Below are 57,671 nucleotides of genomic sequence, written 5' to 3'. Positions count from 1 at the left end.
GGTACTTGGGCAAGATGTTGGTCCGTTTTCATTTTTTCAAGTACATCCCATCCCGACATGCTGCCCTCGAGCATAATATCGAGGACCACGGCATCAGGCTTCGATTCCTGCATTTCCATCAAGGCCTCATTTCCTGATGGGGTGTGCTGCACCTTGAAACCACTGTCCGACAGCTCTGCTTTCAATAAGGATGCAAGATTGATATCGTCTTCAATGACGATGATATTCATCCCATTCCCGCAGTGTTCATCCTCTTTAAAGGTTTGGATGGTCACGAGAGGTAAGCGGATGGTAAACACGCTTCCTTTCCCCTCCTCTGATGAGACAGTGATTTCCCCATCATGGGTCTCGATGATTTCTTTCACAATTGTAAGACCTAAGCCCGTGCCTCCAATTCTTCTACGGTCGGAGTTGTCCACACGATAAAATTTGGTGAATAAGTTTGGAATCGCATCATTTGGTATGCCGAGCCCTTCATCTCTTATATCTATGAGAATACTATCTTCTTCTTCCCGTAAATAGACCGTAACGGTACCCCCATCCGGAGAATATTTGATGGCGTTACTGATCAGATTGGTAAATGCCTGAGACAACTTATCCCGATCTCCAAGGACGATCGTACAATCCGTCTCCCTTGCAATATTAAAAGAGTGATGGGGTGCATTGACCTTTTGGGTATCGATCACATGCTGCATGATCGGGACGACATCCTCAAATCTCCTTTCGAAGGTTTGGCGTCCCGACTCCATGCGCTGGACATCAAGGAAATCGTTGATGAGGGACGTCAGCCGCTTTGCTTCTTGATAAATCGTCGTTAAGTATTTCTTTGTTCTTTCCGGTTTTAAATCTTTCGTCAGCATCAGTTCCGTAAAGCCAAGCACGCTCGACAGCGGGGTGCGAAGCTCATGACTGACCGTACTGACGAATTCTGATTTCATTTGATCGACTTCGAATTCTTTCGTGATATTCCGGTGGACGAATATGGTGCCGATCTGCTCCTGCCCACGATAAAGAGATTCGGAGTATACCTGGAAAACTTCTTTACTGTCCACCAGATGATAGGTAAGAAGATGTTTACCTGTCTTCCCTTCTTTCACGATAGTCTCATAATATTCATCCAGTTTTTCTTTGTTTTCGACCCGATCGATCAGTGCCTGCTTCCATGTTTGATAGCATGCCTGTTGAAGTTCATCGATCTCCCCCTCGATCAAGGCCGTTAATTTCGTATTCATTAATAAGCTGTTGCCGTCTTTATCGATGAGTTGTATTCCTTCTTGAATATTATTCAGGATATCCTGCGTTAATTGACGGTTGGCCTCGGTTTCTTCAAACAGGCTGATCTTTTGCAGAGAAATGGAGATTTGCTTTGCCAGGCTCGTGTACTCAGCCAACTCCTGCTTATTGAAATCATTTCCGAAACGGCTGAACACCATGATGGCTTCCACATGTTGATCGGCGGAAAGGACTGGTAAAAATAAGTCATACGAGTAAAGGGTTTCTTCATGATACCCCTTCTCAGGAGGCAGCATTTCCCGCTTGAGGGAGAAAGGTTCTCTCGAATCGAATAATCGTTGATGAATCCCGTTATAAATGTACGTCAAAAACTGTGCAACACCATTTTGAGAGATCCCAAATGACGCATTGGACTTTTGCTCATCCATGAGAACAATCATGCCCCGTGAAGCCCCCATCACCTGACTCATACTCTTCACAATGCTTTCCAGTACCTCTTGTTTGTTCAGGGAACTCGAAATCCCATGAATGAATTCGTTCCGGCGTTCGAGCTGTGACTCCCTGTTCTTCGTCATATTCAGCAGATGCTCAAGTTCGGACTGCTGGGATTCCAGCTCATCCTGCTGGGCCTGCAGTTCTTCATTTTGGGCCAGGAGATGCTCTTCCTTCTCCTGGATTTTATAAATCATCTTTTCGAATGCCCTGGACATCTTACCGATTTCATCTTTCCGTTTATTCTCAAACGTCCACTTTTGGTATGAATCGTTTTCTGCAATTTGTTCAGCGGCAGAGGCCACCTGGTTGAGAGGATGACCGATTTGTTTTGCAATCATTCTCATCAATCTCATCAGAACCAGCAGCATAAGAAAAATGAAGATCACAAAAGCCGTTTGACTTAATGACTCTTTCCGTTTCAACTCATCATATGCTCTTCGCTTGCTTTGTTCAATGGAGTCCGCATACCCATTGAGCTGGGTTTGAAACGTTTCGATGGTAGCAGTGGCTCCGGCTGCCGAAGCCTCTTTCACAGCCTCTATATCCCCCTTTTCATAATCACTGATGATCCGCGGCGCCATATCCTTGAAATAAAGATTGGAAAATTCCTCTACATCTTTAAAAAAGAGTCGATCTTCCGGTTCTGTTTCTACTCCTTTTAATTTCTTTAACGTGTCATCCACTTTTTTCTCTTGATTAAAGATACTTTTTTTGAACTCCTGCCTTCCAAATGCAAGGTATCCCCTCGCATCAAAGAAGGCCTTTTGAAAATCTCTGTCCAATTGTTCAGCCAGGTCTTCTTTTTGATTCAACAGATTCCTCTGAACCTCGTACTCGTTCGTAATGGATTGATCATACAAAGACAAGAAGGCTGCCCCGATGAAGAAAATGACGATGAAGCCGCTCATCATTCCGATGAATTGATTGCGTAAGCTTGTTTGAAATAATTCGTTAATTTTCTTCATTCAATATTTCCTCGATCCGCTGAACGAGTTCTGCCGGACTGTACGGCTTGGCGATGAAATAATCGGCTCCGGATTTCAACACGAGGTCCTTGTCCGATTGCTGGCTCTTGGCAGAAACCATCATGATTTTCACCGTACTTTTTTCAGGTGAATTCCTCACCCTTTCAATCACTTCCAGACCAGTCAACAGAGGCATCATATAATCGAGGAGAATGAGATCATAGTCATTTTCCATGATGTGATCGACCGCTTCCCGGCCATCGGCTGCTTCATCGAGCTCATGTCCCTCGTCTTCGAGTGTATCCACCATCAACATCCGGAGGACTTCTTCATCTTCCGCAATGAGAATTCTCGCCATTTTTATTCCCCTTCTTTCTCAAATGCTTTTTTCATTTCATAGTAGGATTGCTTCAATCTCTCATGGGAGGTCGGCTGGTCCCATGTATCCCAGGAGTACGGATGAAATTCTGCGGGGTTGATGAATCCGTCCCCGGTACGGGCAGGATATGAGAAGTCCTTGCCTCCATCCCTTTCGTATAAACCGATCCTGATGGACTCAAGGGTCGTTGAGCTTTGCAATCCTTTACCTGACCATATATCCCCCATCGCTTCTTTAAGGCTTGGGTCCTTCACATTCAGCAACTGCCAAGGAATACGGATTTCATATCGCCCTTGAGAGGAGTCAACGCTGATATCCGTCAAAGAATCATACGCTTTATCCTGAGGATTCGATGTCCCGAACTGGAGGACCCCTGTTTCATAGGACTGAAACGGGATATTCTCCCCTCCTACATCCAATGATTTGTTCAACGTCAATAGGATCGGGTGATACTCCCCGTTGTTTTTCACTTTCGCATATTTCTCTTCTTCAATCATATGAAGGACATGCCCATACTGATAGTGATGGGTGTCATAATAGCTGTCGACCCACAAACGTGCCTCCTTCTCTCCCTTTATGTGAAGTGCAAAGTCCACTCCTTTTGTGGATACACCCTTCGCATTCGGAATCGTGGATTGACCCTGATCTTGAATCGTGTCAAAGAGTAGATAGGTGTCCTTCTCTTCCGAAATCTGTTCCGAATCGACACGTATATAGACAAATCGCTCATCACTCGTCACATAGAGGCTGTGTCCATCCTTGTTAAAAGCAGGTTTGATCCCATTAAAGGTCCAATCTTCGGTCCTTCCGTCCACGTGGATCATGCTGGATTTACTCAGCCCCGGATCAAAGCTCAGCATTCCGAACTGCTGCTCATTGGTTTGGGCATTTTGCCAGAAAGGGCGTCTGTCGGGGTTGTCATAGTCCATCGTATTCCACGTCCGTTTGAACCACTCATCCTGCCAGGCGAACACCATTCCACCGGCCATTTTTTCTTCCACGATATCCTCGAATAATCGCCGGTCGATTTCACCTTGTTCTTTTTCCGAATGATGACCCTGATCCATGCCGTAGACGTTTTCATGTGTCAGTCCCCGTGATCCCGGGACACCGAACTCCGCTACGACTAACGGCATGGAGTGTGCTTTCTTCATATCATTCAAATAGCCGGCATAGTTGTTCTTTTCTCCCCGTTGATCGATATAATCGACATACTCCGGCTCGTAATTTAGAAAATCGGGATAATACGGATAAATATGATAGGAAGCAAATAAACCCGTTTTCAATTTGTCGGTACCCTTCATGACGTTCGGATTCACAGACACCATGTCTTCTTTCTCCAGGGGTTCACTTGGATGATCCAACAGATCGGTCGTGACCCAGTTCGTAAAGCTCACGGGCCTTTGCCATTGATACGTATCCGTTTCATATGTGATTCCTTCATTCATTCTTTCAGTGAGCCAGATTTCAAAAGGCTGTGCCTTTTCCGTCTCAATGTATTCTCCCTTGAAATCTTGAAGTCCTCTATGCTTTTCATTTGTCGCAAGGACCACTTCGGGATCCCACTCCACCCCGAAAATCCAGCCAAGGACGTAAGGGGATATGTCATAGGTGAAAGATCCGGACGCATGACCTTTCCGTTCCGGTATTTCAGCATTCCCATGCACGAGATCGATGGTCTTCTTGATTTCTGTCGAAAATTCGTCGGTGTTTTCCTTTGCAAAGGCATCCTCGGACCTTAAGAAGATCTCTTCATTGACCCACACGCCGTGGAATAAATACAGCGGTTTTTCGGCCATTTGATTGTACTCGTAAAAAGCTTCATAAAATTCGGGAGGATGGATGGTGTAAATCCGGAGGGAGTTCGCATTCATCGCTCCGATCTGCTTGAACCACCTCAGATATTCCTCTTTGGAAATCGCGGTTTCACCAGGGAAAGAACCCGGCCTTGCAATTCCCATATTCACCCCTTTTATGAGGAGATCCTCCCATTTCCCGTCCTTCTTCACCTGAATGTAGTCTGTGCCGGTTTTCCCAGCGAGCTTCAGATCATTTTCTTTGGTGACTTCAACGGTTTGGGTCTCCTTACGGTCACCACCCTTTTGGATATCCTTAAGGATCGCCGTCATCAGAGGAGTATACGCCTTCCAGTAAAATTGTGACGTGTCATCCGGACTGGTTGACCCCGTCCATTTTCTCCAGGAAGTAAATCCTACGGTCTGGTACAGATCGGGGACATCCCCCTGATCCGCATAATCACCGCTGAAATAGTACGTATTGTATTGACGGTTCTGCCCGTGAACAACGGCTGGGAATGTAACCGGTAGATTCAAGGCTTTCATGGTGTCCTTCCCGCTCTCTGACAGTGACAGCGTATAGTTGGCCATGACCTCATCAGGGTTGATCGCTTCCACGATATCAAACCAGTATGAATAAGGCGTGCTGATTTTTTCGCCGATTAACTCTTCACCCTCAGGAGTAGTGAAAAAAACGACACCTCTCTTCCCGATGTCATCCTTATCCAAGACCACCAAACGGTCATTTTCGTCCACAAGCACATAACCCGGTCCCGTGAACTGATACGATTCACCATACTGCTTCTCGTAGTTATCCCTCACCCATTGAGGCACTTCGCTATTCGTCAGTTCAGGGAAATACCTTCCGATCCAGCCCGACCACTCCAGATTGAACAGGGAATAGAATTTCTTCCTTGTTGCTTCTTCCGTAGGCTGTGCCATGGAATTGAACTCGGCGATCAATGTCTTCCCATCGTTCATTGCCATGTCTTTCAATGCGTCCATATCCTGGTCGGTCAAGCCTCCGTAAAGCTTGGAGGACCGCTTGCCAGAGACATTTTCATTATGGAACTCCTCTTCATACACACCATACGTATCGGCTATGTAGACCGCATCATACCGGTCGGTGGATGAAGGGATATTCTTAATATTATAGGTTTGATCCTTTTTCGGAACAAATCCAATATAATCTTTCTTTAAATCATAACGCTGCCCATTCGTTTGCACATATTTCTGCTGATTCAGAAGCCACATCAGCCCTTTATGTTCACGGTACGTCGTATCAGGGACCGTTTTATCAATAATCAGAAGGTCCAGGTCCTTCTCATTCTTAACCTGCCAGAGCCAAAAAGGGGCAGACACCAGCAGGACGATGCCTGCGATGAACAAGACAAATGAATAAGATTTCAGCTTTGTCATTTCGAAACTCCCTTTCTCGCCATTTCTCCCCAGCCCCTTTTTTTGCGGATCACGTCAAGGATTCCTTCGCAGCGCCATAAAACGGTCAGCGGACGGTACCATAATGTCTCGGTTAATGAATAGACGAAAAGCCTCCCGATGTCGGATGCTTTCGGATACTTTCGGACGGACCATTCTTCCAGGAGCACGGCTGCCATGGAGAGGATCGACCCATACAGGATCGAAAGGAAGAATAATAGAATCGCAAATTCCAGATAAACCCCGCCGAGAAATAGAGATAGAATCATAATCACATACCCCATCAATTCTACAACCGGGCCAAAAAATTCTATGATCAAAAAATATGGCATGGAAACCATCCCGATCGAACCGTACTTAGGGTTGAACAGAAGGCGGCGATGAATCCAAAGGCTTTCAAACAATCCTCGATGCCATCTGCTTCGTTGACGGCGCAAGTATTTCAGAGATTCCGGTGCTTCCGTCCAGCTAACAGGATCCGGTACATACACGATTCTTTTATCTGCTTTCTGTTCCCTCACATACCGGTGGAGCCTGACGACGAGTTCCATATCTTCCCCTACTGTGTGGGAGTACCCTCCCGCGTCCACGACCCAGCGTTTCGAGAATACCCCGAACGCACCTGATACGATAAGAAGGAGATTGTGCCGGCTCAAGCCGATTCTTCCCATAAGAAATGCCCTTAAGTACTCAATTACCTGCATGACGACAAGGGGCGACCTGGACAGACCCACCTTCACAATTTCCCCGCTTTCGATTTCGCATCCGTTGGCGATTCGAATACTCCCACCGGATGCTATGACCTCACCGTCGGACTCGACGATCGGTTTCATCACTTTCAGGAAGGCCGTCCGCTCCAAAACCGAGTCTCCATCTATCGAACAGAAATAAGGATAATTTGATACATTGATTCCGGCATTCAAAGCATCCGCCTTGCCTCCGTTCTCCTTATCAATCACCAATAGATTTTTGTACAGCCTGGATTGGTACACACCCTTAACCGGCTGTGTATCCAGCTGCTCTCGAATCACCCACTTGATCTTCACCAATTGAAAGGATTCCACGAGTTTTTCCATGGAATCATCGGTTGAACCATCGTTAATGATAATGATTTCGTATTCAGGGTATTCAATACTGAGCAATGACCTTACCGTGGCCATAATGCCGACTGATTCATTGTAAGCAGGGACCAGTATGGAAACCGGCTTCGTTTGATGGAGATGTAAGAGCTCTTCGTAAGGCTCCCAATCATCCAGTCCATAGGTTTTCCTTAATTGAAAAAGGGAGATCACGAGGAGAATCGTATAAAAAGAGATGACAAGAATCATATAAATGAGGACAAACCATCCAACCGACATCAGGATACTTCCCCACTCTGCTGTTACATTCATGAAACCGCCCCCCTTTCCAACCACTGTTCTGCCATATCCCTGGCATATTCATCTTCTGCATGAACAGCAATTTCCCTTAACACATCTTCTCCGTTCTCCAGGCGCAAAAGTGATTGAGCCGCTTGAGAACGAACGTAAAAGGATGGGTCACTCATAAGCTCCGTTAAGTAAGGAGTCAATTGCTGTGAACGGATGTAATCACACGCCTTAATGGCCATCAGCCTCTCCTGCCAAGAATCTGCACGCAGGTGAACTGAAAGTCGCTCAACATCAAGATAATATTCCATGCCTACCACTGCCTTCAAAGCTCGGATCTTTAGTTCCGTGGAGTCGTCTTCCAATATTCTTTGCAGGAAAGGCACATGCTCCATTCTGTTCCTTGTCCCGATTGAATCGATAAGGGCAAACCTCATCCCCTCAGGCAGTTCTTCAAAAACATGTACCAATGGCCCGAACTGTTCTTTCCTTAACTGGTGAAACAGGAGACTGTATTCAAACTCCGTCAGCTCATGCTTCGGCTCTATTAATCTTGCAACCAGATCTTCCTCCTCAAACATCACAGCTAGCTTTAAAAGTTGGATCTCTTCCGCCTTACTTACACTTTTTGAAGCGTGAAGCTCCTTCAACGGTTCTACCATACTCTTCATCTTAAAATCCTGTATCCAATAGAGGGCATTCATCCTGATACTCCATCTGCTGTGCCTAAGCTGAGAAAGGATAAACGATTGAAAGTGTTCTTCTGCAAACACTTGTAATCGTTCCTGAATGTCATCAGAGGCAAACATTTTTGAAAAGCCGGCCAGTAATTCCACTAATGCCCTGATCTGCAAGGGGCAGCGATCATTCAAACTTTCACTCCCCCTTCCTTCATGCAGAAATTGAAAGAGTGCTAACTGATATTCTTCTTTATACTGCTCGATATGCGACCGATTCTTATTATCTATTATCTTCTTTATCAACAAGTACAGGCACAAACCCGTTAATACGACCAGCAAACCGACTAACACAACAAAAAAATAAAAAAGCTCCTGCGAGAACACTGATCTATCTCATCCTTTTCAGCATTTGTCCTAAACGTGCCTCAAGCTCAAGTAGTTTAAAAGGTTTCGTCATATAATCATCCGCACCAAGCTGGAGTGATCTCGAGATGTCCCTTTCACTCTTCCTTGAAGTAAGCATCAACACTTTGTAACGATCTGAATCACTCTTCTTACGGAGCTGCTCCAGTACTTCCAGGCCATCCATCTTCGGCATGACCCCGTCCAAAATCACAAGACAAGGATCCTCCCTATGCCAGTCCGACCCTATAAACGCTGCTCCATCTTTAAATGTCTGGATATCGTACTGAATATGCTGTTCAGAAGGCAGCTTCGACACAATATCCTTCATCACCGTCCTGATGATGGGATCATCATCTACGATGGCGATTTTCATACGTTTATGGGGAATATGCTCACTTGCTTTATTGTCAATCTTCACAAGGTTCCTGCCACTGCTTTTCGCTTCATAAAGTGCATTGTCTGCAAGCTTCAGCCACGTATCAAACGGTTTCATCGGATCTGAAATTTCTGCCACCCCCGCCGAGAATGTGCAGGAGAAGGACGGATCTGCCTGAAACACATATTGGCTGAACCCTTCACGTATTTCATCTACAAACGAGCAGGCTTCTTTAAGGGGGGTATTAGGGAATAAAATGACAAATTCCTCCCCTCCAAAGCGAAAAACGATGTCCTGAATTCTGGTTTTGGACTTTAATTGTGAAGCGAACTCCTTCAGCACCCCATCCCCTACAAGATGTCCATACCGGTCGTTCACACCTTTGAAATGATCAATATCGAGAACGGCCACACAGTATGGATCCCCAGTACGAGACCATTCACCCTGAACCTGGGCATAAGCCTGACTCAAGTATTTACGATTATAAACAAGGGTCAATTCATCGATCAACACGAGCTCTTCCATTTGTTTCTTTCGCTCCATCTGTCTTTCCACACGCACAATGAACTCATCCAGATCGAAAGGCTTAGGGATAAAATCATCTGCCCCCATCCGATAGCATTTCATCCGGACTTCCTTGCTATCGTCCACACTCACCATGACCGTCGGAATAAACTGCTGCTTTAACTTCTTCTTGAAAAAATCCAGTACCTCAAATCCGTTCGTTCCGTTCATATAGATATCGATAATGGCACAGTCCGGCCTTACATCATAATAAGACATGATGGCCTTTTCCGGGTTGGCAATCGGGACCACATACCATCCGATTTTCTCCAGCTCTTCTTTCATATACATAAGGAAAGATGTATCATCATCAATTATAAGTACGACAGGCTCTTCTCCTGTTCGACTTTGTTTGCCGGGGAATACCTCAGCCGATTCCTCCTCATAGTGATAACAGAATTGGATAATGTCGAAGAGCTCTTCCTTCACTTCTGCAATCGTCCAAGTCCGCTCTTCTTTTTCTTTGTACTGACCCATCAATTCCCGGGCATGATCTCCCATTTTATGTAAGCCAAGAATCGAGGCCGAGCCCGCCATGGAATGGATGAACCGGTAAACATCTTCATGGCGGATGAATTTGTCAGACTCCCATTCTTCTAACTTTTTTCGAATATTATTAAAGAAATGCTTTGTGTATTTTTCCATTCGGCATCGTCTTCCTTTATCGTAAACTTCTATTATTCATAAAGAATAAGTTGACATGTAGTGAATTTATTCCAAACTCATTTAATTATACTCCCGCATTCTCCAGTTTAATAGGTGGGGATTGGAAATATTATATGTCTTTTTTGCTATTTCACTTTGCAATATCCTGAAAAGTAAATGTAACAAAAAAGCGGGGAGACATCCATCCTCAATGTGAAATATATGGAAAAGGGTCCTAAAGAAGTAGCTGATCCTTTCTTGACAAAAGAGAACCAAAAAAAGCTGATAACCACTCCCTGGTCATCAGCTTTTCATCTGTATGAAGTTGATCTTATGCTTCTTTTTGAACGAATCCTTCAAGGGCAACGAGTGCTTCTACTTCGTCGCTTCCGTCCGCTACCAGCGTAATGGACGTACCCGTGGAAATAGCTAAACTCATTAAGCCCATGATGCTTTTCGCATTGACCTTCTTCCCATCCTTTTCCAAGAAGATTTCAGATGAGAAGCGGTTTGCCTCCTGTACGAATAATGCAGCCGGTCGTGCTTGAAGACCTGTCTTCAATTTCACTTCTACTTGTTTTTCCACCATAATCATTTCTCTCCCCTTTGTCCTTATTTATTGCATCTTTTCTCCCGCTCTGAGTTTCTCAGCAAGCTGGTCAATTTTACGTAAGCGGTGATTAATCCCTGATTTACTGATGGTGCCGCCTGACACCATTTCCCCTAGTTCTTTCAACGTGACATCTTGATAATTCACCCGTAATTCTGCTATCTCCCTTAGTTTATCGGGTAATATCTGTAAGCCTACATGCCTTTCAATAAACTTAATGTTTTCGACCTGTCTTAAGGCCGCACCGATGGTTTTATTCAGGTTGGCCGTCTCACAGTTCACAAGACGGTTAACGGAATTTCTCATATCCCTGACAATCCGTACATCCTCAAATCGCAGGAGGGCATTGTGAGCCCCGATGATATTCAAGAACTCCGTGATTTTCTCTGCTTCCTTCAAATACGTAATGAAGCCTTTTTTCCGTTCAAGGGTTTTACTATTCAACCCGAAGGAATTCATCAGCTCGGACAACGCATCGTTGTGTTCAGAATAAAGAGAAAAGACTTCTAAATGATAGGATGAGGTTTCCGGGTTGTTAACCGAACCACCTGCAAGGAACGCCCCCCTCAAATAGGAACGTCTGCAGCATTTCTTTTTGATCAAGTCTTCCGATATATTATGGATAAAGGTGAAATTTTCACCCAGGATTTTCAGTTCCTCAAGAATCTTCTTCGTATCTTCTTTGATTCGTACAATGTAGACATTGTTTTTCTTCAGCCGCATCTTTTTTCGTACCAGAAGTTCTACAGGGGTGTCGTACCCCTTTTTGATCAAGGTATAGATTCTTCTGGCAATGGCGGCGTTTTCGGTTTGAATATTGACGACGAGCATTTGATTTGAGAATGACAACGAGCCATTCATTCGGATCAATGCGGATAATTCTGCATTCGCGCAGCAATCTTTCACTTCAATATTGGTCAGTTCTTTTTTTGTTTCGGACGCAAACGACATCCCCATCACCTCCTAGCAAACGCTTGCACAACCTTATACAAAAGAAATTTTTGTCGTTTAACTGGTTGATTTTTTAAGATAAGAATATATGATATCAGCGACCTTCTCCGTGTTATGACGAACAAGATGGTTGTCATAGGAGAGAATCTCTTCTGCAATCACTTCTAAGCCCATGGATTTCAATTTATCCACATCAAAGTGGACGGGGCTCGCTTGTTCTTCATTATATCGGACCTGCACCTCATCGGGTACCTGCTTTTTGTTGACCAGGATATAATCAATACTTGGCGTTTCCAAATGATCATATAATGCCTTTACATGGTCACTCGCTGAATAATCCAATGTTTCCCCTGCCTGGGTCATGATGTTGCAAATATACATTTTTTTCGCTTTCGCCCTGCATACAGCATCGCCAATTCCCGGAACAAGAAGATTCGGTAAAATACTGGTATATAGGCTTCCCGGACCCATCACAATTAAGTCGGCTTCCTTGATGGCCCGCAAGGTTTCACCCAGTGGCTTGATGCTATCCGGCTCTAAGAAGACACGTTTGATCTTCTTCCCGGCTTTCGGAATGGTCGATTCTCCCGTGACAATCGTTCCATCCTCCATCTCCGCCTTTAAGATGACGCTTTGATTCGCTGAAGGTAAGACCTTCCCCTTCACATTCAATACCCTGCTCATTTCCTGAATCGCATGGACAAAATCACCTGTGATGGAGGCAAGGGCTGCAATAATCAAGTTTCCTAAAGCATGACCGGAAAGTTCATTCGTTGTTTCAAAACGATGCTGAAACATTTGTTCCACCAATGGCTCCACTTCTGAAAGAGCAGCCAGGACATTCCGTATATCTCCCGGGGGAGGAATATCAAGGCTGTCACGCAAACGACCGGAACTGCCGCCGTCATCAGCGACAGTGACAATGGCCGATATATCGATAGGGTGCCGTTTCAATCCCCGAAGAAGGACCGGTAAGCCCGTTCCTCCTCCGATCACGACGACCTTGGGTGTATGTGTCATGTTGTTAGACCCTTTCTCTTCTGAATATCCCGATGAGAAATTTTCGTTTGATAGTCATTTTCAAAATGATGGCCAAGATACTCTGCCAATGCAACCGATCGATGCTGCCCGCCTGTGCATCCTATCGCGATCACAAGCTGGCTCTTTCCTTCCCGCTTGTATTGAGGAAGCATGAACGACAGTAAATCGGTTACCTTCTCGATGAATTTATTCGTTTCATTCCATTTCAATACGTAGGTGGACACTTCTTCATCCAATCCCGTTTTCGGTCTCATATGATCGATATAGTGAGGGTTTGGCAGGAAGCGTACATCAAACACCAAATCAGCATCGATCGGGATCCCGTGCTTGAAACCGAAAGACACGACATTCACCGTGAAAATCGTCTTCTTGTTCACCGAGAATTCCGTTAGAATCTTTTCCCGAAGCTCTCTTGGCTTCATGGTTGAAGTTGTATATATTAACTGCGCACGTCCTTTTAGTTCTTCAAGGAGCTCTCTCTCCTGACGAATCCCTTCAAGAGGCAGACCTGAAGGAGCGAGCGGATGAGAACGGCGCGTTTCCTTGTATCTTCTGACAAGAGAGGAATCATCTGCATCAAGATATAAAACCTGCGGTGTCACCCAGGAGGTTTCCGCTAATTCATCCAGTGCTTTAAATAGATGATCAAAGAATTCCCTTCCCCTAAGGTCCATCACAAGGGCGACCTTATTCATTTTATTACCGGACTCTTTCATCAGTTCCAAAAATTTTGGCAGAAGAGTCGGCGGCAGATTGTCCACACAGAAGAATCCCAAATCCTCGAAGCTCTGAATGGCAACCGTCTTACCAGCTCCTGACATCCCTGTTATGATTACTAATTGAACATCGTTTGTAGAACCTGTACTCATACTCTTCCCCCGCTTTTATCGTAATGTTGTATAAATAAGTTCGTTGATCAACTTGGATCTAATCGATAAGACAATAACTTAAAATCAGGAGTATAGGTAAACGTTCCATAAATCGTATTCTTTCCGTGTAAGAGGTAATCCAGAATATGATAATCTCCTTCAGCCATCGGAAGGTCCTTAATATCCTCAATCGGATGCCATTTAATCTTACCCTCTTCCGATTCCTGAAGGTTCACCCCATCCGCTTCGGTTGCAAAGAAAGAAAACATCATCCACTCTGATTTAATCTGATCGCCTTCTTTAATAATGAACGTAAAGACACCTTTCAAATCAGGATTCTTTAAATAGATGCCCGTTTCCTCACGATACTCACGAATGACAGCATCCCGGATTGATTCGCCGGACTCCATTTTCCCACCTGGAGCGACCCACCAATTCCTTCTTGGCTTTTGGAGAAGGAGTACCTTGTCTCCATCCAGATATAAACAATTTGTGACACGTTGCACTACCTTCACCTCAATCTTGATGATTAGGGAGCCAATGTATACATTAGTCCCACTTTCAGTCATTCTCATTCCTTATATTATACTATGATTGTAGACAAGCTACAATGTCTTGGCTTGTTGTTTGAATGCTGTCGATTCAAATCGAAAGATATTGGGACATGTTTCTACATGAAGAGGATAGGTACAGATATACACGGGTCACTATAACAGGGGAAAAAAGCAAAAAAAATAGACACAGGCGAGTCCTGTGTCGTCTACGGGATTTATTACTTAAAAGGGGGTCAATTTCTTATTATCTATATTACCCGAAAATTGTTTCACTAGTGTTACAACAGATTTAAAACGGTATTACGGAATTGTTAATGTATCGTTGCGGGATTTGCGAATTGCGGCGAACGCTGTAAGAACCTGTCATTTTTGGGTTAAAAGTCATAATTCTTCATAATTTGATCCGCGATTAATTCGTACCCCTTACCATTAGGGTGAAGGGAATCATGGAAATAGTTTTCCTTGGATTTCCCTTTAAATAAAGGATTGGTTGAAACGTACTTTACGTTCTCATGTTTTTTGGCTTCTTTCATCATGGATTTATTCCAATCATCCACGTACGCCTCGATTTTATCGCTATCTTTATCCGGGTAAGGATTGTATAAACCTAACACGATGATATCCGCTTCTTTGCTCGCTGTTCCGACAATATTCAAGATCTTATCCAGGTTGTCGAGATAGTCTTTTTTCGCCTCCACGATTTCTTCATGATGCAAAGGGAACAGGTCTCCACCATTGTTTTTTATTAAATCATTGGTTCCGATGTTGATGATATATACATCTGCTTCACTTAAATCCTCCGCTACCTCCGGCTTGACGATCTGGCCAAGCAGCTGATCCGATTGCTGCCCCGGTACTCCAAGGTTTTGAAAGCTATATGACATCTTTGAGTTTTTTTTATTTACTTTCTCTTCTAAACGCCCGATATATCCTGCTTCTTTTTTATCCCCATACCCATATGTGAGGGAATCTCCCAATGCGATTACCCGTTTCTTAGATGATGACTTGGTCTCATCGGCAATAAAACTAAAATACACAACGGGGATAAGAGCAAACAGTGCGACTAAAGAAACGATTTTCCATATTTTCATTCATGATCCGACCTTCCGAAATAAACTAAGATGACTTTCATAATATTGGTTATTCCCTTTTGGGAGGGTTGTAATCCTGTTTATTTATGGAAGTTATCGGACAATTTTTTTATTTGCGTTGAGGGGCGTAACCTTTTTTGGATAGGAGAAATTGACTGGTAGATTGCTTTTGTATGAATCTGATTCCACTTAACATGGAATGTATTGTTTGTTGGGCATGGTTCTCACGGAATTTCCCTTGATCGGCAGTAGCCCCGCATGCGGTATAGGGTATTAACAGAGGTTTAGTTGAAAAAATCCGGCCGTTTTTAATGATAATAGAGCCGAAATCGACAATAATCCGGCCGTTTTTGGGATTAATCCGGCCGAAATCAGTAAAAATCCAGCCGTTTTACTTTTTTTACCAAAAAAAAGCATTAAATACCCTAATTACACATTTTGCAAATTCACAAACCCCCGTCAAAAACGAACGATATTCACTCCAGAGGTCCGTCCCCCTTACTTCTTCTGAACACCAAACCGGGCATTAAGCTGGCCACGTATCATTTTTTGCTTTGCTTCTTTTCTCTCTTTTCTGGATAATTCATGTTTGATTTCTTTCGTGGTGACCCCTTCTTCTCTCTGGTCGGCGATGTCCATTAATCGTTCCACGTCGGAAAAGGAGTATTTGCGATAGCCCCGATTGGAACGGTGTGGAAAGATCAGATTCTTCTCTTCGTAATAGCGGATCTTTCTCTCGGTCAAACCGGTCAATTCACTGACGACACCGATTGATATCACTTTCTTATCCTTATAGGAAGGTTCATTATCCACGTTCTCCTCATCCTCCTAAGCAGGGAATATCTTGATTATACATGTCTCTCTTACGGATTTGACCTATTATGTTAGAAAACCTTACAAAGAATTCTAAATTGGAAGAAAACTTTACAAAGTAGCAGATTTATGTTCAAAATCCCCCTACACTATGGGTAACAATCTAAAAGGAGTGAACACGGATGCCATTTTTACGTGAAGCCGTTGAACGAGAGAGGCAGCAATTTATTCGTCGGTTAGTAGAAGCTGGTGTTTACAAGCCATGTGATGAGGGGTTGAAGAAGCTGACGCTGTCTGAATTGGTGTATGTGTTCAATAAGCATAAAAAAAAGTAAATTCACCAAAAAAAGCCTTACGAAGGGAATCTTCCTTCGTAAGGCTTTTTTGATTAACCGTTTTTAACTTTTTCTTTCAGCTCTTCGATATAATGCTGAGCCGTTTGAGCGGCGATACTTCCGTCACCTGTTGCCGTAACGATTTGGCGAAGTTGTTTTTCACGGACATCTCCGGCTGCAAAGATTCCAGGAACCTTTGTTTCCATTTGTTCGTTTGTTTCAATATAACCTTCAGAGTTAATGATCCCGAGGTTAGCAAATGGTTTCGTCAGTGGAAGCATTCCGATGTAGATGAAGATACCATCAGCCTGGAAATCCGTTTCTTTTCCATTTTCTGTAGAAACAAGGGTCACACTTCCCACTTTGCCCTCTTTGTCGTTGATTTCCTTCACCGTATGGTTCCAGATGAAATCCACTTTTTCATTATCAAAGGCACGCTGTTGCAGGATCTTTTGAGCTCGAAGCTCATCACGACGGTGAACGATTGTTACTTTGTTAGCAAATCTTGTCAGGTAAACCCCTTCTTCTACAGCGGAGTCTCCCCCACCTACAACAACAAGGTCTTTTCCTTTAAAGAATGCTCCGTCACATACTGCACAATAAGATACTCCGCGTCCGCCAAGCTCTTTTTCACCAGGTACACCGATCTTTTTGTACTCTGCACCCGTCGTGATGATCACTGCACGGGCTTTAAATTCTTTCGAACCGGTTTTGACAGTTTTAAACTCTTCTCCGTCAACGATCTCTTTAATGTCTCCGTATGCGTATTCCGCACCGAATTTCTTCGCATGATCAAACATTTTATTAGAAAGATCAGGTCCCAGAATATGGTCGAAGCCTGGGTAGTTCTCCACTTCTTCCGTATTCGCCATTTGTCCGCCCGGCACTCCTCTTTCAAGCATAAGCGTTGAAAGACTTGCACGTGACGTATAAACAGCTGCAGTCATTCCTGCAGGGCCTGCACCTACAATGATTACATCATAAATTTTTTCTTCAGACATAATGACATTCTCCTTCCGAAACAGTCGTAAGCATATTCTTTATTTAAATACTATGGTTAGAGGTAGTAATGGTGCTTGAGCCTTCCACACATAGTATTTACTTCCTACACCTATCCTATAAAAAATAGGATCGCATCGTCCAAAAATATGCTCACGGAAGGTAACTTTCAACGACTGAGATGTATTTTGTCAAGGTACTTGCAGATAAATTGAATCGATCACATAGCTGCTTCTTCGTGACCTTTTCATTTCGCAGTCGGTTCCAAACGAATTCGGTCGCCGCTGCAAAAGCTTTGGCATTCTTGAAGGTTTCCCGTTCTTTTATGCCTCTGTAGGCGATCGTAAACCAAGTAAGGAATAATCCCGACTTCACGCTCGTGATCGGTTGATGATCCCCATAAAGGTGGAGAGCCACTTGATGCATATTCTGTATCTCCTGGTTCACTTTAATCGAGCTGTTTCCGTTGCTGTTCAACACTTGTGCCAAATACACCTTTTCGACAATCGACAGGTCCTCCACATCACAAAAGTCAGCGTGAGTGAGGATGGCTCTCTGATTATCCGAAATAGACGTAAGAAACAGACCGAATAACTTTTCTTCCGTATATTCACTTTGCAGCTTCTTCAAAATCGATGTGACGTGATTTTCGAAGCCCTCTTCCTGCTTTTTATCGTTCCAAGGCTCGAGTCCTTCTTTTTCAGGGTTGATTTCCAATACCCTTTTCCACGCATTACGGGCTGTATCCTCATGCCCCGTTTCATAAGCAGAACAAGACAACCAATAATAGAAGCTCCCATCGCCCTCGTAGCCAATCTTCTGAAGGGACTTCAACCAATCATACCCCCGCTTCGAATGACCCACAAGCGCAAACGTAGCCCCCAGCTTGTAACGATGCTCATGAAGTAAGGGACGGACCTTCTCAAGGCCCTGAATCAATTCGTCCAGCTCGTCATGACGCTTTTGATAGAAATAAAAAACAGCCGTATTGCACAGGGCATGAAGATTTCCAGGATTCTTCTCCAGCACCTCTTCCAACGTAGCAGCTGCTTGATCGACTTCTCCTAAATAGAAGTAGGCCAGTGCCAGATTATTATAAGCTGACCAGAATTCAGGATAATCCTCAATGACCTTCTGTAAGGTATCCACGGCTTTTTGAAAATGTCCTGATTCAAGAAGATCTCTTGCTTTCTCCTGTTGGACGATAAGCTCATCATGCTCGTATAAATCGTCCACAATCAAATCGGAATCGAGCTCCAAAAGCTCTAATAAGTCTTCAGCATCCTCAACGAATTCACCATATTCTTCTTTGTCAAGATAAGCTGAAACCTGTTCGTACGCCTCTTTAAACAAACCTAAATGGGCATAATTATTGGCCAGAAAATAATGACACTCAGCCATACGGGGATCCAGATCATCCAGGATTTGATGCAATAAATCATTGGAACGCTTGTATTCACCAAGCTCTGTATACACAATCGATAATTGACAGGCAATCATCGGTTCTACTGGTTCTAATTGAAATGCTCTATTTAAATATTTTAACGATCTCTTAAGCTCTCGACGTTGATAAGCCTTCATCCCTTTGTTGTAGTAATACTCGCCAGTCGGGACAAAAGACAACACTTTCGCTTGCTCACTACCTAATTTTGACCCTTTTCTCATCAAAGTCCTCCGAAACGTTCATAGTATAACTACAGTAGTATATCATACAATACCCCTGTACTAAACTACCATATTTTGAGGGACGGACCTTTGCGCGTGCGCAAGGTCCGTCCCTCAGGGAGTTATTTATTATGACGTTCCACAAGGACTTCCAACACATCTTGGAGTGGAAGTTTTTGTTCCCTTAAAAGGACGAGTACGTGGTAGAACAGATCTGCGACTTCCCATTTCAATTCTTCACTGTCTCTATTTTTCGCCGCGATGATCACTTCTGACGCTTCTTCGCCTATTTTTTTAAGGATTTTATCTACGCCTTCTTCAAAGAGGTAGGTCGTGTATGCTCCCTCCGGCCGCTCGATTTCACGATTTTCAATGAGCTTTTCCAGAGTGAGGAGGATATTTTCTGTTGATGATTTCTCCTCACCATATACTCCTTCATGGAAGCAGCTTTCTTCCCCTTTATGACACGCAGGGCCTTCCTTATCGACAAGAACAAGGATGGCATCTTTATCGCAATCCCACGTGATGTTCTTGACCGTTTGGGTGTTCCCGCTCGTTTCTCCTTTATGCCACAGCTCCTGACGTGAACGGGAGTAAAACCACGTTTCTCCCGTCTCAACTGTTTTCTTGAGAGACGTTTCATTCATATACGCCAGTGTCAAAACCTCTTTTGTCGAAGCGTCCTGGATGATGGCAGGTACCAATCCTTTATCATCATACTTCACGGATGCGATCCAATCGTTATTAGTCATCGTACGTGCACCTCCTGCTCTCTTAAGTAGCTCTTTACTTCTTCAACGCTCGTTTCTTTATAGTGAAAGATGGAGGCAGCAAGGGCCGCATCGGCTTTGCCTTCTGTAAATACTTCTTTGAAGTGCCCGGCATTTCCTGCACCGCCTGAAGCAATCACCGGAATCGAAACCGCTTCGCTGACTGCCTTCGTCAGTGCCAGGTTGAATCCCTGCTTCTCTCCATCGCTATCCATGCTCGTTAACAAAATTTCTCCCGCACCGAGGGATTCTACTTCCTTCGCCCATTCAACGGCATCCAGGTCTTTCAGCTTTCTGCCTCCATGGGTATAAACTTTCCAACCTTTGCTCTCTTCATCGTATTTGGCATCGATGGCCACTACGATACATTGAGATCCGAAGTAATCCGCTCCTTCACGAACAAGCTCAGGACGCAGGACGGCTGCAGTGTTAAGAGAAACTTTGTCTGCCCCTGCGCGAAGGATGGCTTTCATATCTTCTACTGAGTTAATCCCTCCCCCTACTGTAAAAGGGATCGCCAATTCCGCCGCTACATGCTGAACGACTTCCACCATCGTTTTCCGTCCTTCATGTGAGGCTGAAATATCCAGGAAGACGAGTTCATCGGCACCTTGTTCGTCGTACACTTTAGCAAGTTCAACGGGATCTCCCGCATCTCTCAGCTCCACAAATTGAATGCCTTTTACCACCCGGCCATCCTTCACGTCCAGACAAGGTACAATCCGTTTCGTTAACATGTCTTCACCTCATTTATGGCCTCGCTCACCGTGAATTTCCCTGTATAAAGTGATTTTCCGCAAATCGCCCCAGAGACGCCTTGGCTTTCGTATTGTTTTAAAGTCTTCAGATCTTCAAGTGAGCTAATGCCTCCAGACGCAATCACTGATTTCCCTGTTTGTTCGGCAAGATCTACAACCGCTTCAACATTAGGACCAGATAGCATTCCGTCTGTGGCAATATCGGTGAAGATGAATGTTTCTGCGCCGGCTTCAGCCAGTTCTTTGCCTAAATCGACGGCTTTGAGACCTGACGTTTCCAACCATCCGTGGGTTGCCACATATCCATCCTTTGCATCCAGCCCGATGGCAATCTTATCACCATATTCCGCCAGCCATTCCTTCACTAATTCCGTGTTGGAAACAGCGATACTGCCGATGATCACACGATCGACGCCCCGGCTTAAATAGTGCTCGATATCCTCTTTGGAGCGGATGCCTCCCCCGATCTGCACCTTCGCTTCAAGCTTCTCTGCAACCTTGATCACGAATTCATCATTGATCCGAGAGCCTTCCTTTGCCCCATCGAGATCCACCATGTGAATCCACTCGGCCCCTTCATCGGCGAATTTCTTCGCCATATCAAACGGAGAGTCTCCATAAACCGTTTCCTGATTATAGTCACCTTGAACGAGTCGAACGCACTTCCCGTCCCGCATATCGATGGCTGGATAAATCGTAAAGCTCATGAGACCCTCTCCTTCACTCGTTTTGTAAAGTTTTCTAACAGCTTCATTCCAAGCTCTCCGCTTTTTTCAGGGTGAAACTGCATTCCGTATATATTTTCCCTGCTCACGACTGCCGGGATTTCGACTCCCGCATAATCAGCACTTGCCGCTATCACGTCTTTGGATCCTTCGTGCACATAATAGGAGTGAACGAAGTACACATAGCCCTCTGATAACCCTTCTAAAAGGGGGGATTTTTTTTGGTAACGCAGAAGATTCCATCCCATGTGAGGGACTTTGAACGAGTTTCCTTGACTGTCCTCTTTTGGGATGTGAAGCACTTCACCAGGTAGAAGAGCCAATCCTTTTGTTGATCCATTCTCCCTACTTTCCTCAAAAAGGAGCTGCATGCCCAAACAAATGCCTAAGAGCGGCTTCCCGCTTTGGGCAAAAGTGAGGATGGTTTCTTTTAAATGAGTGGTTTCGAGAAGACTCATAGCATCTTTAAATGCTCCCACCCCCGGTAAAATCAACCCATCTGCGTTCAGTAATTCCTCTTGTTGATCACTGATAAAATAAGGAACGTTCAACCGTTCAAGTGCTTTACTGACGCTGAACAGATTCCCCATCCCATAGTCTACAATGCCGATCATGAATTATAACATTCCCTTCGTTGACGGAACCCCTTTTACCCGGGGATCGATCGTGGTTGCTTCATCCAAGGCACGTCCCAGTGCTTTAAAGATCGCTTCAATGATATGGTGGGTATTGTGACCATAATGAACGATGACATGAAGATTCATTCGTGCTTCAAGGGCAAGCTTCCAAAGGAATTCATGAACAAGCTCCGTATCGAAGGTCCCGACTTTCTGACTTGGAAGTTCTGCACGGAACTCGAGGTGCGGACGATTACTCAGGTCCACGACGACTTGGGCAAGGGCTTCATCCATCGGAACCATGGCTGAGCCGTAACGCTTAATACCTTTTTTGTCTCCCAGTGACGCAAGTAATGCCTGTCCCAAGCAAATGCCGATATCTTCAGTGGTGTGATGGTCATCGACTTCAATATCGCCATTTGCTTCGATCGTACAATCAAATTGTCCATGCTTTGTGAACAAATCCAGCATATGACTCATGAATGGAACGCCCGTCTTAATCTCTGAGTTTCCCCCTCCATCGATCCCAAAATTCAAGCGAATATCCGTCTCATTCGTCTTTCGCACAATCTCTGCACTTCTCACCATGATGTCCTCCTTTTTGGAGGGACGGACCTCTGCGAGGTCCGTCCCTCTTCCTTATTTCTCTTTATCGAATCGAATCTCCACTGCCCTTGCATGGGCTTCAAGACCCTCTAAGCGGGCAAGTTTTGCGATTTTTTGATAATTTTGCTGCAGTGCTGTTTCACTGTATGAAATGACACTTGTCTTTTTCATAAATTCATCTACATTTAATGGACTTGAAAAACGTGCTGTCCCGTTCGTCGGGAGTACGTGATTCGGTCCTGCAAAGTAATCCCCGACAGGCTCCGAGCTATATCGGCCAAGGAAGATCGCTCCGGCATGATGGATTTTCGCCATCGTTTCGAACGGCTTCTCCGTTAGAATTTCCAAATGCTCCGCTGCGAGTTGATTCACAACTTCGATTCCTTCTTCAATATCTCTCGTCACGTAGATGGCTCCGAAATCATTGATGGACTGACGGGCAATGTCTTCTCTGGGAAGGGAAGAGAGCTGTCGTTCCACCTGTGAGGATACCTCTTCGGCCAAGGTAGACGAATTTGTCACAAGAACGGCAGATGCATACACGTCATGCTCTGCCTGTGAAAGAAGGTCTGCGGCGATTTCATCGGGACGCTGATGCCCATCTGCCAGGATCACGATTTCACTCGGGCCGGCGATCATATCAATATCCACATCCCCGAATACTTCCCGTTTTGCCAGGGCGACATAGATGTTCCCCGGTCCTGTTATTTTATCCACGGGAGTGATGGATTCCGTTCCATACGCCAGTGCGGCTACGGCTTGAGCACCGCCCACTTTAAAGATGTCTTCCACTCCGGCAATTTTAGCTGCAACCAACACGCCTGGAGACAGCTTTCCGTCCTTTCCAGGCGGAGAAACCATCGTGATTCGTTTGACTCCCGCTACTTTAGCAGGCAGCACATTCATTAATACAGAGGAAGGATACGCAGCCGTCCCACCCGGCACGTACACGCCGACCGAATCGAGGGGGGTCAGCTTTTGACCGAGCATCGTCCCATCCTCGTTGGTTGTAAACCATGAAGATCTCTTTTGCTTAGAGTGAAAGTCACGGATATTATCCGCAGCTTCTTCAATGATCGAGATCATTTCGGGATCAAGAGTTGTGAAGGCTTCCTCTATCTCACTTTGAGAAACCCTGTAGTTCTCTAATTGAACCCCATCAAATTTCTCGGTATACTCACGGACTGCCTGATCTCCATTCTCCTGCACAGAAGCAATAATCCCCTGAACCGCTCTTCGCTGATTCTCCGTACCACTGTCGACCGAGCGCTTAATCGACGCCCCGCTCATATCCTTAATAATCTTCATACAATTTCACCAGCCTTTTGAGGGGGACGGACCTGCTTACGACAGCAGATGCCGTATTCCCTATGTAATCTATATTTAGAGGGACGGACCTTGCCTGAATAAACAAGTATCCGAACCTCAGAGTCTCATTATAAGTGTTGATATCCCTGTATTTGACCGGCTCCAGGCAAGGTCCGTCCCTCTTACCCAATGATACGTGTCAGCCGGGTGACGAGGTCTTGGATTTTTTCGTCTTTCATTCGGTAGCTGACGGGATTGACGATGAGGCGTGAGGTGATGTCGACGATGGTTTCGTATTCCACAAGCCCATTTTCCTTCAGGGTTCTTCCCGTTGAGACGATATCGACGATGCGATCAGCAAGTCCGATTAATGGAGCAAGCTCAATGGAACCGTTTAGTTTAATGATTTCCACTTGCTCACCCTGCTCCCGGAAATAGGATGACGCAACATTCGGATATTTCGTTGCAATTTTCGGTGCCACATCACTCATTTTTGTATCCGGCAATCCTGCGACCGCCAAGTAACAACCACTGATCCGTAAATCAAGCAGCTCATATACGTCTCGCTCTTCTTCCAGCATAACGTCCTTCCCGGCAATCCCTAAATCAGCGACTCCATGTTCCACATACGTCGGAACATCCATCGGCTTTGCCAGGATGAATCGTAAATCTTCCTGGGGAACCTCGATGATCAGCTTCCTCGAATCATCGAATTCAGGTGGCAGATTGTAATCTGCCTTCCTTAATAGTTCCACGGCTTCTTCAAATATCCTGCCTTTAGGCATGGCAATGGTTAACGCACTCATGATGTTTCACCGCCTTTCGGATCCTGTCCCACTACGAAGTGCACATTGCTGAAGCCCTTCGTAAACTCGTCCACATCTCCTACGCCCTTCCAGTTCTGCAGTACCACATTGACTCCTTCACTTCGCAGCTCATTAGCCAAACGAATCGCTTCTTTCCTGCGCTCATCACTGAAAAGCACGCACTGCTGAAGAGTGGAAGTTAACTCAACCTGCATCGCTTCAAGGACATAATCGAGACGTAACCCGAAGCCTGTCGCACCGGAGTTCTTTCCGAATTTTTCGAGCAGCTTGTCGTAGCGACCGCCATTTCCGATGGCAAACCCTACATTTTCTCCGTACACTTCAAATAAAATACCGGAATAGTAACTCATGTGGCTAACCAGACTCAAGTCGAACTTCACATATTGCTCGACTTCGTAATCTTTTAAAATACTCCACAGCTCTTTCAGCTGTTCTAATGCGTGCAGACCTTTTTCCCCTTCTAATAGAGAATGGGCTTCACCCAGCACATTTTCTGATCCCCGTAATTGCAGGAAACGGAACAATCTCTGCTTATCGATGGATGAAAGAGCCAGCTCATTGACATGCCGACGATATCCAACATAATTCTTCTCATATAAATATCTTCTTAACGTATCCGCCCGTTCTTCAGTCCCGACGATCTGAGTGAACAGCTCCTGCACAAAACCGATGTGGCCGATGGAAATTTTGAAGTTTTCCAATCCTGCTTCTTTTAAAACCAATACCATTAATGCAATTACTTCAGCGTCGGCGCTGACTGAGTCGTCACCGATGCATTCGATTCCGACCTGCTCAAATTCGGCCGGACGTCCACCTTCCCGTTGCTGAGCTCTAAATACTGAATTGGAGTAGGCCAGTCGCAGCGGTGCTTCATCCTTTAATAATTTTGATGCGGCAATCCGGGCGATCGGCGCGGTCATATCCGGTCTTAACACAAGGGTGTGACCCTGTTGATCCAGAAGCTTGAATAGCTGCTGATCTAATATCGCCGATGCTTCACCAACGGTTTCATAATATTCAAGGCTTGGGGTTTCAATAAATTTGTAACCCCACAGCTTCATCGCCTGTTCCATTTTCTTTTTCGTCTGATCTTTGATTTCGTATAAATCAGGAAATGTATCTCTCATTCCCAATGGCTTCTCGAACATGAATAACTTAGTCATAAGAACCACCTTTGGCGTATTAATTCATCTATTTTTCCCCGATTAAGGGATTGCTACTAATTGTCGATTATTCAGAAATCCTTTAGTTCGCTAATGTGCTAATAAAATAAAGTTATTTGTAGTGTAGCGTTTCTTTTTTTATTCGTCAACCGTTTGATTTGTGGATTTTTTTGAAAAACAAAAAAGGCAAAAATAGAACTCAATCTATCTTTGCCTTTTCCCTTATTCTTCTCTTTTCAATCCGTAGATGGCATCTTCTCGCCAGCGTTCGGCCAGTTCGTCTTTGGTGTAGATGATCCTCATGGGATTTCCACCAACGAACGCTCCTGCCGGGACGTCTTTGTGTACGAGGGTTCCTGCCGATATGATGGCCCCGTCTCCAATCTGAATACCCGGTAATATCGTGGTGTTGGCCCCGATCATCACTTCCGATCCGATTTCCACCTCACCTAATCGGTATTCCTTGATCAAGTATTCATGGGCGAGGATCGTCGTATTGTACCCGATGACTGTATTACGCCCAACCGATATTTTCTCAGGGAACATCACGTCAAGCATCACCATCAGGGCGAATGACGTGTGTTCACCGATCTTCATCCTCAAAAACGTTTTGTACAGCCAATTTTTCATTCCCAGAAAGGGTGTGTACCTTGCCAGTTGAATCACGATGAAATTTTTGACGACCTTCCCAAAAGGAACGGTTTTGTAAACATGCCAGAGAGAATTTGCTCCTTCTACAGGGTAGCGGGTCGTTCGTCTCATGTAGTCGGAACTCCAACAACCTTTAATAAGTCTTTCATATTATCTAGCATGAAGTCCGGTTCGTAGTGAGCCAGGTGCTCTCTTCCCTTCGCACTCCACGCGACACCTGCCGATAGCACTCCTGCATTTTTCCCCGCTAAAATGTCGTGGTGATTGTCCCCGATCATGATTGCTTCACCAGGCGAGGATCCCAATGCCACGAGAGCTTTCTCAATCGGTTCAGGATGAGGCTTCGCGTTCTCCACTTCGTCCAGGGTGATGATGACTTCAAAGAACGGACGAAGATTCATCAGGTCCAGTCCCTTTAACACAACATCACGGACTTTCGTTGAGACAATCGCTAATTTATATCCATTTTCATAGAGGGCTTGAACGGTTTCATACACCCCTTCAAACTCAGTGACAAGGGTGTCATGATGCTCATGATTATAAGCACGGTAGTGAGTACACATTTCTTCCATTCGGTCGGGGTCCAATCCTCCAAATGACTCTTCTAATGGTGGTCCCATAAAAGGATGAACGTCCTTTTCCTCGTACTGACCTGGATAATAATGATTCAATGTATGCAAAAAGGATGAAATGATTAAATCATTGGTGTTGATCAATGTTCCGTCTAAGTCAAATAATATTGTTGTAATCCTGCTCATAATGTCTCTCCTTTTCTTTCTTTGCATCGACCCTGTTCCAAATGTAGGCAACCGCCATCGTTAACAAAATCGCCGTGACCAGCCTGATGATCAGGAGGGGCAGGACAGGGATGCCGAGTGGGATGAAGATTAACGTATCCTCCACCACGGCGTGACATGCGACTAAAAAGATGAAGGCAATCGTGACATCCTTCTTACTCACTCCATCTTCTTTTACCGCCTGAATCATGACGCCTGCTCCGTATGCCAGGCCGATGACGAGTCCCGCTACCATCGTGGATGATGTATTTGCATTCATGCCAAGCGCCCGCGTGGCAGGCGACATCCAGCGTGAAAAAACATCCATCCATTTCAGATCTTTCATCACTTGAATAATCATCATAAGAGGAATGACGATAAGAGCTAACTGCAGGACACCAAATCCTGCTTTTTCGAGTCCCAGGAGAATGATTTCCCCCCACCCGTCCGGCTCAGCTTGTTGTGGAGGCATCATACCGTACTTGGCGATTTCAGATCCACCGTTCCAAACCAGATTGATGACGACCGCCGATACCAGGGCCAATCCGACTCTTACAGCGACAATCAGCCAAATCTTCACGCCCACCTTTGCGGCTACGGTTGATTCAATGAACAAATTATGAGAGAAGGAAAGCATCACGGCAATGATGAATACTTCTTTCACCGTTAAATCAAGGGATAGGATTCCACCTATTCCTGCGTACAAGTTAAGAAAATTCCCTAACACAAGAGGAATGGCCGCATCACCTGAAAGGCCGATAAGCTTCATAAACGGAGAAATCTTCTCCATGACCCAAGGAAGGACAGGTGTGTATTGAAGCAAAAACACAATCAGCGTGATTGGAAAGATGACCTTCCCCAGTGACCACGTTGTTTTCAAACCTGTGAGGCCGCCATTTTTCAAAGATGACATCCACATACTCCCTACTCTCCTTTTGTTAAGCGTTTACGCTATCCGTCTTTTCATCGTATGCCTTCTTCGCAAGACCGGCTTTTCTTCTGTAAAAGAATACACCGATCGCAGCTATGATAAGGACAATGGAAATGACTTGAGCGAATCGTAAAGACCCCATCATCAGACTGTCTGTTCTCAATCCTTCGACAAAGAATCGACCGATGGAATACCAAATCACATATGTTAAGAACAGTTCTCCACGACGAAGACTGCTTGCTTTTCTTCTCAAGACAAGAAGAAGAATCAATCCGGCAAAACTCCAAAGAGATTCGTATAGGAATGTAGGGTGATAGTACGCTCCATTAATATACATTTGATTAATGATGAAATCAGGAAGCATCAGGCTTTCAAGAAATGCACGGGACACTTCTCCCCCATGGGCCTCCTGGTTTACAAAGTTACCCCAGCGACCGATTGCCTGACCTAAAATAATGCTCGGTGCCGCAATATCAACGAGCTTCCAGAAAGACAGCCCTTTTATTTTGGCAAACACAATCGTAGTAAGGACAGAACCGATCAATGCACCATGAATGGCGATTCCACCATTCCATACTTTAATGATATCCCCGGGGTGATCGGCATAATAATTGTCCCATTCAAAAATGACATAATAAGCGCGGGCACAAATGATCGCGATGGGAATCGCCCAAACGAGCAAATCGATGAATGTATCGGGATGAAGACCCAATCTTTTGCTCTCACGAATGACTAAATACAGTCCTAATGCGATCCCAAGTCCGATGATGACACCGTACCAATGTACTTGGATCGGACCGAGTGAAATGGCAATGGGATCGATTGGTGTAATGTTCTCGTTCATTTTGTCTCTCCTTTTTTTCCATTAAGATGGCATGTGATCGTTATCGGATTAGATATCTTCATTCTCTCCATCTTCAATCACATCAGACAATCGGTTTGTAAATTGCTCTGCTGCATTTACGCCCATACGTTTCAGACGGAAGTTCATGGCAGCCACCTCAATGATAACCGCGAGATTTCGTCCAGGACGAACAGGCACGGTGTATTTTGTAATATCCGTATCGATAATTTTCATCGTCTCTTCTTCCAGTCCAAGACGGTCGTACTGTTTCGTTTTATCCCATAGCTCGAGATTGATGCAAAGGGTAATACGCTTATAGCTGCGGACCGCTCCTGCACCAAATAACGTCATGACATTGATGATACCCAAACCGCGGATTTCCAACAGATGTTCAATTAATTCAGGAGAACTGCCGATGAGCGTATCCATGTCTTCCTGGCGAATCTCGACACAATCATCCGCTACAAGACGATGGCCTCTTTTCACTAGTTCAAGAGCGGTTTCACTTTTACCAACACCGCTTTTCCCTGTGATCAACACTCCGACTCCATAAATATCCACCAGTACACCATGGATTGCCGTTGTCGGGGCAAGCTTACTTTCCAGATAGTTTGTCAGCCTCGAAGAGAATCGTGTTGTTTTCATTGAAGAACGCATGACAGGTACATCATACCGGTTCGCTGATTCCACTAACTCAGGAGGAATCTCCAGGTCTCTGGAAATGATGATACCAGGCGTGATATCTGTACATAGAGCTTCCATCCTGCGCTTACCTTCTGCTTCATCCAACAGCTCCAGAAAAGACAACTCGGTTTTCCCTAATAATTGTATCCGCTCTGCAGGATAATAGTTGAAATAACCGGCCATCTCCAAGCCTGGACGGGAAATGTCACTCGTTGTGATCGGTCTATGTAAACCTTCTTCTCCACCGACAAGCTCTAATTTAAACTTCTCGACAATATCTTTTGTGCGGACCTTTGCCACATGCAGCTCCTCCTTCACATTACACTCGCTTCATATTTATAAACGACTCTTACTCTAACCTATTTTAGCAATTATAGAGAAAAGCGCAAGGCAGCTTACTTGAGACAGTAGCACGGTAATGCCATTAAGCTCAATTGAATGTTGCTTGGTTTAAATTACAGTGACCACAAAAAAAACTCCGGCTCAACAACCAAGCCGGAGTCTTTTCCTATTTACTTTTCCTTCATCGGATCCATCACGGTTTTTTGAATCACCAGATTGGCAATCGACAAAATGATCGATGCCAGAAAAGCCATGCCAAAACCGGATAACTCAAAGCTGCTTCCCATCAGACCATCCGTTAACAGTAGCGTAATGGCATTAATGACGAAGAGAAACAGCCCCAGTGATAAAATCGTCACCGGCAGGGTCAGGATAATCAAAATCGGTTTGACCAGAACATTCAGTATCGAAAGAATAAAGCTGGCTCCGATTGCTGCCCCGAACCCGGATACTTCAAATCCTTGAAAAAATCCTGCCAATGCAATAAAGATTACTGCATTGATTAAAATTCCAATCATCCACCTCATTATTTGATGGCTTCCTCCTCATTTGGCAGCACGAAGCCCAATAAACCGTATACGATGGCCAGAGGAAAGAATCCCGTCGGAATAAGCAGGATGATGAATATCACCCTAAGAATCGTTGCATCGATTCCCACATAACGGGACAAACCTCCAAGCACCCCGGCGAGCTTTCTGTCAGACCTTGATCGTGCTAATTGTTTTCTCATCGTTATTCCTTCTTTCTCATCTTATGCGTTGTCCTTATTAACATTCTTCTCTTCATACTTTTTTATGAGGACAGATCCCGCTTTTGTTTCCGCAAAAAGATGAAGCTTATCGTCTGAATCGGTTTTACGACTGAAACGAATCGACTTTTGGACCACTTCATTTTTTTCTTCTAGTACATCAATACCCAGCAGCTCCAGCTTAAAACTACCGAAGTTTGATTTAGCCTCTCCGGAAATGTTGATGTTTTCAGGAACGAGTAAATCGATGTTGCCCGTTACGGTCTTTGCGTGAAGCGTGTCGGCTTTCTCCCCCGTCAAGGCACATACGACGTTTCCGTTCAGGGATTGTACATCTGAGATTGAGATATCCCCTTCTACATGGACCTTGCCGTTAATGGACTCAGCTTCAACACGTTCTGCTTTCACGTTCAAAATGGAAATCGCACCATTGGATGTTTCCACTTCGGCTTTCTTGGCTACCAGATGATCGATATAGATCTTTCCATTAGCAGCCTTGGCACGAAGATTCTGGACATCTAAATGCTCTGCCTTCAGTCCTCCATTAAATAATCGGACAGAAACCCTTTTATATTGATGCTTAGGAATGTAGAGTTTAGAGTCCACTTTCATCCACTTTAATTGCGTCGAGTAATACAGTGTATCCCCGTCTACAGCAAAGGACGTATTCTCCATGAACTGCTTCCTCGCTTCTTCATGATCTTCCGTACGATAAACCTTCGCCTCACATTCCACCCGGACTTCTTCACCATCCCAAGGGATCAGCTCTACTTTTCCATTGGCCACATCTATATCAATTTTCTCAAAATCCGTATTGGGCTGTTGATACACATGAGACAGCTCCACCGATTGATTCCACTGAAAGTCAAAGTCAAAATTCTTAATCTTGTTCAACGCAGTATTCATGAAATCTAGAAGCTTATCTTTCGGATTGCCCGAATGAGTAGAGTGTTCTTGCTCACCCTTTTTACCTTCTTGAAAGATGGACACAAATTCATCAAGGAAATCCTTTTCTTTTACCTTTGATGTATTTGGCTTTTGATCGAGTGCTTCCAATAATGCCACTGCCTCCTGAGCAGAAATCGTCCCATTTTCCAACATATCCAAAATGCGTTTGCGTTCTTCATTCATACTCTTTCATCCCCTTTATTGATTATAAAAGTACTTTAATGCCTTTATACACATTCCAAATGACCACGACAACACTAAGTAATATGGCTAAACCGATCATGATGACGGTGAATATCGGCAATCCCGCACCACTCGCGAAAACCCCCATATCCAAAAACAAGCCTGCAATCACAAGGGGAACCGCAACGACCGGTAGTAAGTGAGATAAAAAGGCTGCTTTTGCGTCCTTTTTCACATAAGGATTATCTGATACAAAATAAACGATCAGCGGAAAAAGGAAGCCTGCAAAAAATATACTGAAATAGCATAGGGCTGATAATACCTTATTGGTCTCCATCTTCATCATCTCCTCTACTATTATTTACGATACGTGAAGCAAAAGGTTTCAATGCATTTGTTTGTAATCTTATTTTCACATAGTGGGAATGTTCTTCACTCCAACTTGAGGCTGATTTTAGGTAGGTATGGAGTTGTGGTTTTGATTGGTGCCACCATTACCAAGCATCATTTTCAGAACCTTTTAATGAAGTAAATAGTAGTTGATTTCCGCTCCAGGTGCTCGCTTTCCGCGGGGCGTGAGTTGAGCCTCCTCGGGCTTTGCCCTGCGGGGTCTCAACTTTCCCGCTATTCCCGCAGGAATCGACCACCTTCCGCTCCAATCAACTTTCTAAGCATGAATTACTTAATGGCTACATTGAAATAAAAACATCTTTGAAAACCCTGCCTGCATTTTCACTCCAAACCAAAAAGAGAGATACATAAAGCATCTCCCTCTTTAATTAATTGGTCACTTCTTCTTTTTCTCTAATCTTCTTCTTCATTCGTTCACGGTCGCGCTCAAGAACGGGTTTCAGGTACTTACCTGTGTAGGAACCTTGTGCTTCCGCCACTTTTTCTGGGGTTCCGCTTGCAACGATCGAACCACCTTTGTCTCCACCTTCAGGACCAAGGTCTACAAGGTAATCGGCTGTTTTAATGACATCGAGATTGTGTTCGATGACGAGGACCGTATCTCCGTTTTCAACAAGACGTTGAAGAACAACTAATAGTCTTGCGATGTCATCCACATGAAGTCCAGTTGTCGGCTCATCTAAGATGTAGAGAGAGCGGCCGGTAGAACGGCGATGCAATTCTGAAGCAAGCTTCACACGCTGGGCTTCTCCCCCTGATAACGTAGTGGCCGGCTGACCTAAAGTGATGTAGCCCAGTCCAACATCAAAGATGGTTTGCAGCTTACGTTTGATCTTCGGAATGTTTTCGAAGAATTTCACTGCGTCTTCGACTGTCATCTCAAGTACATCGGATATATTTTTATCTTTGTATTTCACTTCAAGTGTTTCCCGGTTGTATCGTTTCCCGTGACAAACTTCACATGGAACGTACACATCAGGAAGGAAGTGCATTTCGATTTTGATGATCCCGTCTCCGCGACATGCTTCACAACGTCCGCCTTTAACATTAAAGCTGAAACGGCCTTTTTTATAGCCTCGCACTTTCGCTTCATTGGTTGTGGCAAAAACATCCCGTATATCATCGAATACCCCTGTATAAGTAGCCGGGTTGGATCTTGGGGTACGGCCGATTGGTGATTGATCGATATCAATGACCTTATCAAGGTTTTCAATCCCCTTCACTTCCTTATGCTCACCAGGTTTTGATTTCGCATTATGAAGCTTTTGAGCCAGTGACTTATGCAGGATTTCATTGATCAACGTACTTTTACCGGATCCCGATACTCCAGTCACCGCTGTAAAGATTCCTAATGGCAGCTTCACCTTGACATTGTTCAGGTTATTTGCTTTCGCTCCCACAATCTCTAAGTACCGGCCATCAGGTTTACGTCTTTCCTGTGGAAGAGGGATGAACTTCTTCCCTGAAAGGTACTGACCCGTTAATGAGTTCGAGTCCTCCATCACTTCTTGTGGTGTTCCCGCAGAAACCACTTCTCCCCCATGCACACCAGCTCCAGGTCCGATATCGATGAGGTAGTCCGCAGCCATCATGGTGTCTTCATCATGTTCCACTACGATTAATGTGTTTCCTATTTCACGCATGTTCTTTAAAGTATCAATCAGTCGATCATTGTCCCGCTGATGCAGACCTATCGATGGCTCATCCAGAATGTACAGGACACCTGTCAGACGGGAACCGATTTGAGTGGCTAAACGAATACGTTGAGCTTCCCCCCCCGATAGCGTACCTGCTGCCCGGCTTAATGTGAGGTATTCAAGTCCAACGTTGACCAGGAATCCGAGGCGTTCACGGATCTCCCTCAAAATAAGATTGGCAATCTTCATCTCTTTTTCCGAAAGCTCGAGCTTATGGAAAAACTGCTCTGCTTCTTCAATCGAAAAGGCCGTTACTTCCCCAATATGAAGTGAGTCTATTTTTACTGCTAAGCTCTCTTCTTTTAAACGGTGGCCATTACAGGTTGGGCAATCCTGCTGCGCCATGTATTTCTCCATCTGTTCGCGGATATAATCAGAGCTAGTTTCACGATAACGGCGCTCAACATTAGGGATGACTCCCTCGAAACGAAGATAGTTTTCACGAACTTGACCGAAATCATTCTCGTAACGGAAGTAAATCTCATCCTTGCCGGATCCATATAGGACCTTATCCATTTGTTGTTTCGGAATATCCTTTACAGGCATATCCATCGGAATCTCATAATGATCACATACGGCTTTAAGAAGAGACGGATAGTATTGGGAGCTTGTCGGTTCCCAAGGAGCAATCGCATGCTCATTAAGGGTGTGATCCCAATTCGGGATGATGAGCTCCTTATCCACCTCAAGCTTTGTTCCTAAGCCGTCACAACTTGTGCAGGCACCGTATGGACTATTGAAGGAAAACATTCTTGGCTCCAGTTCCGTTATGGAAAATCCACAGTATGGACATGCGTGATGCTCACTGAATAAAAGCTCTTCTTCCCCGATTACATCGATGATCACCTGACCGTCTGCCAATCTAAGTGCCGTTTCAAGTGAGTCGGACAGACGTGCTGCGACACCTTCCTTCACGACGATTCGGTCAATGATCACTTCAATGGAGTGCTTTTTATTTTTTTCCAGCGAGATTTCTTCCCCAAGATCCTGGACTTCACCGTTGATGCGCACTCGAACAAATCCCTGTTTCTTGATTTCTTCAAGGGTCTTAACGTGAGTTCCTTTACGGCCTGAGACAACCGGTGCCAGTACTTGAAGCTTAGTTCTTTCCGGGTATTCAAGAATGCGGTCGACCATTTGTTCAATCGTTTGGGAGGAAATTTCGATCCCGTGATTTGGACAAATCGGTTTCCCTACTCTTGCAAACAACAGTCTCAGATAGTCGAAAATTTCGGTTACCGTCCCTACAGTCGAACGTGGATTACGACTCGTTGTTTTTTGATCGATGGAAATCGCCGGGGACAACCCTTCGATGGCATCGACATCAGGCTTATCCATTTGACCTAAAAATTGACGGGCATAGGCAGAAAGGGATTCGACATAACGTCTTTGTCCTTCTGCATAAATGGTGTCAAATGCTAAGGAAGACTTACCAGAACCCGAAAGCCCGGTTAAAACGACCAGTTTATCCCGTGGAATTTTAATATCTATATTTTTTAAATTATGAGCTCTGGCTCCTTGTACGACTATTTGATCTCGGGCCATCATTCGTTCATCCTTCCGCCTTAAGCTCAAGAATGGTATCACGAAGCTGTGCTGCGCGCTCAAAGTCTAATGCTTTGGCTGCTTCCTTCATTTCCACTTCTAAGCTAGCAATAAGTTTTTGTCGCTCCGGTTTAGACATCTTGGAGACTTTTGTATGCTCTCCTTCATAAACCTCTTCATCTTCTGCGGTACGAGTCGCTCTGATGACGTCTCGAATATCTTTTTGGATAGTAGTCGGGGTAACACCGTGTTTTTGATTGTATTCCTCTTGCATCGTCCGGCGACGCTCTGTTTCGTCCAGAGCTTTTCGCATTGAGTCTGTGATTTTATCTGCGTACATGATGACCCGTCCGTTACTGTTACGGGCCGCACGTCCGATCGTCTGGATAAGGGAACGCTCAGAACGGAGGAATCCTTCTTTATCAGCATCCAATATCGTAACGAGTGAAACTTCTGGAATGTCTAATCCTTCACGAAGCAGGTTAATTCCCACTAATACGTCATACTTTCCTAAGCGGAGATCCCTTATGATTTCGATCCGTTCCAATGTCTTGATTTCCGAATGGAGATATTGAACCTTGATACCCATTTCCTTTAAATAGGCAGACAGGTCTTCGGACATTTTTTTTGTTAAGGTAGTTACAAGTACACGCTCATTTTTCTCGATTCGTTCATTGATCTCTCCTATTAAATCATCGATTTGACCTTCAATAGGACGAACCTCGATGACCGGATCCAACAACCCTGTCGGTCGAATGATCTGCTCCACCATTTCAGGACTATGCTCCAACTCATATGGACCAGGTGTAGCAGAAACATAGAGGAGCTGTTTTGTTTTCTTGTCAAACTCTTCAAATCGAAGCGGACGGTTGTCCATGGCTGACGGCAGACGGAACCCATGATCCACCAGCACTTTCTTACGTGCCTGGTCACCGTTGAACATCCCCCGGATTTGAGGCAACGTTACGTGAGACTCATCGACAACAATCAGAAAGTCATCGGGAAAATAGTCCAGGAGAGTATAGGGAGTCGATCCGGCCGGTCTGAGTGTAAGGTGTCGTGAGTAGTTTTCAATTCCTGAGCAAAAGCCCATTTCCCTCATCATTTCCAGATCATAACGGGTCCTTTGCTCTAAACGCTGGGCCTCAAGCAATTTATTCTCTTCTTTCATGATGGTCAGCTGCTCTTCAAGCTCTTTTTCAATATTCTTGACTGCGACCTCCAATTTTTCCTGGCGGGTTACGAAGTGGGATGCCGGGAATAATCTCATATGATCACGATCTCCTATGATTTCACCAGTCAGGGCATCCACTTCACGAATCCGGTCAATTTCATCTCCGAAAAACTCTACACGCATACAGTGTTCATCACGGGAAGCAGGGAAGATCTCCACAACGTCTCCACGTACACGGAACGTTCCCCGCTGAAAGTCTATGTCATTTCGTTCATATTGGATATCCACAAGCTTCCGGAGTAATTGATTCCGTTCTATTTCCATTCCTACCCGTAAAGACAGAACAAGTTCTTTATATTCTTCCGGATTACCTAAACCGTAAATACAAGACACGCTGGCAATGATGATGACATCTTTTCGCTCAAACAAGGAAGATGTGGCAGAGTGCCTGAGTTTATCGATTTCATCATTGATGCTTGCATCCTTCTCGATAAACGTATCCGTTTGAGGAACGTATGCCTCCGGCTGATAATAGTCATAGTAACTGACAAAATATTCAACGGCGTTATCAGGAAAAAACTCTTTAAATTCACTATAGAGCTGCCCCGCCAATGTTTTATTATGAGCAATGATGAGAGTCGGCTTCTCAACCTGCTTGATCACGTTAGAGACAGTGAATGTCTTTCCTGTCCCTGTAGCCCCAAGTAAGGTTTGATGACGTTTCCCTTCATTTATGCCTTGAACTAATTTTTCAATCGCCAGGGGCTGATCTCCCTCTGGTTTATATTTAGACTTGAGCTCGAATTGATCTTTCACCGTGAAACCTCCTATAGTAAAGGACTGCTACCTTGTATTTACCTACTTATACCCATCTTAAACACTGTCCATTCTTCTATACACATTCTACCACATTTCCTACAGTATTAACCAATAATAAGCGAACAAAAGTTCGTTTATTTATTTTTATAGAGAAAACATTATCTTGGTTGTGGATAACTTTTGATGAAGAAACTGTTTAGAGGCTAGAATCGTGATTTCGACATTTTACGGGAGGTAGTAAGGAGCTTATAAGAGATTTTCGACATAATCCGAGCATTTCTATACACAACCTGTGCACAACTATGTGTATAAGTCGATATTCCTTGTGGAAAATCCCTAAACTTATTCACAATTCGTCAAATTTCTTGTGCACAATGTTGGTGAATGCGTATTCAAACTGTGAATAACCTGTTCACTCCCTCACTTATTCACACTATTCTTTATTTATCCACAATTAAGATATCTGTTTACACAGGAATTCCCTCCCACCCTTTCCAAAGGAATATGCAAGCGCTATGGCATAAGAAAAACAGGCCCTATCTTCTAAAAAAGATAGAGCCTGTTTTCAAATTTCTATTCACCTGTCACCGAAATCATGCACTTCTCTTCGCTTTTTTCATCATCCTGTCGCTATACCAGAATCCGACGGTTAATGAAGCCGCGTCTACGACAATCAGTAACCATGAGTCCGTATAGCCCTTTGAAACCGAAGCTGCAATGAGAGCTACGGTCAAGATCAATCCCACATAATGGTTATACGTCACCCGTGTGAACAGAACGACAAGCAATCCTGGTAAAAATAAACCTAAAATGATTTTAGACACGTTCAACTCTCCTTAAAGATAAGGGAATAACACATATTCTACCGAAGTTTCCCCTATCTGGAAAGGGTTTTCCTACTCTTCACCCTGCTGAATTAATTTCTGGGTCCGTTCCTTCAACTCACTGTGAGGGATGAATTTCTCCGAAAGCATATCAGGCAGAATGTATTCCAAAAAGTATTGTACACACTCCAGGTCCTTGTATTTCACAATCGTCGATAGGGCTTCCTGATAAATTTCAATAAATAGAGGCTCCGGATTCCCTTTTTGAATTTCTCCAAAGGATTCATACAGAAGATCGATTTTGTCTGCGACAGATAAGATTCTTCCTTCAAGGGTATCGTCCTTCCCCTCTTTAAACCGTTCTCTGTACACTTCTTGAAATTGTGGGGGAAATTCTGTAGTGATGAATTTATTGACCATCTGATCTTCTACCTGGCTGAAGAGCTCACGCAGCTCTCCCGATGCATATTTTACAGGGGTCTTGATATCACCTGTGAAAAGTTCCGCGTAGTCATGATTCAAAGCTTTTTCATACAGTGCTTTCCAGTCAATTTCTTTCCCGCTCTGTTCTTCCGCCGTTCCTAAAAACTGAGCAATTTTGGTCACCTTAAACGAGTGACTGGCTACGTTATGCTCATGATACTTAAATCGCCCCGGACAGCGAATGAGGGTTTCAAGGTCGGATAAGCTTTTAAAATAGTGATGAATTCCCATCGTATTCTCCTCTCATTGATCGACTTTACTTTATTAAGATAGTATCAAGTAGAAGGAGTAAGAGCAAAGATAATCACCCTTCTATTTCACCTAACAGTATATTATTTAGAGCACTGTGATAACGTGTGGGAATTTGATGAGAGGCTCCAGGAATCACATATATTTTCTTAGGATAGCAATCTTTATACAGTTTGAGATGCGAATTGATCCAATCCGACCTTTCCCCGTAAATTAAGAGAAGCGGGATGGGAAGCTTCTCGACCTGCTCTATCCCATCGTAGTGAAGGGATTGCTCGTAGAACTGATACCAAATGTGGTGGTTCGCCTTATTCATATGACCCCTCAGCTTCTCCCGCTCAAGCTTATCCTTGAAATGCGCTCTGGAAATAATCCCCGATAGGCGAGCCGGATGTTCACGAACCATTTTCATGCCCATATGGTGCATCCATTTCAGCTTGGGATTCGTGACTTTCGGATATCCCCCTACCAGAATGAGAGTGGAAACCCGATCTTCATAGGTACAGGCGAATGTTTGTCCCACCACTCCTCCTGCAGAGTATCCGAGCATCACACATGAAGCAATGTTCAGGTGGTCGAGAATCGCCTTTATGTCCTCTACAAACTGAGAGATACTAATATTCTGTTCCATGGTAAAGGAGTCACCATGGCCTGTTAAGTCCGGAATGATGAGGCGAAAGTGCCTGGAAAGCACATGCTGTTTTATGAAGGTCATCCTCCCCATACCCGGTGGATGGATCAAGACAACGGGAGTCCCTTTTCCTAAATCGTCAAAATAAAGATCTCTATTGTTAAAATGGATGGTCGCCATAAAAATAAATCCTCCCTCAACCGCTTTATTACACATTGTTCTCGGGTTAAGGGAGTTCTAGTCACTTTATTTAAATGAGGCGGACAGAAACAACACCGTGTATTTCTTTCATCCTGGTTTTCACTTGATGTTGTTCTTGTTCGAGGAGTTTCTGATCCAAATCAATCATGGTATAGGCCCACGTATGTTTACTGCGGTTGATCATATCTGCAATGTTGACTGCGTACCCTGAGAGAACATTGGCGATTTGACTGACCATATTCGGGATGTTTTGGTGCATGACCGTCACTCGCATTTTCCCGCTATAAGGCAGCTCCACGTCAGGCAGGTTCACAGCATGCTTAATATTACCCGTTTCAAGATACGTTTTCAGCTGTTTTGTCGCCATGATGGCACAGTTTTCTTCAGATTCTACGGTAGATGCGCCCAAGTGAGGAACAGGGACGACGTTTTTCATGGTCAATACCTTTTTATTAGGGAAATCCGTCACATATTTACGGACAATTCCTGCTTCAAGGGCCTTTTCCAGAGCATCTTCTTCCACAAGCTCACCTCTTGAAAAGTTTAAGATCGTCATACCCTTTTTCATCTTCGTGAAGCCTTCTTCACTCACAAACCTTGCCGTTTTGTCTGTTAATGGAATGTGCAGCGTCACAAAATCACACTCTGCCCATACTTCTTCTATATGATGAGCTCGCTTTACATCCTGGGATAAACGCCACGCTGCGTCCACGGATATAAATGGATCATAGGCGACCACATCCATACCTAGGGCAAGTGCATCATTTGCGACAAGGACGCCGATCGCTCCCAGGCCTACGACACCAAGCTTCTTCCCTTTAATCTCACTTCCTACAAATTCTTTTTTCTTTGCTTCTACGACACTTGGAACGTCTTCCTCGGTTCCTTTTAGCGTGTTCGTCCAGCCGACTGCAGAATATAGGTTACGTGAAGAAGCGATCAAATTAGCCAGTACGAGCTCTTTAACGGCATTTGCATTGGCACCGGGCGTATTAAAGACAACAATTCCTTTATCCGTACATTGATCGATCGGAATATTATTGACTCCCGCTCCTGCCCGGGCAATGGCTTTGACTGAAGCCGGAAAAGAGTAATCATGCAGGTTCTTTGATCTTACCAGAATTCCATCGGGATCCCCATTCCCATTCAGATGGTAGTTCAGGTCATCCTCGATAAGTGATAATCCGCTTTGACTAATGGCATTGTACGTATTGATTGAAATCATTTTCATACTCCTCCTTGCTCAGACTCAAATTTTTTCATGAAACCGACCAGTGCTTCCACACCTTCAAGCGGCATGGCATTATATAAACTCGCTCGCATTCCGCCCACGGAACGATGTCCTTTTAAAAATTCAAACCCTTCTGCTTTGGCTTCTTTTAGAAACCGGGCGTTCAGCTCCTCATCACGTGTTGAAAAAGGAATGTTCATTAAGGAACGATTATTTTCCGGGACAGGGTTATGGAATAAAGATGATAGATCTATACAGTTGTATAAGAGACCGGCCTTCCTCTCATTATCAGCCTGCATCCCTTCCACTCCTCCATTTTCTTTCACCCACTCCAGTACAAGCTTTAAAACATAAATAGAGAAGGTCGGGGGCGTGTTAAAGAGAGAATCATGCTTTACATATGTTTCGTAATTCAGCATCGTTGGACATGTATTTGATGCTTGACCGACCAGACTGTCATGAATGATCGCCACCGTTACACCCGAAGGACCCAAATTCTTTTGAGCACCTGCATAGATCATCCCAAAGGAGGAAACGTCTATTTTCTCAGAAAGGATGTGAGAGGACATATCGGCTATAAGTGGAATGCCTCCTGTTTCAGGCCATTTATGGTAACGCGTTCCTTCAATAGTATTGTTGGAGGTAATATGTACATAGCTTGACTGTGGTGAAAAATCTTCTGGTGTATAAGCAGGTATCTCAAACTTCTCTTGAGGTGATAAAGTTCGGGCATTCCCAACCTTCTCCGCTTCTTTGACAGCTTTCTTCGACCAGCTGCCTGTCAGGACATAATCAGCTTCTTGATCTGAACCCAGTAAGTTTAGAGGAATCATGGAAAATTGCAGGGATGCTCCTCCTTGCATAAATAAGACATGGTAATCATCCGGGATCGAGAGCAGTTCACGCAATAAACTCTGAGCTTCTTCTATTATATTTTGGAAAGGGGCAGATCGATGACTCAATTCCATCACAGACATACCCGTTTCCTGATAGTTCAATAATTCGCCTTGAACCTTTTTCAGAACAGGCTCAGGTAACACCGCAGGACCAGCAGAAAAATTATACACACGCTTCAACAACAGCACCGCCTAAAGTTCAGAATTTTTCAACAGTATAATCGCGCACAGTGGTTTAGTCAATATCAAAAACCTATGATGAAAACGCTTAACAGAACCGTTTTTAGACTCATGCGTGGTTATGGATTGATTCTTTGTCGTTTTTGAAAAATGACATAAAAAAACCGCCCCCCCCCCCACTTACCCGTAAAGGGCAACATGAAGGGAACCGGTTGGTTGAGTATTAACCTGTTAAAATATCTTCTTTTGGATAGCGGATCTTTTCTTTGTCCGGTCTTGATAGGGAGAAGGCCAGTGTGAGAGGGCCAAGTTTCCCGACAAACATCACGATGATAATGATCCATTTACCTATCCCTGTCAAGGATCCTGTAATCCCCATGGACAACCCTACCGTTCCGAAAGCTGATACCACTTCGAAGAGAATAGCCAGGAAAGAAGCATTCTTTTCCGTCATATCAAGGAAAAACAGTGCCGTAAAAACAAGGAGGACACTAATCATCGACACTGCCAAAGCTTTAAAAATATAGTTTTGATCGATGGTACGACGGAAAATACGAATTTCTCTTTTCTCCTTCAAGAAAGCAAACACACTCAATGAAATCACAACAAAGGTGGTCAACTTGATTCCTCCACCCGTGGAAGCACTCCCCGCCCCGATGAACATCAAAAGAATCGTGAGCAGCAATGTGGAGCGCTCCATGCTGCCATAATCAAGCGAGTTAAAACCGGCTGTGCGGGGTGTAACCGCTTGAAAATAAGAAGCGAATAGTTTATCCAGGAGTGGTAACTGAGCCAGCGTATTTGGGTTATTATACTCCAGGATGAAAATCATCATAAAAGCGAATACATTGATGACAAATGTCCCTACTACCATGATTTTAGTATGAAGGGACAGTCTTCGAATCGTTTTCGATTTCCATAGATCCACTAAAACGGTGAAACCGATCCCTCCAACAATAAACAGAAACGAAATCGTGATATTGACGACGGGACTTCCCACGTAACCCATCAAACTATCGGACCATAGAGAGAATCCTGCATTATTAAACGCGGAAATAGAATGAAATATACTAACGTACAGCCCTCTTCTCCAACCGAATTCAGGAACCCACTCAGACGCCAGTAATAGAACGGCAAATCCTTCAACAAGGAAGGAAAAGATAAATAAATATTTTACAAGCTTGATGACTCCTCCTACAGACGTCTGATTTAATGCCTGTTGAAGAAGAAGCCGTTCTTTAAACCCGATTTTCTTACCAAGCATCATAAAGATCAAGACGGCAAAGGACATGATGCCCAGTCCCCCGATTTGGATCAGACTCATAATGATCACTTCTCCGAAAAGGGTGAAGGCATCTCCTGTATCAACGACCGCAAGCCCTGTAACTGTCATGGCGGATGTCGTCGTGAACAAGGCATCCAGCCATGTAATCGATTCTGTAGTGGCAAACGGCAGCTTAAGCAAACCCATTCCTACGATGATAAAAAATAGAAACGTCACAACGAGAAGTTGAGGAGGGCTTAACCGGATCACCTTATGCTTCATAGGTTATACACCTTCTTTTTCAAATCGGTTGATATCCCTGTTATGTCCAATGACGATCAGTAGATCTTCCATTTTTATGACTTCATCGGCAGAAGGGGATACAATGACTTCCTCCCCGCGGTGAATAGCAATGATATTACAACCGAATTTCGCCCGGACGTCCAGGTCATTTAAGGTTTTGCCCGCGACCTTTTTAGATGCATACACTTCTACAATACTGTGCTCTTTGGATAGTTCGATATAATCAATGATCTTTTCTGACGTGATGTGATGGGCAATTCTTCGCGCCATGTCACGTTCAGGGTGAATGACTTTATCGGCCCCGATCCGGTCCAACACCTTCTGATGATAGGCGTTTGAAGCTTTCACCCATACTTCTTTAACCCCTAATTCTTTTAAAAGTAAGGTGGTAAGAATACTTGCTTCTATATTATCTCCAAAGGACACGATCACGTGATCAAAGTTTCTGAGTCCAAGGGATTTTAATACAGATTCATCCATCGCATTCGCCTGAACGGCATGCGTGGCAATGTCTATATATCGTTGGACAACATCGTGATGAATATCGATTGCCAACACTTCAACATCCAGTTCAGCTAATTCCTGAACCAGATTTCCTCCAAATCTCCCTAATCCAATAACAGCAAACTGCTTTTTCATGATGAAATCCTCCAAAACCTTTTTAATAGCTTAACCATATAGTACTTCTTCATTACAACCATGCGGACCGAACAGAGGCGACAAGCATATGACCAACCTGGCAGAAGGCTTCCTTTGCCCTTATGGCAGGTTTGACTCATGACCTCTGGCCTCTGGATCCAGACTTCTAAACAACACAAAAAGACCAGCAGGAACTAAGCCTGTGGTCATCCATAATCGATCACAAGTATCATCCTCTCCCATTACGCTTACGAGGTTAGCTGACGGATTCGGGTCATGGAAGTAGCCCTACCTTTCAAAAGAAAGGATTCACCCCTTTAAATACTCGGGTCCCCCGCTTCAAAAATGAATTAAGCGATAAAGAATATTCATTTGATGATAGATATATTACTCCTCTCCTAATTCGTTGTAAATAGGTTTTATGTAAAATTTTTTAAAAGAAAAAAGGCAAATTTAGTTTAATCCATCCAGCATTTACTGTTCGTTAAAAAGGTTTCTCTTTTCAGTTTCCGGGGAATAGCATACATAAGTATGACGAAAATAGAACCAGAAGGGAAGAAGTGTATATGGCAGGAGTTTCATCCATTACATCATCAAGCACGAGTTCATCTGTTTCATCAAATGATATAAAACCTTGGATTAAAGGATTTGCACGAATTGGATATATTTCAAGGGGAATTGTTTATATGCTGATTGGTGCATTAGCCGTTATGGCCGCACTCGGAATAGGAGGAAGCACTTCGGACTCGAGTGGTGCCTTTTCAGCAGTGGCGAGCAAGCCCTTTGGGGAAGTCCTTCTGTGGATATTAGGTGTTGGCCTGATCGGAATCGTTCTTTGGCGCCTCATTCAAGTGGTAAAGGATCCGGAACATGTGAAAAACGATGGGAAATCCATGTTTAGAAGACTGGCTAATCTGATCAGCGGGATTGCCTACGGTTCTTTGACTTATAATGCTTTCGCCATTGCCATGCATGCCAAAAGCTCCGGTTCGGGGTCTGGATCTAAACAAACCTTATCTGCTAAGTTATTGTCTCAGCCCTTTGGTCAATGGATTGTCGGGATTGTCGGACTTATCATTATTGGATATGCACTCTATGAAATTCATAAAGCTTATACTGAAAAATACACCAACAAATTCAAACGACATGAAATGTCCGAGAAAGAATGGGAACTGGGAAGGAAGACAGGAAAGCTCGGGTTATATTCCAGAGGCACCGTCTTTTTACTGATCGGCTATTTCTTTATTCAAACCGCGATCACAGCCGATCCGGATAAAACACAAGGATTGGACGGGGCACTTTCCAAGTTAGCTCAACAACCTTATGGACAATGGCTACTGGGGATTGTAGCAGTCGGGTTATTTCTATATGGCGTCTTTCAAATTTTAAAAGGTAAAAACCGTCATTTGAGCATCTATTAAGAATGAAAAAAGGATAGCCGCGGCTATCCTTTTTAATATTACGAAACCTGATGATGCTCCCATCCTGAAGATTCATCGGCAAAAATGATTCCCAGCTCGTGATGATCACCTTCGTACAGGGCTCCTTGCGTAAAACGGTTTTCCCCGTTTGTCCCAAGTACCTCAAGCTTACAGTACGCCCCGTTCTTTTGAAGGGCTTCATAAAACGCTCTTTCTGTATTCACTTCGACTCCATTCACTTTCAGTACAATTTCCCCTACTTGAAGCGTCAGTTTCTTTGCAGGAGAACCAGGTAGAATTCCAAGAATCATGACTCCCTTAGACTGTCTTTTAAAGAAGTATGGCTTAGAATCCTCAGCACTTCGGTAGCGATAGGAAATCCATGCCCGTCCTCCCATTGCCACAACAGCTGCTCCAATTGAAAATATGGGAGCCCAGAATCCCGTTACAGCAAGCGTCAATACGAAAGCACCAAGCCAGAAAACCCTGTAACCTGTATGCTTGATCGCAACCTCAGGCAAGGTACTTTTCACAAGTTGCTGAAAACCTAGGAGAAACGGCACACAAAGGAGAGAATACGTTTCTGTCCCCATTGTAAACACCGGCCACCATTCAAACGGAAGGGTCAATGTCCCGGTAGGAATCGGCACAAACATTGGCACAAGCCACAGTTTCTTCCCTTGATGGGCACCTACTTTCAGTCCACGGGCACTTTTAAGTAGACGGGGTGAAGTATGCTTCCACCCGTTCAATCGAATCAGGCTTCCTTCAATCATCGTCAACACACCAAGAAGCACGACGATGGAGCTCAGCAACCCTAAATTCAGGTTATCTACATATGTATTCACATAAGGGATTTCCCACTGAAAATAATCCACCGCCACCAGGATGAAATACGAAAACCCTACCGTCATGGCCGCAGACATGAGGTGAAAACGACTCGTTAATGCAAACAGGGTGGACACCAACCCAATTAGCATGATTCCGGCGAAAGGAATCACAACCCCTGCTCCAACTGTTACGACAGAAAACAGCAATCCAACTACAATTCCATATGAAAATAAAACCCGCGTATCATGATAACCGTCCAGCAATCTCGTATTAAAATCTCTTCGTTCTCTTTTGACACGATAATAGCCCGTCATGATAGCGAAAAACATCGACAAATATAATACAGGATGAAGAAATAACTTTCCAAATCCCTTCACAACCTCAAGCAACCAAAGCTCAACCAATGATCCGTCACCACCTTTTTTAAGAAAATTTGCATTATCTACTATTTTATCAAAAGACTCCCCTAAAACCTATTGCAATTTTATTTGATAGTTTTACGATTCGATTTCATTTCCGACAGTATTCTACATATTTTCCCGGGAAATGATGTCGGATAGACAGGAAATACAAGTGATTATGTGTGATTTGCTAAATGAAAATAGAGCCGACCATCATGATGGTCGGCTCCCCATTTATTAACTCTGTGCTGTTCTTTCAATATATTCTAAAGCCGCCTGGAGCTGCAGATCATTCTTATCATCCTTTACCGCTTCAAAGATTTCTTCCTGTAATCTTTCCGCCGTTACAGTATCGATGATCCCTGTAACATCAATACTCTCCTGACTTTGGAAATCCTTTACGGCCTTTTCTGTTTTCTTACTGAAATACCCATCCACGCGGTCAATGGAGAATCCAAGTCCTTGAAGCATTTCCTGGGCGTTTTGAATCTGTTCATTGTTCATCCCTTCTTGAAGGGGCTTTTCGATTTGAAGCGGGTGGGCATAGAAATAGGACGGCTGTCTGACAGGGATATCCGGTTTGATACCCTTTTTATGAATCCAGTTTCCATTTGGCGTCAGCCACTTGAACATGGTCAACTTGATATTGCTGCCATCTCCCATTGGAACGGCTTGTTGTACCGTGCCTTTCCCAAAGCTCTTCGTTCCGATGAGTGGATATCCTTCAGCCTCTTTTAGTGCACCAGCGAGAATTTCAGAGGCCGAGGCACTTCCTTCATCTATCAACACCACAACAGGGTAAGCCTTTCTTGCTTTACTGTTTGAGAAGGATTTCATCACTTCTCCACTTCGCTCTTGAATTTGAACATACGGCTTTTTCTCCGTTACAAATTCTTTAAGGATTTCTTCTACACTCGAAAGGAGACCTCCTGGATTCCCTCTCACATCAAGGACCAATCCTTCTACCTTTTTCTTTTCAAGTTCTTCTAATTGCTTTTTAAAATCAACGGCGGTATTTTCTGAGAAAGTAGTAATCTGGATGTAGCCTGTTTTCTTTCCATTTACTTCCTTCACATCAGAGAGGACCGTCTCGACAGGAATTTCATCACGTTTCACAGATACTTTGATGGGTTCCGTCAATCCTTCCCGCGTAATTTCCAATTGAACCTCAGTACCCTTTTTCCCTCTGATTTTCAAAGTAGCTTCGTAGAGGTCAAGTCCTTCGATGCTATTCCCGTCTACTTTAATGATCCGGTCATTCGGTTTCAGTCCTGCTTCTTCCGCAGGAGAATTTTTAAAAGGAGCGACAATGATCAGCTTTCCGTCCATGATCGTGACTTCCGCTCCGATTCCTTCAAAAGAAGAATCCAGGGCGTCATTAAATTGCGATGCCGTCTCGGCATTCATGTAAACGGAGTAAGGGTCATCCAGTGTCTTCAGCATTCCCTGAATCGCACCTTCCACAAGCTGCCCTTTATCCACATCCTGAAAGAATTTGTCACTAATCAAGTCATACGCTACTTCCACTTTGTGCAGCTTGTCATTGAGCTCGCCTTTTCCGTCAAACTGAGCAAGCTCGTCCCCGTCCTTGCCCGTCCACTCCAAGCCGCCATACATTCCTCCAGCACCGATCAGCATGCTAATGATGATTGTGATGATGAGCTTTCTGCCCGTCCACTCCATATATTCCCCTCCAGCTTGTTGTTTGTCTATGGTATAGATAAGAGTGGCGCGACTAAGGACGCCAGCCTTTCTTATCCAACGAAAAAGACACCACACAAAAACGCGCTAAGGCGGTGCGATGTCTTTGCTTATCTAACTATATGCCGGAGGGGGACGAGTTATGATAAGAGAGCTCTTATTTTGTACCTGTAAAAACTCTTTGAACGTGATAGTTATTGAGATGAGAAGCAATGATCCCTCCCCACTTTTCAAATTCCACCAGAAACCCGTCATGGCCAAAGGAGGTGGAGATAAAGTAATGTTCACTCCTTGGTACAAGTTGTGTAAACTCCTTTAGATAGTGAGGTGAATAAATTAAATCTCCTTCATAACTGATCGAAATCAGTTCGCACTGATAGTTCTTCGCTACTTCTTCTTTTCCTCCCCTTCCTCTTCCGATATCATGTGAGTTCATCGCTTTCAGCAGAGTAAGGTAACTGTTTGGGTCAAACCGCTTTCCTAATTTCTTTCCTTGGTAATCGAGATAGCTTTCGACATTGAACCTTTCATTTTGCTTTTCACGTTGGAAACGCTGATCGAACAGCTCCTGTGTCCGGTACGTGACCATACCGACCATTCTGGCAATCTCTAACCCTTTTAGAATAGCGCCTGGTGGATAATGCCCCTTTTGAAACTCGGGGTCCTCTTCAATCGCTGTGATTCCGATGTGATTATAAGCGAGACCGTAATCATTTAAGGCAGGGGTGACGGCAAGAGCGAATACTTTATTTATATAGGCAGGATACAGGGCCCCCCATTCTAAGGCCTGCATCCCTCCCAGCGAACCTCCGATGACCGCTTCGATGTGGTCCATTGAAAGTTGTTGGAGTGCTTTATATTGGGCATGGACCATGTCCCTTATCGTAATACCCGGGAAGTCCGGACCGTAACGCTCTCCCGTATGTTGATTGGTGGATGCCGGTCCGGTACTTCCTTCACATCCTCCTAATACATTAAAGGCAATCACATTAAAATGTTCGGTATCAATATACGACCCGGGCCCGATCAGTCCGTCCCACCAGCCGCGGTCTTCACTCGTCCCCTTTACGATATGGGTCCCGGTGAGGGCATGGCAAACCAGTATGGCCGGTCCGTCTTTGTTTCCTGTTCGTTCATACGTAAGATCTACATTTTTCAACGTGGTGCCTGACTCTAATGTTAGGGATGGGATGGTAATGGAGCTCACTTCATATGTGTATGGCTTCTCCATTCCTCCACCTCCTTTTTTTGGTGTTGTGGCGGGGGGATAAGGATTTTACCCCGTATACCCCCGCGTGTTAAATCTTCCCTGACTAAAAAATTCCTCCTATTATACCCGCGATGTTTCCAATGCGACTTCAATGGCATGATCCAAGTCCTCGATCAGGTCTTTCGCAGACTCTAATCCAACAGAAAGTCTCACCAGATCCTCGGTTACCCCAGTCGCACGGATTTCCTGGTCGTTTAATTGCTGATGGGTCGTGGAAGCCGGATGGATGATCAGTGATTTCGCATCTCCTACGTTGGCAACATGAGACCAAAGGGAGATATTATCGACTACTTTCCGTCCCGAATCCCTGCCGCCTTTAATACCAAAGACGACGATGGAACCCGCTCCGTTTTTCAAATATTTTTGAGCAAGTTTATGAGACGGATGCTGCGGCAATCCTGGATAGGATACCCAAGCGACACCATTATGCTGATCTAAATGCTCCGCAATTTTCAAGGCATTCTCTGTGTGACGTTCGATGCGAAGATGCAGCGTTTCTAATCCCTGCAGCAATAGGAATGCGTTTTGCGGACTTAAGCACGCTCCCAAATCACGAAGCAGCTGTACTCTTAATTTTGTAATAAAGGCTGCCGGTCCTACATCCTGTGCATAGCGAAGTCCATTATAGCTCCGGTCCTCTTCCGTGAAGCCCGGGAACTTTTCATGATTCCAATCGAACTTCCCACCGTCAATGACGACTCCCCCAATTGCTGTACCATGACCGCCAATCCATTTTGTTGCAGAGTGGATGACGATATCAGCTCCATACTCGATTGGCTTACATACATATGGAGTGGCAAAGGTATTATCGATGATCAATGGGATGTGATGGTCATGAGCCACTTTTGCTACCGCTTCAATATCAAGCACATGTAGACTTGGATTTCCGATTGTCTCAGCGAATACCGCTTTCGTTTTAGGAGTGATCGCTTTGCGGAAATTTTCCGGGTCGGTCGGATCTACAAAATGCACCTTGATTCCGTATTTCGGGAGAGTGGTAGAGAATAGATTATAGGTTCCACCGTAGAGATTGGTAGCTGCTACAATTTCATCACCTGCTCCGGCGATATTCAAGATTGATAGTGAGATAGCGGCCATCCCGGATGAAACACCCAGTGCTCCGATCCCCCCTTCTAGAAGTGCAAGGCGCTTTTCCAACACGTCTACTGTCGGGTTCATGATTCGGGTATAAATGTTTCCCGGTTCTTCAAGGGCAAATAATTTTGCCGCATGATCACTGTTATCGAAAACGTAGGATGTCGTTTGATAAATGGGCACTGCTCTAGAGCCTGTTGATGGATCCGGCTCCTGGCCACCGTGAAGAAGTAGTGTGTCGAAATCGAATGATTTTGTCATAGAGAATTCCTCCTGAAATGTTTTTGGTATTTGGGTTTTCGTTTGGCGGTTGGATGTTTTGGACGTTTGCCTGTTAATGTTGGTTGGGTTTTTGCCTGTTGAATTTTAGTGATAATTTGACTGTTGAGTTTGGGATAATATTTGACTGTTAAATATCGACCCATTCTCTCCTGTTAATTTCCGGCCAAAATTCTCCTGTTGAACTCAGAAACTGAAAAGTCGAAGAAGTATATTTTCCTAAGAAGATAGAAGAGGAAAAAACAAAAAACCCTCTTCCTAAGAAGAGGGTCTATTTTAATAGGGTCCTCCTCTTATCTTTCAGGCAGATCGCCTGCAGGAATTAGCACCTTTTCATGTGACGCTATAATGCGCACATGAAGGTTGCCGGGTTTCATCGGGCCTAGTCCCTCCACCTCTCTGGATAAGAGCATGTAGTTGTCAATGTGAAAATTCTTGCGTTGAGATGAATTATAAGGGGTAACCGACCTTAACGTCAAGGGTATTTTTAGAATTTTTCCATTATTTAATTTTTAACAGAAGCTGCAATCGCTTCGTTCAATTGCACGACGATGTCTTCCCCATCCTCAATACCTAACGATATGCGCACGACATGTGTGTTTATTCCGAGTTTTTCCTGCGCATCTTTCGGTAGAGCACGATGAGACGTTCCTAATGGGTAGGAAACCGTCGTCTCTACACCGGCAAGGGAAGGGATGATTTTAATCCAGGCAAGTGATTTGAAAAATGTGCTGATATCACATGTGTTGGATAGCTCGATCGTTACGATTGCGCCATTTCCTTTTTTGGATAAATCGGTTGGGTAATAGACTTTCTTTACATATTCATTTGCTCGAAGGTCTGCCGCAAGAACTTCGGCATTTCTTGCTTGTGTTCCCATACGAAGAGCCAGTGTTTTCGCTCCACGGCAAGTCAGCCACGCTTCAAATGGACTTAAGTTCGAACCGATGTTGACGACTTTTTCTCTCGCTTTTTGAACCAGTTCTTCTTTTCCAACTAAGACTCCTGCTGTGATATCACTGTGTCCACCGATATACTTCGTGGCACTGTGTGCGACCAGGTCCACCCCTTCTAAGAAAGGCTGGCGCATAAACGGTGTGGCAAATGTGTTGTCGATCATCGTTTTCAGGTTGTGTTTTTCCGCGAATTCGACCATTTTCGGGATATCTTCCACTCGCATAAACGGGTTTGTGACGGTCTCACTGTAGAGGAGTTTGGTTTGTGGAGTAATGGCCTCCTCTAATTCTTCCACACTTGTAAAATCAACGAATGAAGTGGAAATACCGAATGATTTCAGCTCTTCTTTCAGCATATGGAACGTACCGCCGTATAAATCCTCAGCGGCAATAATATGATCGCCTGATTGCACAACAGCAAGGATTCCAACAAGGATGGCCGATAATCCAGAAGAGGTTGCGACACCTGCCTGGGCTCCTTCCAAGTCAGCTACCATCTTACCAAGCTCGTCTGTATTCGGATTTCCCGTTCTTGTGTAGAGATAAGGTGATTTCCCTTCATAGAAACCCTCCAACTCTTCTAAAGAGGTAAAAGAAAAGGCAGATGTTTGATAAATCGGTGTCGTCTTACTGCGGATTTCCTCAGTTCCTTTTAACTGACTATGTACGACCTTCGTTGTGAACTTCATCTCTGTCATCCTTCCTGAATCAACGTATTTTTAAAAGTGTATCATATTCAGAAGATTGTGAGGAGTAGGATGTACCCGAAGGCATAAAAAAACACCTGCCCAATTGCAACAGGTGCTCTGCGTTTTATTGAACGTTATCTAAACATCCGATCAGGCGATTTTCAATATCCAATGCCAGGTTTTTCAATTTATCGTTATCCACCATTTCGATCAGCTTGCTTGGCTTTGCCATACCGATTTTGGTTGCTCCGCCTTCTGTGTATACCGTCACTTTACAAGGGAGGAAGTAGCTTACGAGCATGCTTTCTTCCAGCACCTTTTTAGCTTCATGTGGATTACACACCTCTAATACGACTACTTCTTCATTGAAATCAAGGCCCTTATCCTGCAGCTTCTGGGCAAGATCGAGATTCCATAGCACGCCAAAGCTTTCATCTTTCAGAGCGGTTTCTACCGCTTCCACTGCTTCTTTCACACTCATTGAAACTTCCTTTGTGTAATGAAACATGTTCATATCTCCTCCTTTTTTTATCACATTCTTTTAATACCTCATAGCGTATAAGGTCAAACATCGATATTCAGAGGTCCGTCCCTCTCCATTATTCCATTCCTTCCACCATTTTACCCATCATTTCTTCGTTCATGGGGCCGACGATTTTGTGTTGGATGATGCCTTTGGTGTCGATCATGTAGGTTGTGGGGATAGTGAAGGCCCGGTATTCGTCTCCGATTTCTCCCTTTTCATCCATGGGGATGGGAAAGGTGAGTTCATAGCCGTCGATGAATTCATGGACGGCCTTTTCCCCTTCGTCCATGGAGGTCAGGTTGACGGCAAGGATTTCAACGTTTTCTTTATCTGCATTGTTCTCGTAATAACTCTGCATATGGGGCATTTCAGCTTTACATGGCGGACACCAGGTAGCCCAGAAGTTCAGGATCACTTTTTCACCTTGATAATCTGAAAGCTTTACGGCTTCACCATCTAAAGTGGTTAATTCAAAATCCGGAGCGCGATCCCCTTTGGCGAGCCCCTGCTCTGCATTAGACAGATCCATGGATTCATTGGCTAATTGGGCAGCCTCTTCCCTGGCCTTCTTTTCCTGCTGATCCTGAAAAAAGTTCGCTAAGAAAATGCCGATCAGAAGCGCAACGATGGCCAACGCAAAATTTCGTTTATTCATTGTGTTTCCTCCTTACTTTTAAAAGAAAGATGAAATAGGTCATCATGATCAGATAGGTCCAGGCTGTGACGTTAAATTCAAAACCGCCAATGAAGGCACTTAGAAATAGCTGGACTAATGTAAACATGACCAATAACTGTCCTGCCCAGATATCGCTGCCGGGATCACCGGTTTTTTTTATGAAAAAGACAAGGATAAGTAGATTGAGCAGTACTTGAATACCAGCTAGAAGATAGTGGTGATGAAGCATTTGAAGGACAGCTTCATAGACAAGAACCGTGACCATCCATGAAATGATGGTAATAGACGGATGATCTACTTTTTTAACAAATATGTAAGTAAGGGCTGCTATGAGTCCTAACCAGTACCCAATGGTTCCTCCGTGAAAATAGAGTATCGTAATGGGATGCTCCATGACCGTTTGAAAGTCAACCACAATCACACTCAGCTTCCAGACGAGTAAAAAGGTAAATATACTATTGGAATACCAGTCGCTCGCCTTTCTATTCCAGAAGAAGAGGAACAAGAAAGTCAGCATGAACGAGGCGATAATGGATCCCCATGAAGCCGGGAATGTGAAGGAGCCTATAGTGTACCACTGTTGTGTCATGATATTCTCCTTAAATCATTCTTTATTTAGGAATGGGAAGTCGTATTTCAAAGGTATGGTAAGAGCTATCTGTTACGAGGGAAAGGTCTCCTCCATGAGCTTGCACAATTTCTTTTGCAATTGCGAGTCCCAGTCCGGTTCCACCTGTCACCAGGGAACGTGAAGCATCCACTCGATAAAAACGTTCGAAAATAAGCTCGCTTTCTTCGATGGGAATCCTTCTTCCTTTATGTGAAAAACGGATAAGGTAATGTTCCTTCTCTATATAGCCGTCTATCCTTACCTTCTGCCCATTGTCATAATCCACAATATTTTGAAGGATATTGCTAAGGACTTGATTGAGTCCATCTGTGCTCCCTTCCAGAGTGAAAGGCTTAAGGTTGTAGTCCAATTCCATACCTTTCTCAAGAAATTTGACGTGAAAGATGGTGATCCGTCTCTTTATGAGTTCGTGGATGAGAATTTCTTCATGGTTGAAGTTCTTCATTTCTCCATCCGGGGTCCATTGATTGATCCGGCCGAGTTGTTCCAGCAATCGTTCGATTCGTGCCGTTTCTTCTTGAAGTGAGCGATACATCTCTTGGTCCCCTTCAATAACCCCTTTTTCAAGTCCTTCGAGATAGCCTGATAAATTCGTCAGGGGGGTTCTTAATTCATGAGACAGATCTCTCAGCAAACGATTTTGCTTTGCTTTTATGATAGCCGTTCTTTCTGATAGTTCATTGAAGGCATCATTCAGTTCTTTCACCTCATAGATCAGTGGATTCTTTAGCTTTGTCGGGTGCTTCCCTTTTTGCAGCTCTTGAGTTGCTGCGGTTAATTTTTTTAGAGGATGAATCAACCATTTTAATAAAATGAAATGAAATCCACCTGCAAGGATGAATGCCAAAATACTTACTTTCACTAAATACTGATTTAGAAGGATTTCTAAGTCAGTTCCTGTAATCTCTTGCTGATTCACTAGTGTACATGCATAGTTTTTAACAGTGAATCCTGCAATGACAATGACTATGGCAATGATGATTGTGTTAAGGAAAGTCAACTGGGTGAAGACCCCCCACACTTTTTTCCTCTTAAGCATCAAACTTATACCCCATCCCTCTAACGGTTTGGATAAATGGTTGACGCGTCAATTCTTGAAGTTTTTGACGAAGGTGGCGGATATGGACATCAATCGTTCGTTCCGAAACCACTTTTTGATTCATGTCATACAGGGAATCAAGAATCTGTTGTCTTGAAATCACTTGACCAGCATGCGTCATTAAAAAGTGAAGGATCCTGAATTCGAAAGTCGTTAATTCCAGGACGTCCCCTTTATAGGTGACCTCACCCTTCAAAGGCTTCAACGTCAACCCTTTCCTACTGAGCTTCTGGCAGCGTGTCCCTGTTCTGCGCAGCACAGTGTCCACGCGGGTAACGAGCTCAGATGGACTAAATGGCTTTGTGACATAATCATCCGCTCCAGCTTTCAACCCATAAATCCGCTCTTCTTCATTCGTTTTTGCCGTAACGAAAATAATGCCGATATCACTTTTCTCTTCTTCCCGTATCCACCTGCAAAGCTCTTCTCCTTGAGTTTTCGGAAGCATCAAGTCCAGTATCGCAAAGCATGGGTCATGTTCTTTGAACAGTTGTTTCCCTTCTTCACCATCACTTGCTTCAAATACCTCGTATCCTTCTTTTTCGAGGAAGAGCTTGATTAGCTTACGGATCTTCATATCGTCTTCAACAATCATAATCGTCTTATTTTGAACCTTCATACTATCCCCCTATGTTGAGAAGAGACTAAATACGGATAGATACGAGCTGATTTGCTGCATCTTCCCACTGAACACCAGAAATCCCAATGCAATCATCAATGCTCCATTGATTTTAGAAAGCTTTGGTAAGATTTTATTGACCACTTTCATTACGGTAAATGTCTTCGTGATCAGCAGTGAGATCAGCAGGAACGGTACCGCCAAACCAAGCGAATACACAATGAGCAGCACGACTCCCTGAGTCAATGTACTGCTGGCACTTGCTAGTAAAAGAATGGAAGAAAGGGTTAATCCCACACATGGTGACCATCCGCTGGCAAAGGCCATGCCCAGCAGGATAGAACCCACAGCTGTCCCTTTTTTCCTTGTTTCAAGCTTTCTCGTATCTTTCATTAAGAAAGAAAAGCTAAGCCAGCCCATCATCTGTAAACCAAATACAATAATCAGAATCCCTGCAATCTGTTCAATATAAATCCGATATTCTGAGAAAATCTCTCCAAGGAAGCTGGCAGAGGCCCCCATTAGAATGAAGATGAGGGAAAATCCTGCAATAAAACCAAATGACCTAAGTAAGACCACCGATCTTTCCACCTGCATTTGTCCTTCTCTTGCCTGTCCACCTGTTAAATGACTTACGTAAGCCGGGAGAAGCGGAAACACACAAGGTGAAAAAAAGGATAGTGCCCCGGCGGCTAATGCAAACCAAATCGATACTTCCGTCATACTGTTCACTCCTTTACATGAACAGTATGAACAGGAAATGTTAATGTTTGATTAAG

Annotated in this window: 54 protein-coding genes and 2 riboswitches (1 of these 56 only partly in view); of the genes, 2 read left to right on the top strand and 52 right to left on the bottom strand. The window is 44.2% G+C overall.

Annotated elements, in window-relative coordinates; all coding sequences use genetic code 11:
• The 13 genes from ACIFOD_RS08755 to ACIFOD_RS08695 form a co-directional block, all read right to left on the bottom strand.
• On the bottom strand, positions 1-2,693 hold the 5' portion of the coding sequence (locus tag ACIFOD_RS08755; protein ID WP_430314312.1) for an ATP-binding protein. The gene continues 178 nt to the left of window position 1, outside the view; only the first 2,693 of its 2,871 coding nucleotides appear in the window; its start codon is at positions 2,691-2,693; its stop codon lies off the left edge, out of view.
• The gene (locus ACIFOD_RS08750; RefSeq protein ID WP_430314311.1) at positions 2,680-3,051 is read right to left on the bottom strand and encodes a response regulator transcription factor; all 372 of its coding nucleotides are present in this window, start codon (positions 3,049-3,051) and stop codon (positions 2,680-2,682) included. Before ACIFOD_RS08750 ends, ACIFOD_RS08755 begins: the two co-directional genes overlap by 14 nt.
• Positions 3,052-3,053: 2 nt before the next feature.
• Positions 3,054-6,287, bottom strand: coding sequence for a hypothetical protein (locus tag ACIFOD_RS08745; RefSeq protein ID WP_430314310.1), 3,234 nt, complete (start codon positions 6,285-6,287; stop codon positions 3,054-3,056).
• Entirely contained in the window at positions 6,284-7,696 is a 1,413-nt protein-coding gene (locus ACIFOD_RS08740; protein ID WP_397552777.1) for a glycosyltransferase, read from the bottom strand. The genes ACIFOD_RS08745 and ACIFOD_RS08740 overlap by 4 nt, the downstream gene beginning before the upstream one ends.
• Complete coding sequence (locus ACIFOD_RS08735; protein WP_430314309.1) at positions 7,693-8,703, bottom strand: HEAT repeat domain-containing protein; 1,011 nt, start codon at positions 8,701-8,703, stop codon at positions 7,693-7,695. Before ACIFOD_RS08735 ends, ACIFOD_RS08740 begins: the two co-directional genes overlap by 4 nt.
• A 37-nt stretch (positions 8,704-8,740) precedes the next feature.
• Entirely contained in the window at positions 8,741-10,342 is a 1,602-nt protein-coding gene (locus ACIFOD_RS08730; protein WP_430314308.1) for a GGDEF domain-containing response regulator, read from the bottom strand.
• A gap of 331 nt (positions 10,343-10,673) precedes the next feature.
• Positions 10,674-10,931, bottom strand: coding sequence for an HPr family phosphocarrier protein (locus ACIFOD_RS08725; RefSeq protein ID WP_397552775.1), 258 nt, complete (start codon positions 10,929-10,931; stop codon positions 10,674-10,676).
• A 27-nt stretch (positions 10,932-10,958) separates the two neighbouring features.
• Positions 10,959-11,903, bottom strand: coding sequence for a DNA-binding protein WhiA (gene whiA, locus ACIFOD_RS08720; RefSeq protein WP_113969144.1), 945 nt, complete (start codon positions 11,901-11,903; stop codon positions 10,959-10,961).
• Between the two features lie 57 nt (positions 11,904-11,960).
• On the bottom strand, positions 11,961-12,923 hold the full coding sequence (locus tag ACIFOD_RS08715; RefSeq protein ID WP_397552774.1) for a uridine diphosphate-N-acetylglucosamine-binding protein YvcK: 963 nt from the start codon (positions 12,921-12,923) through the stop codon (positions 11,961-11,963).
• Positions 12,920-13,813 (bottom strand): RNase adapter RapZ, encoded by an 894-nt coding sequence (gene rapZ, locus ACIFOD_RS08710; RefSeq protein WP_430314307.1) that lies wholly within the window; start codon positions 13,811-13,813, stop codon positions 12,920-12,922. Before rapZ ends, ACIFOD_RS08715 begins: the two co-directional genes overlap by 4 nt.
• A gap of 47 nt (positions 13,814-13,860) precedes the next feature.
• Positions 13,861-14,319: an 8-oxo-dGTP diphosphatase gene (locus ACIFOD_RS08705; protein WP_113970858.1), complete on the bottom strand. Its 459-nt coding sequence runs from the start codon at positions 14,317-14,319 to the stop codon at positions 13,861-13,863.
• 422 nt (positions 14,320-14,741) lie between these two features.
• The gene (locus ACIFOD_RS08700; RefSeq protein ID WP_430314306.1) at positions 14,742-15,458 is read right to left on the bottom strand and encodes a GDSL-type esterase/lipase family protein; all 717 of its coding nucleotides are present in this window, start codon (positions 15,456-15,458) and stop codon (positions 14,742-14,744) included.
• Between the two features lie 498 nt (positions 15,459-15,956).
• The gene (locus ACIFOD_RS08695) at positions 15,957-16,271 is read right to left on the bottom strand and encodes a MerR family transcriptional regulator (protein WP_430314305.1); all 315 of its coding nucleotides are present in this window, start codon (positions 16,269-16,271) and stop codon (positions 15,957-15,959) included.
• A 182-nt stretch (positions 16,272-16,453) separates the two neighbouring features.
• On the opposite strand from ACIFOD_RS08695, the gene ACIFOD_RS08690 reads away from it, so the two are divergent.
• Complete coding sequence (locus ACIFOD_RS08690) at positions 16,454-16,606, top strand: Fur-regulated basic protein FbpA (RefSeq protein WP_430314304.1); 153 nt, start codon at positions 16,454-16,456, stop codon at positions 16,604-16,606.
• Between the two features lie 53 nt (positions 16,607-16,659).
• Here ACIFOD_RS08690 and trxB read toward each other — a convergent pair whose 3' ends face one another.
• From trxB to ACIFOD_RS08550, 28 genes are all read right to left on the bottom strand, one after another.
• A complete protein-coding gene (gene trxB / locus ACIFOD_RS08685; RefSeq protein ID WP_428976066.1) occupies positions 16,660-17,607 on the bottom strand; it encodes a thioredoxin-disulfide reductase in 948 nt (315 codons plus the stop codon).
• 151 nt (positions 17,608-17,758) lie between these two features.
• Entirely contained in the window at positions 17,759-19,270 is a 1,512-nt protein-coding gene (locus tag ACIFOD_RS08680) for a tetratricopeptide repeat protein (RefSeq protein WP_397552767.1), read from the bottom strand.
• 122 nt (positions 19,271-19,392) lie between these two features.
• The gene (hisIE, locus tag ACIFOD_RS08675; RefSeq protein ID WP_430314303.1) at positions 19,393-20,022 is read right to left on the bottom strand and encodes a bifunctional phosphoribosyl-AMP cyclohydrolase/phosphoribosyl-ATP diphosphatase HisIE; all 630 of its coding nucleotides are present in this window, start codon (positions 20,020-20,022) and stop codon (positions 19,393-19,395) included.
• Complete coding sequence (hisF, locus tag ACIFOD_RS08670; RefSeq protein WP_044338292.1) at positions 20,019-20,777, bottom strand: imidazole glycerol phosphate synthase subunit HisF; 759 nt, start codon at positions 20,775-20,777, stop codon at positions 20,019-20,021. The genes hisIE and hisF overlap by 4 nt, the downstream gene beginning before the upstream one ends.
• Entirely contained in the window at positions 20,771-21,505 is a 735-nt protein-coding gene (gene hisA / locus ACIFOD_RS08665) for a 1-(5-phosphoribosyl)-5-[(5-phosphoribosylamino)methylideneamino]imidazole-4-carboxamide isomerase (RefSeq protein WP_430314302.1), read from the bottom strand. Before hisA ends, hisF begins: the two co-directional genes overlap by 7 nt.
• Positions 21,502-22,137, bottom strand: a complete 636-nt coding sequence (gene hisH / locus ACIFOD_RS08660) for an imidazole glycerol phosphate synthase subunit HisH (protein ID WP_430314301.1) — start codon at positions 22,135-22,137, stop codon at positions 21,502-21,504. The genes hisA and hisH overlap by 4 nt, the downstream gene beginning before the upstream one ends.
• Positions 22,138-22,140: 3 nt before the next feature.
• Positions 22,141-22,725 carry an imidazoleglycerol-phosphate dehydratase HisB gene (gene hisB, locus ACIFOD_RS08655; RefSeq protein ID WP_430314407.1) on the bottom strand — a complete coding sequence of 195 codons (585 nt, stop codon included), beginning with the start codon at positions 22,723-22,725 and terminating at the stop codon, positions 22,141-22,143.
• Between the two features lie 54 nt (positions 22,726-22,779).
• A complete protein-coding gene (gene hisD / locus ACIFOD_RS08650; RefSeq protein ID WP_430314300.1) occupies positions 22,780-24,054 on the bottom strand; it encodes a histidinol dehydrogenase in 1,275 nt (424 codons plus the stop codon).
• A gap of 182 nt (positions 24,055-24,236) precedes the next feature.
• Entirely contained in the window at positions 24,237-24,860 is a 624-nt protein-coding gene (hisG, locus tag ACIFOD_RS08645) for an ATP phosphoribosyltransferase (protein ID WP_430314299.1), read from the bottom strand.
• Positions 24,857-26,044, bottom strand: coding sequence for an ATP phosphoribosyltransferase regulatory subunit (locus ACIFOD_RS08640; protein ID WP_430314298.1), 1,188 nt, complete (start codon positions 26,042-26,044; stop codon positions 24,857-24,859). Before ACIFOD_RS08640 ends, hisG begins: the two co-directional genes overlap by 4 nt.
• Before the next feature lie 222 nt (positions 26,045-26,266).
• Positions 26,267-26,806 (bottom strand): acyltransferase, encoded by a 540-nt coding sequence (locus ACIFOD_RS08635; RefSeq protein WP_430314297.1) that lies wholly within the window; start codon positions 26,804-26,806, stop codon positions 26,267-26,269.
• Entirely contained in the window at positions 26,803-27,453 is a 651-nt protein-coding gene (ppaX, locus tag ACIFOD_RS08630) for a pyrophosphatase PpaX (RefSeq protein WP_430314296.1), read from the bottom strand. Before ppaX ends, ACIFOD_RS08635 begins: the two co-directional genes overlap by 4 nt.
• Positions 27,425-28,390: a nucleoside recognition domain-containing protein gene (locus ACIFOD_RS08625; RefSeq protein WP_282138567.1), complete on the bottom strand. Its 966-nt coding sequence runs from the start codon at positions 28,388-28,390 to the stop codon at positions 27,425-27,427. The genes ppaX and ACIFOD_RS08625 overlap by 29 nt, the downstream gene beginning before the upstream one ends.
• A 19-nt stretch (positions 28,391-28,409) precedes the next feature.
• A complete protein-coding gene (gene lgt / locus ACIFOD_RS08620; RefSeq protein WP_430314295.1) occupies positions 28,410-29,246 on the bottom strand; it encodes a prolipoprotein diacylglyceryl transferase in 837 nt (278 codons plus the stop codon).
• A gap of 48 nt (positions 29,247-29,294) precedes the next feature.
• Complete coding sequence (gene hprK / locus ACIFOD_RS08615) at positions 29,295-30,230, bottom strand: HPr(Ser) kinase/phosphatase (RefSeq protein WP_430314294.1); 936 nt, start codon at positions 30,228-30,230, stop codon at positions 29,295-29,297.
• A 212-nt stretch (positions 30,231-30,442) separates the two neighbouring features.
• On the bottom strand, positions 30,443-30,799 hold the full coding sequence (locus tag ACIFOD_RS08610; protein ID WP_430314293.1) for a phage holin family protein: 357 nt from the start codon (positions 30,797-30,799) through the stop codon (positions 30,443-30,445).
• Positions 30,799-31,002 carry a PspC domain-containing protein gene (locus ACIFOD_RS08605; RefSeq protein ID WP_397552752.1) on the bottom strand — a complete coding sequence of 68 codons (204 nt, stop codon included), beginning with the start codon at positions 31,000-31,002 and terminating at the stop codon, positions 30,799-30,801. Before ACIFOD_RS08605 ends, ACIFOD_RS08610 begins: the two co-directional genes overlap by 1 nt.
• Before the next feature lie 21 nt (positions 31,003-31,023).
• The gene (locus tag ACIFOD_RS08600) at positions 31,024-32,151 is read right to left on the bottom strand and encodes a DUF4097 family beta strand repeat-containing protein (protein ID WP_430314292.1); all 1,128 of its coding nucleotides are present in this window, start codon (positions 32,149-32,151) and stop codon (positions 31,024-31,026) included.
• A gap of 22 nt (positions 32,152-32,173) precedes the next feature.
• Positions 32,174-32,488, bottom strand: a complete 315-nt coding sequence (locus tag ACIFOD_RS08595; protein WP_113970834.1) for a DUF4870 domain-containing protein — start codon at positions 32,486-32,488, stop codon at positions 32,174-32,176.
• Between the two features lie 442 nt (positions 32,489-32,930).
• Complete coding sequence (gene uvrA, locus ACIFOD_RS08590; protein ID WP_430314291.1) at positions 32,931-35,804, bottom strand: excinuclease ABC subunit UvrA; 2,874 nt, start codon at positions 35,802-35,804, stop codon at positions 32,931-32,933.
• A gap of 7 nt (positions 35,805-35,811) precedes the next feature.
• Positions 35,812-37,794 (bottom strand): excinuclease ABC subunit UvrB, encoded by a 1,983-nt coding sequence (gene uvrB, locus ACIFOD_RS08585; RefSeq protein ID WP_430314290.1) that lies wholly within the window; start codon positions 37,792-37,794, stop codon positions 35,812-35,814.
• Positions 37,795-38,390: 596 nt separating this feature from the next.
• The gene (locus tag ACIFOD_RS08580) at positions 38,391-38,621 is read right to left on the bottom strand and encodes a CsbA family protein (protein WP_148970221.1); all 231 of its coding nucleotides are present in this window, start codon (positions 38,619-38,621) and stop codon (positions 38,391-38,393) included.
• 72 nt (positions 38,622-38,693) lie between these two features.
• Complete coding sequence (locus ACIFOD_RS08575) at positions 38,694-39,335, bottom strand: HD domain-containing protein (protein ID WP_430314289.1); 642 nt, start codon at positions 39,333-39,335, stop codon at positions 38,694-38,696.
• Positions 39,336-39,408: 73 nt separating this feature from the next.
• The gene (locus ACIFOD_RS08570) at positions 39,409-40,164 is read right to left on the bottom strand and encodes an alpha/beta fold hydrolase (RefSeq protein ID WP_430314288.1); all 756 of its coding nucleotides are present in this window, start codon (positions 40,162-40,164) and stop codon (positions 39,409-39,411) included.
• Positions 40,165-40,234: 70 nt separating this feature from the next.
• Positions 40,235-41,410, bottom strand: coding sequence for a phosphoglycerate dehydrogenase (locus ACIFOD_RS08565; protein ID WP_430314287.1), 1,176 nt, complete (start codon positions 41,408-41,410; stop codon positions 40,235-40,237).
• 2 nt (positions 41,411-41,412) lie between these two features.
• On the bottom strand, positions 41,413-42,492 hold the full coding sequence (serC, locus tag ACIFOD_RS08560) for a 3-phosphoserine/phosphohydroxythreonine transaminase (protein ID WP_430314286.1): 1,080 nt from the start codon (positions 42,490-42,492) through the stop codon (positions 41,413-41,415).
• A gap of 223 nt (positions 42,493-42,715) precedes the next feature.
• Positions 42,716-44,038, bottom strand: coding sequence for a TrkH family potassium uptake protein (locus ACIFOD_RS08555; protein ID WP_397552743.1), 1,323 nt, complete (start codon positions 44,036-44,038; stop codon positions 42,716-42,718).
• A 3-nt stretch (positions 44,039-44,041) separates the two neighbouring features.
• Positions 44,042-44,698 carry a potassium channel family protein gene (locus ACIFOD_RS08550; protein ID WP_397552742.1) on the bottom strand — a complete coding sequence of 219 codons (657 nt, stop codon included), beginning with the start codon at positions 44,696-44,698 and terminating at the stop codon, positions 44,042-44,044.
• Between the two features lie 229 nt (positions 44,699-44,927).
• A riboswitch (cyclic di-AMP (ydaO/yuaA leader) is annotated at positions 44,928-45,065 on the bottom strand.
• 199 nt (positions 45,066-45,264) lie between these two features.
• Between ACIFOD_RS08550 and ACIFOD_RS08545 the strand changes: the two genes are divergently transcribed.
• Positions 45,265-46,119 (top strand): DUF1206 domain-containing protein, encoded by an 855-nt coding sequence (locus ACIFOD_RS08545; RefSeq protein ID WP_430314285.1) that lies wholly within the window; start codon positions 45,265-45,267, stop codon positions 46,117-46,119.
• 38 nt (positions 46,120-46,157) lie between these two features.
• Here ACIFOD_RS08545 and ACIFOD_RS08540 read toward each other — a convergent pair whose 3' ends face one another.
• From ACIFOD_RS08540 to ACIFOD_RS08490, 11 genes are all read right to left on the bottom strand, one after another.
• Entirely contained in the window at positions 46,158-47,354 is a 1,197-nt protein-coding gene (locus tag ACIFOD_RS08540) for a PDZ domain-containing protein (RefSeq protein ID WP_430314284.1), read from the bottom strand.
• A gap of 234 nt (positions 47,355-47,588) precedes the next feature.
• A complete protein-coding gene (locus tag ACIFOD_RS08535; protein WP_430314283.1) occupies positions 47,589-49,034 on the bottom strand; it encodes a S41 family peptidase in 1,446 nt (481 codons plus the stop codon).
• 175 nt (positions 49,035-49,209) lie between these two features.
• A complete protein-coding gene (metX, locus tag ACIFOD_RS08530) occupies positions 49,210-50,283 on the bottom strand; it encodes a homoserine O-acetyltransferase MetX (RefSeq protein ID WP_430314282.1) in 1,074 nt (357 codons plus the stop codon).
• 99 nt (positions 50,284-50,382) lie between these two features.
• Positions 50,383-51,678: a homocysteine synthase gene (locus ACIFOD_RS08525; RefSeq protein ID WP_430314281.1), complete on the bottom strand. Its 1,296-nt coding sequence runs from the start codon at positions 51,676-51,678 to the stop codon at positions 50,383-50,385.
• Between the two features lie 308 nt (positions 51,679-51,986).
• Positions 51,987-52,106, bottom strand: a riboswitch (SAM riboswitch).
• A 95-nt stretch (positions 52,107-52,201) separates the two neighbouring features.
• On the bottom strand, positions 52,202-53,341 hold the full coding sequence (locus ACIFOD_RS08520) for a trans-sulfuration enzyme family protein (protein ID WP_430314280.1): 1,140 nt from the start codon (positions 53,339-53,341) through the stop codon (positions 52,202-52,204).
• Between the two features lie 124 nt (positions 53,342-53,465).
• Complete coding sequence (locus ACIFOD_RS08515) at positions 53,466-53,849, bottom strand: DUF302 domain-containing protein (RefSeq protein WP_430314279.1); 384 nt, start codon at positions 53,847-53,849, stop codon at positions 53,466-53,468.
• Between the two features lie 91 nt (positions 53,850-53,940).
• Complete coding sequence (locus tag ACIFOD_RS08510) at positions 53,941-54,522, bottom strand: redoxin domain-containing protein (RefSeq protein ID WP_430314278.1); 582 nt, start codon at positions 54,520-54,522, stop codon at positions 53,941-53,943.
• On the bottom strand, positions 54,515-55,132 hold the full coding sequence (locus ACIFOD_RS08505; RefSeq protein WP_430314277.1) for a hypothetical protein: 618 nt from the start codon (positions 55,130-55,132) through the stop codon (positions 54,515-54,517). Before ACIFOD_RS08505 ends, ACIFOD_RS08510 begins: the two co-directional genes overlap by 8 nt.
• 22 nt (positions 55,133-55,154) lie before the next feature.
• Complete coding sequence (locus ACIFOD_RS08500; RefSeq protein WP_430314276.1) at positions 55,155-56,213, bottom strand: HAMP domain-containing sensor histidine kinase; 1,059 nt, start codon at positions 56,211-56,213, stop codon at positions 55,155-55,157.
• Complete coding sequence (locus ACIFOD_RS08495) at positions 56,206-56,892, bottom strand: response regulator transcription factor (protein WP_430314275.1); 687 nt, start codon at positions 56,890-56,892, stop codon at positions 56,206-56,208. Before ACIFOD_RS08495 ends, ACIFOD_RS08500 begins: the two co-directional genes overlap by 8 nt.
• Positions 56,893-56,901: 9 nt before the next feature.
• Positions 56,902-57,615: a cytochrome c biogenesis CcdA family protein gene (locus tag ACIFOD_RS08490; protein ID WP_430314274.1), complete on the bottom strand. Its 714-nt coding sequence runs from the start codon at positions 57,613-57,615 to the stop codon at positions 56,902-56,904.
• Between the last annotated feature and the right edge of the window lie 56 nt (positions 57,616-57,671).

The sequence above is a fragment of the Rossellomorea sp. NRS-1567 genome (assembly GCF_050467885.1).
GTDB lineage: Bacteria > Bacillota > Bacilli > Bacillales > Bacillaceae_B > Rossellomorea > Rossellomorea aquimaris_C.
This window is presented reverse-complemented; position numbering and strand designations above follow the sequence as displayed.

Bases quoted from the DNA above. Each gene is read 5' to 3' on its own strand.
- ACIFOD_RS08750 (WP_430314311.1), bottom strand. From the start codon at position 3,051: ATGGCGAGAATTCTCATTGCGGAAGATGAAGAAGTCCTCCGGATGTTG.
- ACIFOD_RS08745 (WP_430314310.1), bottom strand. From the start codon at position 6,287: ATGACAAAGCTGAAATCTTATTCATTTGTCTTGTTCATCGCAGGCATC.
- ACIFOD_RS08740 (WP_397552777.1), bottom strand. From the start codon at position 7,696: ATGAATGTAACAGCAGAGTGGGGAAGTATCCTGATGTCGGTTGGATGG.
- ACIFOD_RS08730 (WP_430314308.1), bottom strand. From the start codon at position 10,342: ATGGAAAAATACACAAAGCATTTCTTTAATAATATTCGAAAAAAGTTA.
- ACIFOD_RS08725 (WP_397552775.1), bottom strand. From the start codon at position 10,931: ATGGTGGAAAAACAAGTAGAAGTGAAATTGAAGACAGGTCTTCAAGCA.
- whiA (WP_113969144.1), bottom strand. From the start codon at position 11,903: ATGTCGTTTGCGTCCGAAACAAAAAAAGAACTGACCAATATTGAAGTG.
- ACIFOD_RS08715 (WP_397552774.1), bottom strand. From the start codon at position 12,923: ATGACACATACACCCAAGGTCGTCGTGATCGGAGGAGGAACGGGCTTA.
- rapZ (WP_430314307.1), bottom strand. From the start codon at position 13,813: ATGAGTACAGGTTCTACAAACGATGTTCAATTAGTAATCATAACAGGG.
- ACIFOD_RS08700 (WP_430314306.1), bottom strand. From the start codon at position 15,458: ATGAAAATATGGAAAATCGTTTCTTTAGTCGCACTGTTTGCTCTTATC.
- ACIFOD_RS08690 (WP_430314304.1), top strand. From the start codon at position 16,454: ATGCCATTTTTACGTGAAGCCGTTGAACGAGAGAGGCAGCAATTTATT.
- trxB (WP_428976066.1), bottom strand. From the start codon at position 17,607: ATGTCTGAAGAAAAAATTTATGATGTAATCATTGTAGGTGCAGGCCCT.
- ACIFOD_RS08680 (WP_397552767.1), bottom strand. From the start codon at position 19,270: ATGAGAAAAGGGTCAAAATTAGGTAGTGAGCAAGCGAAAGTGTTGTCT.
- hisIE (WP_430314303.1), bottom strand. From the start codon at position 20,022: ATGACTAATAACGATTGGATCGCATCCGTGAAGTATGATGATAAAGGA.
- hisF (WP_044338292.1), bottom strand. From the start codon at position 20,777: ATGTTAACGAAACGGATTGTACCTTGTCTGGACGTGAAGGATGGCCGG.
- hisA (WP_430314302.1), bottom strand. From the start codon at position 21,505: ATGAGCTTTACGATTTATCCAGCCATCGATATGCGGGACGGGAAGTGC.
- hisH (WP_430314301.1), bottom strand. From the start codon at position 22,137: ATGATCGGCATTGTAGACTATGGGATGGGGAATCTGTTCAGCGTCAGT.
- hisD (WP_430314300.1), bottom strand. From the start codon at position 24,054: ATGAAGATTATTAAGGATATGAGCGGGGCGTCGATTAAGCGCTCGGTC.
- hisG (WP_430314299.1), bottom strand. From the start codon at position 24,860: ATGAGTGCGTTAACCATTGCCATGCCTAAAGGCAGGATATTTGAAGAA.
- ACIFOD_RS08640 (WP_430314298.1), bottom strand. From the start codon at position 26,044: ATGACTAAGTTATTCATGTTCGAGAAGCCATTGGGAATGAGAGATACA.
- ACIFOD_RS08635 (WP_430314297.1), bottom strand. From the start codon at position 26,806: ATGAGACGAACGACCCGCTACCCTGTAGAAGGAGCAAATTCTCTCTGG.
- ppaX (WP_430314296.1), bottom strand. From the start codon at position 27,453: ATGAGCAGGATTACAACAATATTATTTGACTTAGACGGAACATTGATC.
- ACIFOD_RS08625 (WP_282138567.1), bottom strand. From the start codon at position 28,390: ATGTGGATGTCATCTTTGAAAAATGGCGGCCTCACAGGTTTGAAAACA.
- lgt (WP_430314295.1), bottom strand. From the start codon at position 29,246: ATGAACGAGAACATTACACCAATCGATCCCATTGCCATTTCACTCGGT.
- ACIFOD_RS08610 (WP_430314293.1), bottom strand. From the start codon at position 30,799: ATGAGGTGGATGATTGGAATTTTAATCAATGCAGTAATCTTTATTGCA.
- ACIFOD_RS08605 (WP_397552752.1), bottom strand. From the start codon at position 31,002: ATGAGAAAACAATTAGCACGATCAAGGTCTGACAGAAAGCTCGCCGGG.
- ACIFOD_RS08600 (WP_430314292.1), bottom strand. From the start codon at position 32,151: ATGAATGAAGAACGCAAACGCATTTTGGATATGTTGGAAAATGGGACG.
- ACIFOD_RS08595 (WP_113970834.1), bottom strand. From the start codon at position 32,488: ATGGAGACCAATAAGGTATTATCAGCCCTATGCTATTTCAGTATATTT.
- uvrA (WP_430314291.1), bottom strand. From the start codon at position 35,804: ATGGCCCGAGATCAAATAGTCGTACAAGGAGCCAGAGCTCATAATTTA.
- ACIFOD_RS08575 (WP_430314289.1), bottom strand. From the start codon at position 39,335: ATGGGAATTCATCACTATTTTAAAAGCTTATCCGACCTTGAAACCCTC.
- ACIFOD_RS08570 (WP_430314288.1), bottom strand. From the start codon at position 40,164: ATGGCGACCATCCATTTTAACAATAGAGATCTTTATTTTGACGATTTA.
- ACIFOD_RS08565 (WP_430314287.1), bottom strand. From the start codon at position 41,410: ATGATTTCAATCAATACGTACAATGCCATTAGTCAAAGCGGATTATCA.
- ACIFOD_RS08555 (WP_397552743.1), bottom strand. From the start codon at position 44,038: ATGAAGCATAAGGTGATCCGGTTAAGCCCTCCTCAACTTCTCGTTGTG.
- ACIFOD_RS08550 (WP_397552742.1), bottom strand. From the start codon at position 44,698: ATGAAAAAGCAGTTTGCTGTTATTGGATTAGGGAGATTTGGAGGAAAT.
- ACIFOD_RS08545 (WP_430314285.1), top strand. From the start codon at position 45,265: ATGGCAGGAGTTTCATCCATTACATCATCAAGCACGAGTTCATCTGTT.
- ACIFOD_RS08535 (WP_430314283.1), bottom strand. From the start codon at position 49,034: ATGGAGTGGACGGGCAGAAAGCTCATCATCACAATCATCATTAGCATG.
- metX (WP_430314282.1), bottom strand. From the start codon at position 50,283: ATGGAGAAGCCATACACATATGAAGTGAGCTCCATTACCATCCCATCC.
- ACIFOD_RS08525 (WP_430314281.1), bottom strand. From the start codon at position 51,678: ATGACAAAATCATTCGATTTCGACACACTACTTCTTCACGGTGGCCAG.
- ACIFOD_RS08520 (WP_430314280.1), bottom strand. From the start codon at position 53,341: ATGAAGTTCACAACGAAGGTCGTACATAGTCAGTTAAAAGGAACTGAG.
- ACIFOD_RS08515 (WP_430314279.1), bottom strand. From the start codon at position 53,849: ATGTTTCATTACACAAAGGAAGTTTCAATGAGTGTGAAAGAAGCAGTG.
- ACIFOD_RS08510 (WP_430314278.1), bottom strand. From the start codon at position 54,522: ATGAATAAACGAAATTTTGCGTTGGCCATCGTTGCGCTTCTGATCGGC.
- ACIFOD_RS08505 (WP_430314277.1), bottom strand. From the start codon at position 55,132: ATGACACAACAGTGGTACACTATAGGCTCCTTCACATTCCCGGCTTCA.
- ACIFOD_RS08500 (WP_430314276.1), bottom strand. From the start codon at position 56,213: ATGCTTAAGAGGAAAAAAGTGTGGGGGGTCTTCACCCAGTTGACTTTC.
- ACIFOD_RS08495 (WP_430314275.1), bottom strand. From the start codon at position 56,892: ATGAAGGTTCAAAATAAGACGATTATGATTGTTGAAGACGATATGAAG.
- ACIFOD_RS08490 (WP_430314274.1), bottom strand. From the start codon at position 57,615: ATGACGGAAGTATCGATTTGGTTTGCATTAGCCGCCGGGGCACTATCC.